The 57,671-nt window shown below is 30.5% G+C and carries 59 protein-coding genes and 1 riboswitch (2 of these 60 running past the window's edge); of the genes, 29 read left to right on the top strand and 30 right to left on the bottom strand.

The genetic code is table 11. From position 1 onward, the window contains the following. The 9 genes in view from ACTTAO_RS01250 to ACTTAO_RS01290 are tightly spaced (at most 31 nt apart) and all read left to right on the top strand, a layout consistent with a single transcriptional unit that may run on beyond the window. Positions 1–1,078, top strand: the 3' portion of a protein-coding gene (locus ACTTAO_RS01250; RefSeq protein ID WP_440677865.1) for a replicative DNA helicase. It extends 341 nt beyond the left edge of the window; the window shows 1,078 of its 1,419 coding nt (coding positions 342–1,419); the start codon falls outside the window, past its left edge; its stop codon occupies positions 1,076–1,078. 20 nt (positions 1,079–1,098) lie between these two features. Then, the gene (locus ACTTAO_RS01255) at positions 1,099–3,492 is read left to right on the top strand and encodes an efflux RND transporter permease subunit (RefSeq protein ID WP_440690539.1); all 2,394 of its coding nucleotides are present in this window, start codon (positions 1,099–1,101) and stop codon (positions 3,490–3,492) included. Continuing rightward, entirely contained in the window at positions 3,492–4,037 is a 546-nt protein-coding gene (locus ACTTAO_RS01260) for a CvpA family protein (RefSeq protein WP_440614652.1), read from the top strand. The genes ACTTAO_RS01255 and ACTTAO_RS01260 overlap by 1 nt, the downstream gene beginning before the upstream one ends. Then, entirely contained in the window at positions 3,991–5,472 is a 1,482-nt protein-coding gene (gene purF, locus ACTTAO_RS01265) for an amidophosphoribosyltransferase (protein ID WP_440690541.1), read from the top strand. The genes ACTTAO_RS01260 and purF overlap by 47 nt, the downstream gene beginning before the upstream one ends. Before the next feature lie 3 nt (positions 5,473–5,475). Then, the gene (locus ACTTAO_RS01270; protein WP_440690543.1) at positions 5,476–6,033 is read left to right on the top strand and encodes an HD domain-containing protein; all 558 of its coding nucleotides are present in this window, start codon (positions 5,476–5,478) and stop codon (positions 6,031–6,033) included. A 29-nt stretch (positions 6,034–6,062) separates the two neighbouring features. Continuing rightward, complete coding sequence (locus ACTTAO_RS01275) at positions 6,063–7,358, top strand: glutamate--cysteine ligase (RefSeq protein WP_440690545.1); 1,296 nt, start codon at positions 6,063–6,065, stop codon at positions 7,356–7,358. Continuing rightward, a complete protein-coding gene (gshB, locus tag ACTTAO_RS01280) occupies positions 7,348–8,271 on the top strand; it encodes a glutathione synthase (protein ID WP_440690547.1) in 924 nt (307 codons plus the stop codon). Before ACTTAO_RS01275 ends, gshB begins: the two co-directional genes overlap by 11 nt. Beyond that, on the top strand, positions 8,268–9,143 hold the full coding sequence (locus ACTTAO_RS01285) for a DMT family transporter (protein WP_440690549.1): 876 nt from the start codon (positions 8,268–8,270) through the stop codon (positions 9,141–9,143). Before gshB ends, ACTTAO_RS01285 begins: the two co-directional genes overlap by 4 nt. Before the next feature lie 31 nt (positions 9,144–9,174). After that, positions 9,175–10,503, top strand: coding sequence for an MFS transporter (locus ACTTAO_RS01290; protein WP_440690551.1), 1,329 nt, complete (start codon positions 9,175–9,177; stop codon positions 10,501–10,503). Here ACTTAO_RS01290 and ACTTAO_RS01295 read toward each other — a convergent pair. Then, entirely contained in the window at positions 10,500–11,273 is a 774-nt protein-coding gene (locus ACTTAO_RS01295; protein WP_440690553.1) for an MOSC domain-containing protein, read from the bottom strand. The genes ACTTAO_RS01290 and ACTTAO_RS01295 overlap by 4 nt on opposite strands. A gap of 11 nt (positions 11,274–11,284) precedes the next feature. Here ACTTAO_RS01295 and ACTTAO_RS01300 point away from each other — a divergent pair, with 11 nt between their 5' ends. From ACTTAO_RS01300 to ACTTAO_RS01330, 7 genes are read left to right on the top strand one after another with little or no spacing between them, the layout of a single operon-like run. After that, positions 11,285–12,109, top strand: a complete 825-nt coding sequence (locus ACTTAO_RS01300) for a phytanoyl-CoA dioxygenase family protein (RefSeq protein ID WP_440690555.1) — start codon at positions 11,285–11,287, stop codon at positions 12,107–12,109. A 4-nt stretch (positions 12,110–12,113) separates the two neighbouring features. Then, positions 12,114–12,794 carry a formylglycine-generating enzyme family protein gene (locus ACTTAO_RS01305; RefSeq protein ID WP_440690557.1) on the top strand — a complete coding sequence of 227 codons (681 nt, stop codon included), beginning with the start codon at positions 12,114–12,116 and terminating at the stop codon, positions 12,792–12,794. A gap of 26 nt (positions 12,795–12,820) precedes the next feature. Beyond that, positions 12,821–14,161 (top strand): pectin acetylesterase-family hydrolase, encoded by a 1,341-nt coding sequence (locus tag ACTTAO_RS01310; RefSeq protein WP_440690559.1) that lies wholly within the window; start codon positions 12,821–12,823, stop codon positions 14,159–14,161. 2 nt (positions 14,162–14,163) lie between these two features. Continuing rightward, positions 14,164–15,174: a Gfo/Idh/MocA family protein gene (locus ACTTAO_RS01315; RefSeq protein ID WP_440690562.1), complete on the top strand. Its 1,011-nt coding sequence runs from the start codon at positions 14,164–14,166 to the stop codon at positions 15,172–15,174. After that, positions 15,171–16,253: a Gfo/Idh/MocA family protein gene (locus ACTTAO_RS01320; protein ID WP_440690564.1), complete on the top strand. Its 1,083-nt coding sequence runs from the start codon at positions 15,171–15,173 to the stop codon at positions 16,251–16,253. Before ACTTAO_RS01315 ends, ACTTAO_RS01320 begins: the two co-directional genes overlap by 4 nt. Positions 16,254–16,276: 23 nt before the next feature. Beyond that, the gene (locus ACTTAO_RS01325) at positions 16,277–16,996 is read left to right on the top strand and encodes a YdcF family protein (RefSeq protein ID WP_440690566.1); all 720 of its coding nucleotides are present in this window, start codon (positions 16,277–16,279) and stop codon (positions 16,994–16,996) included. Positions 16,997–17,010: 14 nt separating this feature from the next. Beyond that, complete coding sequence (locus tag ACTTAO_RS01330; protein ID WP_440690568.1) at positions 17,011–17,838, top strand: phytanoyl-CoA dioxygenase family protein; 828 nt, start codon at positions 17,011–17,013, stop codon at positions 17,836–17,838. Here ACTTAO_RS01330 and ACTTAO_RS01335 read toward each other — a convergent pair. Next, positions 17,831–18,301 carry a GFA family protein gene (locus ACTTAO_RS01335; protein ID WP_440690570.1) on the bottom strand — a complete coding sequence of 157 codons (471 nt, stop codon included), beginning with the start codon at positions 18,299–18,301 and terminating at the stop codon, positions 17,831–17,833. The genes ACTTAO_RS01330 and ACTTAO_RS01335 overlap by 8 nt on opposite strands. A gap of 29 nt (positions 18,302–18,330) precedes the next feature. Between ACTTAO_RS01335 and ACTTAO_RS01340 the strand changes: the two genes are divergently transcribed. Next, on the top strand, positions 18,331–18,558 hold the full coding sequence (locus tag ACTTAO_RS01340) for a hypothetical protein (protein ID WP_262589584.1): 228 nt from the start codon (positions 18,331–18,333) through the stop codon (positions 18,556–18,558). On the opposite strand, the gene ACTTAO_RS01345 is transcribed toward ACTTAO_RS01340, so the two are convergent. From ACTTAO_RS01345 to mobA, 6 genes are read right to left on the bottom strand one after another with little or no spacing between them, the layout of a single operon-like run. Continuing rightward, on the bottom strand, positions 18,551–19,600 hold the full coding sequence (locus ACTTAO_RS01345; RefSeq protein WP_440690572.1) for a threonine aldolase family protein: 1,050 nt from the start codon (positions 19,598–19,600) through the stop codon (positions 18,551–18,553). The two genes, ACTTAO_RS01340 and ACTTAO_RS01345, sit on opposite strands and share 8 nt — an antisense overlap. Before the next feature lie 2 nt (positions 19,601–19,602). Continuing rightward, positions 19,603–20,718: a serine/threonine protein kinase gene (locus ACTTAO_RS01350; RefSeq protein ID WP_440635276.1), complete on the bottom strand. Its 1,116-nt coding sequence runs from the start codon at positions 20,716–20,718 to the stop codon at positions 19,603–19,605. A 5-nt stretch (positions 20,719–20,723) separates the two neighbouring features. Further along, positions 20,724–21,941, bottom strand: coding sequence for an aminopeptidase P family protein (locus tag ACTTAO_RS01355; RefSeq protein ID WP_440651107.1), 1,218 nt, complete (start codon positions 21,939–21,941; stop codon positions 20,724–20,726). Positions 21,942–21,947: 6 nt separating this feature from the next. Then, positions 21,948–22,853: a DMT family transporter gene (locus ACTTAO_RS01360; protein WP_262589588.1), complete on the bottom strand. Its 906-nt coding sequence runs from the start codon at positions 22,851–22,853 to the stop codon at positions 21,948–21,950. 49 nt (positions 22,854–22,902) lie between these two features. Beyond that, a complete protein-coding gene (locus ACTTAO_RS01365; RefSeq protein ID WP_440690574.1) occupies positions 22,903–24,156 on the bottom strand; it encodes a molybdopterin molybdotransferase MoeA in 1,254 nt (417 codons plus the stop codon). Further along, entirely contained in the window at positions 24,153–24,776 is a 624-nt protein-coding gene (gene mobA / locus ACTTAO_RS01370) for a molybdenum cofactor guanylyltransferase (protein ID WP_440690576.1), read from the bottom strand. The genes ACTTAO_RS01365 and mobA overlap by 4 nt, the downstream gene beginning before the upstream one ends. A 24-nt stretch (positions 24,777–24,800) precedes the next feature. Between mobA and ACTTAO_RS01375 the strand changes: the two genes are divergently transcribed. Genes ACTTAO_RS01375 through ACTTAO_RS01400 form a run of 6 tightly spaced genes read left to right on the top strand, consistent with a single transcriptional unit; the run spans position 24,801 to position 32,409 of the window. After that, a complete protein-coding gene (locus tag ACTTAO_RS01375; protein ID WP_440690578.1) occupies positions 24,801–25,199 on the top strand; it encodes an iron-sulfur cluster assembly scaffold protein in 399 nt (132 codons plus the stop codon). Beyond that, positions 25,200–25,676, top strand: coding sequence for an HPP family protein (locus ACTTAO_RS01380; RefSeq protein WP_262589592.1), 477 nt, complete (start codon positions 25,200–25,202; stop codon positions 25,674–25,676). Positions 25,677–25,678: 2 nt separating this feature from the next. Further along, on the top strand, positions 25,679–26,518 hold the full coding sequence (gene fdhD / locus ACTTAO_RS01385; RefSeq protein WP_440690580.1) for a formate dehydrogenase accessory sulfurtransferase FdhD: 840 nt from the start codon (positions 25,679–25,681) through the stop codon (positions 26,516–26,518). Between the two features lie 16 nt (positions 26,519–26,534). After that, positions 26,535–28,190 carry an NADH-ubiquinone oxidoreductase-F iron-sulfur binding region domain-containing protein gene (locus ACTTAO_RS01390; protein ID WP_440690583.1) on the top strand — a complete coding sequence of 552 codons (1,656 nt, stop codon included), beginning with the start codon at positions 26,535–26,537 and terminating at the stop codon, positions 28,188–28,190. Next, a complete protein-coding gene (fdhF, locus tag ACTTAO_RS01395; RefSeq protein ID WP_440690585.1) occupies positions 28,190–30,958 on the top strand; it encodes a formate dehydrogenase subunit alpha in 2,769 nt (922 codons plus the stop codon). Before ACTTAO_RS01390 ends, fdhF begins: the two co-directional genes overlap by 1 nt. Positions 30,959–30,963: 5 nt before the next feature. Beyond that, the gene (locus tag ACTTAO_RS01400) at positions 30,964–32,409 is read left to right on the top strand and encodes a protein adenylyltransferase SelO (protein ID WP_440690587.1); all 1,446 of its coding nucleotides are present in this window, start codon (positions 30,964–30,966) and stop codon (positions 32,407–32,409) included. On the opposite strand, the gene ACTTAO_RS01405 is transcribed toward ACTTAO_RS01400, so the two are convergent. Then, a complete protein-coding gene (locus tag ACTTAO_RS01405) occupies positions 32,410–33,513 on the bottom strand; it encodes an NAD(P)/FAD-dependent oxidoreductase (RefSeq protein WP_440651100.1) in 1,104 nt (367 codons plus the stop codon). 2 nt (positions 33,514–33,515) lie between these two features. Beyond that, positions 33,516–33,983 (bottom strand): TspO/MBR family protein, encoded by a 468-nt coding sequence (locus tag ACTTAO_RS01410; protein WP_440690589.1) that lies wholly within the window; start codon positions 33,981–33,983, stop codon positions 33,516–33,518. Positions 33,984–34,004: 21 nt separating this feature from the next. Here ACTTAO_RS01410 and ACTTAO_RS01415 point away from each other — a divergent pair, with 21 nt between their 5' ends. After that, positions 34,005–34,763 carry an SDR family NAD(P)-dependent oxidoreductase gene (locus ACTTAO_RS01415; RefSeq protein ID WP_440690591.1) on the top strand — a complete coding sequence of 253 codons (759 nt, stop codon included), beginning with the start codon at positions 34,005–34,007 and terminating at the stop codon, positions 34,761–34,763. Here the strand turns inward: ACTTAO_RS01415 and ACTTAO_RS01420 are convergent, their stop codons facing one another. The 10 genes from ACTTAO_RS01420 to ACTTAO_RS01465 form a co-directional block, all read right to left on the bottom strand. Then, the gene (locus tag ACTTAO_RS01420; RefSeq protein WP_440690593.1) at positions 34,764–35,303 is read right to left on the bottom strand and encodes a DUF3833 domain-containing protein; all 540 of its coding nucleotides are present in this window, start codon (positions 35,301–35,303) and stop codon (positions 34,764–34,766) included. Positions 35,304–35,313: 10 nt separating this feature from the next. Next, positions 35,314–36,492 (bottom strand): class I SAM-dependent methyltransferase, encoded by a 1,179-nt coding sequence (locus tag ACTTAO_RS01425; protein WP_440690595.1) that lies wholly within the window; start codon positions 36,490–36,492, stop codon positions 35,314–35,316. Next, complete coding sequence (locus ACTTAO_RS01430) at positions 36,492–37,256, bottom strand: DUF1365 domain-containing protein (RefSeq protein ID WP_440690597.1); 765 nt, start codon at positions 37,254–37,256, stop codon at positions 36,492–36,494. Before ACTTAO_RS01430 ends, ACTTAO_RS01425 begins: the two co-directional genes overlap by 1 nt. After that, positions 37,249–38,487 (bottom strand): NAD(P)/FAD-dependent oxidoreductase, encoded by a 1,239-nt coding sequence (locus tag ACTTAO_RS01435; RefSeq protein ID WP_440690599.1) that lies wholly within the window; start codon positions 38,485–38,487, stop codon positions 37,249–37,251. The genes ACTTAO_RS01430 and ACTTAO_RS01435 overlap by 8 nt, the downstream gene beginning before the upstream one ends. A 6-nt stretch (positions 38,488–38,493) precedes the next feature. Further along, complete coding sequence (gene gcvP, locus ACTTAO_RS01440; protein WP_440690601.1) at positions 38,494–41,364, bottom strand: aminomethyl-transferring glycine dehydrogenase; 2,871 nt, start codon at positions 41,362–41,364, stop codon at positions 38,494–38,496. Next, a complete protein-coding gene (gcvH, locus tag ACTTAO_RS01445; protein WP_262589607.1) occupies positions 41,364–41,744 on the bottom strand; it encodes a glycine cleavage system protein GcvH in 381 nt (126 codons plus the stop codon). The genes gcvP and gcvH overlap by 1 nt, the downstream gene beginning before the upstream one ends. After that, on the bottom strand, positions 41,744–42,844 hold the full coding sequence (gene gcvT / locus ACTTAO_RS01450) for a glycine cleavage system aminomethyltransferase GcvT (protein ID WP_440690603.1): 1,101 nt from the start codon (positions 42,842–42,844) through the stop codon (positions 41,744–41,746). The genes gcvH and gcvT overlap by 1 nt, the downstream gene beginning before the upstream one ends. A 78-nt stretch (positions 42,845–42,922) precedes the next feature. Further along, a riboswitch (glycine riboswitch) is annotated at positions 42,923–43,012 on the bottom strand. A gap of 31 nt (positions 43,013–43,043) precedes the next feature. Continuing rightward, entirely contained in the window at positions 43,044–43,916 is an 873-nt protein-coding gene (locus tag ACTTAO_RS01455) for a DMT family transporter (protein WP_440690605.1), read from the bottom strand. Next, positions 43,916–44,857 carry a biotin-dependent carboxyltransferase family protein gene (locus ACTTAO_RS01460; RefSeq protein ID WP_440690607.1) on the bottom strand — a complete coding sequence of 314 codons (942 nt, stop codon included), beginning with the start codon at positions 44,855–44,857 and terminating at the stop codon, positions 43,916–43,918. The genes ACTTAO_RS01455 and ACTTAO_RS01460 overlap by 1 nt, the downstream gene beginning before the upstream one ends. Next, positions 44,847–45,524, bottom strand: coding sequence for an allophanate hydrolase subunit 1 (locus ACTTAO_RS01465; RefSeq protein ID WP_440690609.1), 678 nt, complete (start codon positions 45,522–45,524; stop codon positions 44,847–44,849). The genes ACTTAO_RS01460 and ACTTAO_RS01465 overlap by 11 nt, the downstream gene beginning before the upstream one ends. A 28-nt stretch (positions 45,525–45,552) precedes the next feature. On the opposite strand from ACTTAO_RS01465, the gene ACTTAO_RS01470 reads away from it, so the two are divergent. The 3 genes from ACTTAO_RS01470 to ACTTAO_RS01480 are packed head-to-tail and all read left to right on the top strand — an operon-like array spanning position 45,553 to position 47,601. Next, the gene (locus tag ACTTAO_RS01470) at positions 45,553–46,326 is read left to right on the top strand and encodes a 5-oxoprolinase subunit PxpA (RefSeq protein WP_440690611.1); all 774 of its coding nucleotides are present in this window, start codon (positions 45,553–45,555) and stop codon (positions 46,324–46,326) included. Next, positions 46,326–46,811 (top strand): tetratricopeptide repeat protein, encoded by a 486-nt coding sequence (locus ACTTAO_RS01475; protein ID WP_440690613.1) that lies wholly within the window; start codon positions 46,326–46,328, stop codon positions 46,809–46,811. The genes ACTTAO_RS01470 and ACTTAO_RS01475 overlap by 1 nt, the downstream gene beginning before the upstream one ends. 4 nt (positions 46,812–46,815) lie before the next feature. Further along, positions 46,816–47,601, top strand: a complete 786-nt coding sequence (locus ACTTAO_RS01480) for a putative hydro-lyase (RefSeq protein ID WP_440690615.1) — start codon at positions 46,816–46,818, stop codon at positions 47,599–47,601. Here the strand turns inward: ACTTAO_RS01480 and ACTTAO_RS01485 are convergent, their stop codons facing one another. Genes ACTTAO_RS01485 through ACTTAO_RS01500 form a run of 4 tightly spaced genes read right to left on the bottom strand, consistent with a single transcriptional unit; the run spans position 47,602 to position 50,897 of the window. After that, positions 47,602–48,309, bottom strand: coding sequence for an ABC transporter ATP-binding protein (locus ACTTAO_RS01485; RefSeq protein WP_440690617.1), 708 nt, complete (start codon positions 48,307–48,309; stop codon positions 47,602–47,604). Further along, entirely contained in the window at positions 48,299–49,021 is a 723-nt protein-coding gene (locus ACTTAO_RS01490) for an ABC transporter ATP-binding protein (RefSeq protein WP_440672476.1), read from the bottom strand. The genes ACTTAO_RS01485 and ACTTAO_RS01490 overlap by 11 nt, the downstream gene beginning before the upstream one ends. Continuing rightward, the gene (locus tag ACTTAO_RS01495) at positions 49,018–50,031 is read right to left on the bottom strand and encodes a branched-chain amino acid ABC transporter permease (protein ID WP_440690619.1); all 1,014 of its coding nucleotides are present in this window, start codon (positions 50,029–50,031) and stop codon (positions 49,018–49,020) included. Before ACTTAO_RS01495 ends, ACTTAO_RS01490 begins: the two co-directional genes overlap by 4 nt. Beyond that, entirely contained in the window at positions 50,031–50,897 is an 867-nt protein-coding gene (locus ACTTAO_RS01500; protein WP_262589618.1) for a branched-chain amino acid ABC transporter permease, read from the bottom strand. The genes ACTTAO_RS01495 and ACTTAO_RS01500 overlap by 1 nt, the downstream gene beginning before the upstream one ends. Before the next feature lie 146 nt (positions 50,898–51,043). Between ACTTAO_RS01500 and ACTTAO_RS01505 the strand changes: the two genes are divergently transcribed. Both ACTTAO_RS01505 and ACTTAO_RS01510 read left to right on the top strand, forming a co-directional pair. Continuing rightward, on the top strand, positions 51,044–52,300 hold the full coding sequence (locus ACTTAO_RS01505; RefSeq protein ID WP_440651084.1) for an ABC transporter substrate-binding protein: 1,257 nt from the start codon (positions 51,044–51,046) through the stop codon (positions 52,298–52,300). A gap of 99 nt (positions 52,301–52,399) precedes the next feature. After that, positions 52,400–53,011, top strand: coding sequence for a YjbE family putative metal transport protein (locus ACTTAO_RS01510; protein WP_262589620.1), 612 nt, complete (start codon positions 52,400–52,402; stop codon positions 53,009–53,011). Here ACTTAO_RS01510 and panB read toward each other — a convergent pair. The 6 genes in view from panB to guaB are tightly spaced (at most 21 nt apart) and all read right to left on the bottom strand, a layout consistent with a single transcriptional unit that may run on beyond the window. Continuing rightward, positions 53,008–53,781 (bottom strand): 3-methyl-2-oxobutanoate hydroxymethyltransferase, encoded by a 774-nt coding sequence (panB, locus tag ACTTAO_RS01515; protein ID WP_440690621.1) that lies wholly within the window; start codon positions 53,779–53,781, stop codon positions 53,008–53,010. The genes ACTTAO_RS01510 and panB overlap by 4 nt on opposite strands. After that, entirely contained in the window at positions 53,774–54,175 is a 402-nt protein-coding gene (locus ACTTAO_RS01520; RefSeq protein ID WP_440690623.1) for a hypothetical protein, read from the bottom strand. The genes panB and ACTTAO_RS01520 overlap by 8 nt, the downstream gene beginning before the upstream one ends. A gap of 9 nt (positions 54,176–54,184) precedes the next feature. Beyond that, positions 54,185–54,604 carry a VOC family protein gene (locus ACTTAO_RS01525; protein WP_440647864.1) on the bottom strand — a complete coding sequence of 140 codons (420 nt, stop codon included), beginning with the start codon at positions 54,602–54,604 and terminating at the stop codon, positions 54,185–54,187. Positions 54,605–54,625: 21 nt separating this feature from the next. Next, positions 54,626–56,188, bottom strand: a complete 1,563-nt coding sequence (gene guaA / locus ACTTAO_RS01530; protein ID WP_440690625.1) for a glutamine-hydrolyzing GMP synthase — start codon at positions 56,186–56,188, stop codon at positions 54,626–54,628. Beyond that, entirely contained in the window at positions 56,178–56,615 is a 438-nt protein-coding gene (locus ACTTAO_RS01535; RefSeq protein ID WP_440690627.1) for a tetratricopeptide repeat protein, read from the bottom strand. Before ACTTAO_RS01535 ends, guaA begins: the two co-directional genes overlap by 11 nt. Continuing rightward, a protein-coding gene (gene guaB / locus ACTTAO_RS01540) for an IMP dehydrogenase (protein WP_440690629.1) crosses the window boundary here: on the bottom strand, positions 56,615–57,671 show its 3' portion. 20 nt of this gene lie beyond the right edge of the window; the window shows 1,057 of its 1,077 coding nt (coding positions 21–1,077); its start codon lies beyond the right edge, outside the window — the gene reads right to left on this strand; its stop codon occupies positions 56,615–56,617. The genes ACTTAO_RS01535 and guaB overlap by 1 nt, the downstream gene beginning before the upstream one ends.

Here is a 57,671-nt window from a genome sequence, read left to right on the forward strand (position 1 = left end):
TATGTTTGTCAGACGTGAATTAATAAAAATTTCTGAAGAAACTATCGATAGTGCTAAACTTAATGACCTTGATACTAGCGGTCAAACTATAATAGAAAATTCTGAAAGACAGTTATTTGATTTAGCTGAAAAAGGATCTTTTAGCTCTTCACTTATTAAATTTGACGATGCCATGAAACAAACTATAGAGATGGCTTCAGCCGCTTACAAAAACGAAGAAGGAATTGTTGGAGTTCCAACAGGGCTTAGAGATTTAGATGATAAACTTGGTGGTTTACACCAATCTGATTTAATCATTATTGCAGGTCGTCCATCAATGGGTAAAACTTCGCTTGCTACAAATATTGCATTCAATGCTGCTCAAAAACTACAAGATAGTGGTAAAAAATCTTCTATAGCTTTTTTCTCTTTAGAAATGTCATCTGAACAGCTTTCAACTCGTATTATCTCGGAACAAGCAAGAATAAGTTCAAACGATATAAGAAGAGGAAGAATTTCTGATGATCAGTTTGATAAATTTCTGGAGACTTCAAAAAATATAGCAGAACTTCCACTTTATATAGATGAAACTCCAGCAATTAGCATTGCAGCTCTAAGTAATAGAGCAAGAAGAATTAAAAGACTATTTGGATTAGATATGATTGTGGTTGATTACATTCAGTTAATGAGAGGAACAACTTATAATAAAGACGGTAGAGTTCAGGAAATCTCTCAAATTACGCAAGGTCTAAAAGCAATAGCAAAAGAGCTCGCAGTACCTGTTGTTGCACTTTCGCAGCTTTCAAGACAAGTTGAACAGAGAGATGATCACAAACCTCAATTAGCAGATTTAAGAGAATCGGGTTCAATTGAACAGGATGCTGATGTTGTAATGTTTGTTTACAGAGAAGGATATTATCTATCTAGAAAAGAACCAAGAGAAGCAACGGTAGAACATGCTGAATGGCAAGCTAAGATGAATGAAGTAGCGCACTTAGCGCAAATTATAATCGGGAAACAACGACACGGTCCAATTGGTAATGTAACACTTGAGTTTGAGGAAAGATTTACCAAATTTAAAGATACTCAAACTAACTAATTTCCAATATAAAAGAGCTAATGTTGGCTCAAATGTACCAAAACTTAATTTTAAAAAACCCAAAGGCAATTTTTATACTGCTTATTATTTCCATTCTAAGTTTTGGTTATTATTCAAAAGACTTTAGACTAGATGCTTCATCAGAAACCTTATTAATTGATGGAGATCCAGATCTAGCTTATTTGCAAGAAATCACTGAAAGATATGGGTCTAAGGAATTTTTAGTTCTCACTTACACTCCTAATGAAGGTATGGTTACAGATTCTTCAATAAATAATTTATTGAGTATAAAATACAAAATTCAAAGTTTAGATTGGGTTCATAGTGTTATTACACTTTTAGACATACCACTTTTAAATAATTCAGATGCACCGCTTCAAGAGAGATTAGAAAGCTTTAAAACTTTAAAAGATGAAGAAGTGGATAGAGAAAGAGGATTTAGTGAAATTTTAAACAGTCCTGTCTTTAGAAATTTTGTAATTAGTGAAGATGGTAAAACAAGTGGGATCATAGTTAATATCAAACAAAATAAAAAATTAGAAGATATTGAAAATAAATCTAGAGACGAAATTGAAAATTATAAAGATCAGATAAAAAAACAAAATCATCAAAACATTTTAGAAATAAGACAAGTAATCCAAAGTTATGGAGATGTAGGAAAAATTTACTTGGGTGGAATTCCAATGATTGCAGATGATATGATGACTTTTATCAAAAGTGATATCATTGTATTTGGTATTGGAGTTTTATTATTTATTATAGCAACACTTTGGTTTGTATTTAGAAATCTAATTTGGATAGTTGTTCCTATTAGCAGTTGTTTTTTCTCTGTAATTATTATGATGGGGCTGCTTGGATTACTTGGATGGAAAGTAACTGTTATTTCATCAAACTTTATCGCCCTGATGCTTATTCTTACAATGGCAATGAATATTCATATGAGCACCAGGTTTCTTCAGCTTAAAAAAAATTTTCCAACAAAAAATAACTTTGAAATCATTTCCTTAACAACGAGTAAAATGTTTTGGCCTATATTGTATACAGTTTTAACAACAATTTTAGCTTTCTTATCTTTAATCTTTAGTGAAATTAAACCTATTATAGATTTTGGTTGGATGATGACTTTTGGCTTAATTACATCATTTATAATTACTTTTACTTTGCTCCCTACTCTTTTAAGTTTTACCTCAACTGGAAATATATCTTTAAAAAAAGAACAAGATTCTAAAATTACATCAATACTTGGTTCAATTTCTTTAAATAATAAATTTACAATTTTTTCTGCAACTGGAATTATTATTGTCTTAAGTGTAGTTGGAATTAGCAAACTCGAAGTTGAGAATAGCTTTATAAATTATTTTGATAAAAACACTGAAATTTACAAAGGAATGAAGCTAATTGATGAAGAACTTGGTGGAACTACACCTTTAGAAGTTATTTTAAAGTTCCCTAAAAAAGAAAAAAAGAAGTCAGAGGAAGATGATGAGTTTGAAGATTGGGGAGATGAAGAAGACACAAATGATGAAAAATATTGGTTTACTAAAGATAAAATAGATAGAATTGCATCAGTTCATAATTATTTAGATAGTCTCCCACAAGTTGGAAAAGTTTTATCTTTTTCATCAATCATCGATGTTGCAACACAACTAAATAACAATAATCCACTTGGTACTTTAGAGATGGGAGTATTGTATTCAAAAATACCTGAAAGCATTAAAACAGAAATAATTGATCCATATCTATCAATAGAAAATAATGAAGCTCGAATAAGTCTTAGAATTATAGACTCACAAGAAAATTTGAGAAGAAATGACTTAATTAATAAAATTAATTTTGATCTAGAAAATGAACTAGGATTAGAAAAAGATGATTATAAATTAGCAGGTGTATTAATATTATTTAATAATTTACTACAAAGTTTATTTAAGTCACAAATTTTGACACTAGGTTTGGTTATGATTGGTATTTTCTCAATGTTTATTATTTTATTTAGAAATATTAAACTTTCATTAATTGGTGTTGTGCCAAATTTCATAGCTGCATTCTTTATTTTGGGAATTATTGGTTTGTTAGGAATACCATTAGACATGATGACTATCACGATAGCTGCAATCACAATCGGAATAGCTGTTGATAACAGTATTCACTATATCTACAGATTCAAAGAAGAATTTAGCAAACTAAAAGATTACAATAACACATTGAAAACCTGTCACTCAACAGTTGGTGTAGCAATTTTAAATACTTCAATCACAATTGTATTTGGTTTTTCAATTTTAGTATTATCTAAATTTATACCAACCATCTATTTTGGAATGTTTACAGGTCTTGCTATGTTACTTGCAATGATATCAGTGTTAACTTTGCTGCCAGCATTAATATTGGTGGTTAAACCTTTTGGTAAAGATGCTTAATGGTAGATGCTCTTAAAGATTTTTTTGAAGCATCTTCAATTATTGATTTAATCTATATCGCAGTAACCATATGGTCTTTAATCAGTTGTTATAGAAAAGGTTTTGTCTTAAGCATACTTTCAATGGCAAAATGGCTCCTAGCCTACGTTATTACTCTAATCTTATTTCCACGTATAAAACCTTATGTAAAAGATATAATTGATAATGAGTATGTTCTTGATGTTGGACTTGGAATTGCAATATTTATAGTTGTTATCTTTTTGGTATTATTAGTTAACAAAGGTATCAGTAAGGCAATAAAATATACTGGTATTGGTGGCTTAGATACTACCTTTGGATTCTTTTTTGGGTTTGTAAAAGCATATATTGTATGTGTATCTATTTTTTCTGGAGTACATATTGTTTATAACTACGATAAATGGCCAATTAATTTAGATAAATCATACGTCTTTCCATATTTGAAAAAAGGTAGTAGTTATCTTGTTGAAGAATTTCCTAATGAAAAAACTTATCAAGAATCTAAAGAAAAAATTGAGGATATTTGATCCAAAACTAAAAGAAGAATGTGGAGTATTTGGTATTAGTAATGCAAAAGACGCCTCAGCTTTAACAGCTTTAGGTTTGCACGCACTACAACATAGAGGTCAGGAAGGTTGTGGAATAGTTACTTTTGATGGTGAAAAATATTATTCAGAGAAAAGATTTGGCTTAGTTGGAGATAATTTTAATAAAGAAAAAGTTTTAAAAAACCTCAAAGGTAATTATGCTATTGGACATAATCGATATAGTACTACTGGTAATAATATTTTAAGAAATATTCAGCCTTTCTTTGCAGATACTAACGCGGGTGGAATTGGGGTATCTCACAACGGAAACTTAACAAATTCAATATCTTTAAGAAACAAACTTGTAGAAGAAGGAGCAATTTTTTATACTACCTCTGATACAGAAACCATAGTTCAGTTAATTGCTAAATCTAAGAGATCAAAAACTATCGATAAAGTTATTGATGCCATATTCCAAATCCAAGGAGGATATGCTTTGGTAATGATGACCCAAAAATCTTTAATAGGTGTAAGAGACCCGTATGGAATTAGACCATTGATGATTGGAAAACTAGGAAATAGCTACGTGCTAGCTTCTGAAACTTGTGCATTAGATATTATTGGAGCAAAATTTATAAGAGAAGTTGAGAACGGTGAAATAGTGTTAATTGAAAATGATGAACTAACTAGTATAAAGCCCTTCCCTCCTAAGAAAGTAAGACCGTGTGTCTTTGAGTATATTTATTTTTCAAGACCAGATAGCTTGCTTGATAACAAAACAGCATATGAACATAGGAAAAATTTAGGAAAAGAACTTGCAAAAGAAAATGATGTCGAAGCTGATATAGTGGTACCTGTACCAGACTCTGGTAACGCTGCAGCACTTGGTTTTGCTCAACATTTAAAAATGAATTTTGAGCATGGTTTAATTAGAAATCACTATGTTGGAAGAACCTTTATTGAGCCAAGTCAGCAAATTAGAAGTTTAGGTGTAAAGTTAAAATTAAATGCAAACCAAAGCACAATTAAAGATAAAAAAATTATTTTAATTGATGACTCGCTTGTTAGAGGAACTACATCTTATAAGATTGTTAAAATGCTATATGATGCAGGCGCAAAAGAAGTTCATGTTCGAATTGCTTGTCCTGAGATAAAATATCCAGATTTTTATGGTGTAGATACCCCAACTAAAAAAGAGTTATTAGCAGCAAATAAAACAAATGATGAAATTTGTGAATATATAGGTGCAAAATCACTTAAATTTTTATCTATTGATGGACTGTATAGAGCAATTGGTTTTGACAAAAGAAACGAGGCTTATCCTCAATTAACAGATCATTATTTTACTGGTGATTACCCTGTTAAACCTGTTGATGAATTGGGAGATAATAAAATAACTCAACTTTCTTTATTGAGTACAGCATCTAATAATTAAAATATGAAAACAGTAAATTTTACTGAAATGAAAAATGGAACCAAGGATGAGTACTTGTTGCTTGATGAGTATGAACAAAAATATATTGATGGTACTGCTGATCGAATATTAAAATTTATGAGTGGATTAAATTCTACTTTAGAGGGATACAAAATAACTAGACTTGAACACTCTCTTCAAACTGCAACAAGAGCTTATAAAGATAATGCAGATGAAGAAATGGTAGTTGCAGCCTTACTACATGATATTGGAGACGAGTTAGCTCCTGTTAATCACTCAGAATATGCAGCTTCAGTTTTAAAACCTTACGTTTCAGAAAAGACACATTGGATCATTCAAAAGCATGGTGAGTTTCAGATGTATTATTATGCGCATCATCTTGGAAAGAATCAAAATCAAAGAGATAAATATAAAGATCATAAATATTTTAATGATGCTGTAGAGTTTTGTGAGAAATGGGACCAGGCTTCTTTTGATCCAGACTATAAAAGTATGAAATTGGAGGAATTTGCGCCTATGGTGAGAAAAATATTCTCAAGAAAGCCCTATTCTTTACTTTAAATTAAATTAAAATCCACTATCTAAAGCGCATGATTAACAATAAAGAGAAAATTATTGAATATTTTAAATCTGGTATCAAAGAAGATAAAGATTTTAGAATTGGTATCGAACATGAAAAATTCTTGTTCAATACTAAAGACAATAAAAGAATTGATTACCTAAAAGTAAAAGAAATGTTTACAGCCCTAACTGAGTTTGGCTGGAACCCTGTTTTTGAAAAAGAAAACATTATTGGTCTTAATAAGGGTGGAAAAAATATTACACTAGAACCTGGTAACCAAATTGAATTATCAGGTGATAAGTTAAACCATATGCACGAAGCATGTGCAGAGTCACAAGATTATTTATTTGAATTAAAACAAGTTACTAAAAAATTAAATATCAAAATAGTTAGTGCAGGTTTTGATCCTATTTCAAAATTAGAGGATATTCCAAATAATCCTAAACAACGTTATGAGTTAATGACAAAAGATATGCCACTAGGTGGAGAGCTTAGTTTAGATATGATGTATCGAACATGTGGAACACAATTAAATATTGATTACAATTCAGAAGAAGATTTTATTAAAAAATTTAAATTAGCTAATTCTATTGTTCCAATCTCAATTGCACTATTTGCAAATTCATCAATAGTTGAAAAAAAGAATAGTAATTATTTATCTTACAGATCTAAAGTTTGGCAAAGCACCTCAAGAGGAGGTTTGCCTAAATTATTTTTTGAAAGTTTAGATTTTGATAAATATGCAGAATTTGTAATGAACTTTCCAATTTTATTCATTCAACATAATGATCAGTATATTTCAGGAAGGAAATATAAATTTAAAGATTTTATGGACGGAAAAATTGAAGAAATAGGAAATAGACTTCCAGCTGAGGCTGATCTTACAACCCACTTAAGTACAATCTTTACTGAAAATAGATTGAAGAAATATATCGAGCTTAGATCTATGGATACCTGTGGTTGGGATTGCCTATGTGCTGGACCAGCTTTTAATATTGGAATGCTTTATGGAAATTTAGATGAAGCATACGAATTAGTCTCTTCATGGGAAACAGATAAAATCATCAATGCCTATTTAGAGGCGCCGCAAAAAGGATTTAATACTCAATTAATGGGTAAAGACTTATTATATTGGACTTCTACTCTTCTGGACATTTCTAGAAAAGGATTAGAGAAAAGAGATATCATTAGTAAAAAAGGAAATAACGAAACTATCTTCTTAAATCATTTGCAAAATGTAGTTGATAACAAGACTACAAATGCAGATCATATGATTAGTAAATTTTCGAAAGATGAAAATTTAGAAGAATTATATGACAAATAAAATAGTAGCTGTTCAAGGTAATCATCCCTCTACCTTAAACTCTGTAACTGATACCAGTGTTTTTTTAGCTAACGAAATTCAAAACAAATATAAAATTTTTTATTATGATCCAAAAGATCTATCAATAATTAACAAAAAAGTTTTAGCAAAAGGTTTCTTTATAAAGTTTAATTATCATAACAAGAAATTTTATAAAATTATTAAAAAACAAACTTTAGACCTTGTAAAATGTAAGTTTATTTTAATCCGTCAAGACCCACCATTTAATTTAGAATATATTTCAACTACTTACATTTTAGATTTTATTAAAAATAAAGTTAAAATAATAAATAATCCAACATCAATAAGAAACATCTCTGAAAAGTTATATTCAACAAAATATTTAAAATATATGCCTGATACACTTTTTTCTCAGGATATAAACGAAATCAAAAATTTTATTAAAAAACATAAGAAAGTAATTATCAAACCTATTCATAGCTATAGTGGTAATGATATTCACTTATTAAATAAATTTAATTCAAAACTTATAAATAAATTTATTAAAAAACACGATCATATCATGTGTCAAAAATTTTTAACTAAGATTAACAAGGGAGATAAAAGAGTTTTTATTATTAATGGAAAAGTTTGTGGTGCAATTTCTAGAGTTCCTAAAAAAGGATCTTATCTAAGTAATATGAGCAAAGGTGCTAAACCAATAAATATTAATTTAACAAAGCAAGAATATAAAATTTCAAAATTAATTGCAAAAGATTTGAAAAAAGAAAATATATATTTTGCAGGAATTGATTTTATAGATCAAAAATTAAATGGAGATATCAATGTAACTTCCCCTACAGGACTTAAAACTTATTTCGATTTATCAGGAATAAATTTAGCAAAAACTTTTTGGAAAGAATTAAAAGCGTGAACAATTTAACTGATCAGCAAAAAGGTTCTTTAATGGCTTTTGTTGCGGTGATGTTTATCACTCCTGATAGTTTATTTATTAGACTTTCAAATGTTGATACTTGGGGATTAGTTTTTTATAGAGGCATCATTCCATTTGTAACTGTTTTTGTTGGAATGTTATTTATTTACAAATCAAGTTTTTTTAAATTACTTTATGGAAATTCAATTTATGGTGCTGCTTATATAGTTACGTTTTCCATAACCAATATTACTTTTGTATTATCAATTCAAAACACAAATGTTGCAAACACACTTGTTATGATTGCACTTGCACCAATGTTGTCAGCTATTTTTGGTGCAATATTTTTAAAAGAAAAACCAGATCGAAATACCTTGATTGCTATAGCAATTACGTTTTTAAGTGTTCTTTATATATTTTACGACTCTGTAAAATTAGGAAATATTTTTGGAGATATTTTAGGTTTTATTACTGCATGTGGTCTTGCTGCAGGGGCAACAATAATCAGAGCTGGAAAAAGCCTTAACTTGGTTCCTTCAGCTGTGGTTGGTAAACTGGTCGTAGCATTAGTTGCTTTATTCTTTATTGATACGTTCGAGCTAAAAGATAATGATATTTATATCATTCCAGCTATGTGTATCCTTTGTGTGGCCATTCCTTTTGTATTGGTTACGCTTGCTCCAAGATACATAACTGGGGCTGAGGTAAATCTATTTTTTCTAATGGAAACAGTTTTGGGACCCATTTGGGTGTGGATGGTTGTTAAAGAACAGCCTTCAATGGAGACAATTCAGGGAGGAGTGGTGATCATTTTAACTATCGCTATTCACTCATTCCTAGCCATAAAAAAAACACAAACCAAAACTACTTAGCCCGCAATTTATTGATACTTAAAATTTAGAAATGCAAAAAGAAGTAAAAAAATCCTGGGCCCTATTTATAGGTATTGGAGTAATGATGATAGCTCACGGACTGCAAATGCAGTTGATGGGTATTCGATCTGTACTTGAAGACTTTAGTGTTTTTACAACTGGTGTCTTTATGTCTGGTTATTACATTGGATATTTTATTGGTTCTAGAACAACTCCAAATTTTGTATCTAAAGTTGGTCACATTAGAGTTTTTGCAGCTTTTGCATCTCTTGCATCTTTAAGTGCGTTAGTTGCTGTTGTTTATGTAAATCCATTTATGTGGACTATTAGTAGATTTGTAACAGGTATCAGTTTAGTTAGTTGTTATGTTGTTACTGAAAGTTGGTTAAATGATAGAGCAACAAACAAAAACAGAGGACAATTATTATCTGCGTACATGATGGTTATTTATTTTGGTTTGGCACTTGGAATGTTATTGCTTAACTTAAGTGAACCAAAGGCTTATGAACCCTTTATTTTAGTTTCTATTCTTTTATCAGTAGCACTTGTTCCAATTCTATTAACAAAAAGACCAGCTCCTAAATTTAAAAAAATTGAGACAATTAGTATTAAAGAACTTTATCAAATCTCTCCGCTAGGAACTTTTAGTTCTTTTTTCACTGGAGTAATTCATGCTGCATTTTTTTCATTAATCTCTGTGTACGCAACACTTGCAAAGCTAACTTTATTTGAAACATCTGTTTTATTATTTATAGCAACAATTGCAGGAGTATTTGGTCAAGGTCCTATTGGATATTTTTCAGATCAATTTGACAGAAGAAGAGTTATTGTTATAACTACTTTTGGTAGTTCTGTATTAGCATTGTTGTCAATTTTTACATCAAATGATCCTATCCAAAATATTTATTACATGGATGAATTTAGTTTTAGAAAAATTATATTTTTTATAGCTGTTGGACTTTATTCAAGTTTATGTCTTCCATTGTTCTCTTTAAATCTTGCACATACTAATGACTTTGTACCAAAGTTTAAATTCGTTGCTGCTGGGGGAGGTCTTCAATTAATTTTTGGTGTTGGTGCAATAAGTGGTCCAATTCTATGTTCGTTGTTTATGGAATGGTTTGGATTGAATGGATTTTTTGTATTTTTAGTTATAGTTCATGCTTTAATTGGTGCATTTGGTTTATACAGAATGAGAGTAAGAGAAACAGTCGACAATCCAGATTCTACATTTACACCTATTCCTGCAACCATTACACCTGCGGGATTAGAATTAGACCCCGATGCGCCTGAAACATTAGATAATACTGCTGTAAATGAAACAAAAAATGTTTTTGAAGAACCTAGTTCCACAAATTAAATTATAATTTTATCTTCAATAGATACTTCTCCGTCCTTTAAAGGAATTAAATAAATTCCAAGATCCATATGATCATAAAATTCTTTAAGTTTCTGAGGAAGATTAAAAGTTATTTCATCTGATTTAGGTTTCAAATTTGTTGCTGAACATCTTGGGATATGATCATCAACTTTAAAAGGCACTCCATTAATATTGATGATTTTACCTACCCAATTTCTCTCATCCCAAGCATCTAAACCACTTACGTAGAAGTTTCCTCTAAACCTTTGGTGTTCTACTTCTTTGCCTATATTTTTTTCAAAATCTTTAATGCTATTGTGATTTATCAAAGATATTGAGTTCATTACCTCTCCCCCACTATTTGTATCAAAAAAAGGATTTTGGTTATTCTTTAATAGAAATACCGGTCCTTTAACTTGGTTATCTAAATTTAATAATTCCTTCTCTATTAAACCTACTTCTTCAGGATTATTAGGATTGATTGAAATTAATTTTTTTTGATCATCAAATAATTCTAGATTTCCTTCATTAAATTCAAATGAATATTTATTAAGTATAGGTGTATTTTTTAAAGTAAGAAAATTAATTAATTTTCTTTCAACAGGCTCTTGTTCCATTTTTTGAGCCTCTCCAGTATCTAATAGTCTTGAGAATGCAAACAATCGATCATTAATAATTCCTATATTTTTTTTAATCTCACATTTATTAATTTTTTGAAACGAGATTGATTTTACTGGTGAAAAATAAATAGAGGATATACTAATATTCATTACAAAAGCATATGGCTAATTTAAATTCAAATCAACTTAAAGAATACCAAGATCAAGGTTACATAGCTCCAATTGATATCTTGTCAAAAGAAGAAGCTAAAGAAGCAAGGGATGAAATTGAATTAATAGAAAAAGAAATGCCTGATGAAATTGATAAATCTGAAAGATACAATGCTCATTTAATTTCTCCAAAACTAGATGCCATAGTTCATAATTCAAAACTATTAGATGCTGTAGAAAGTATTATTGGAAAAAATATTTTAGTATGTGGAACAACTTTATTTATAAAAAATCCTAATCAAGAAGGTTTTGTAAGTTATCATCAGGATGCAAAATATATTGGTTTAGAACCTCATAATTGGGTTACGGCTTGGGTAGCTTTAACAGATTCAAATGAAGAAAATGGTTGTATGAAAATGTGGCCTAAATCACATATAGAAATTAGAGATCATGATGAAAAATTTAATCAAGGAAATTTATTAACAAGAGGTCAAACAGTTAATGATGTTCCAGATGATGAAGTTAAATCTGTTGAACTTGTTGCAGGTCAAATGTCATTACACCACCCAAGAATAGTTCATGGATCAGGAATAAACAAAAGTAATGACAGAAGAATTGGTTTTGTAATCCAAAGTTATATTGGCACAAACGTTAAACAAGTATTAGGTAAAAATAGTGTTCAATTAGCAAGAGGTGTTGATGAATTTCATAACCATGAGATAATTCAAAGACCAAAATCATTGATGAACAAAGAGGATTTGTTGATTAAAAAAAGAGAAAATCAAAATCTTCAAGATATTTTTTATAAAGGCTCAGATAAAAAAGGAAACTACTAATTAAATGAAGAAATTAATTATTTTGAGTTTATTTTTGTTTTCTAAAACATTTGCCTTTGAAAATCCTAAAATTGATTTTGGAAATTTTTCTTTAAATAAATATGAAATTACTATCCAAGAATTTAAAAATTATGCCAAAAAAAATAATTTAATCACTGAAGCAGAGAAAACTGGTGGTGGATATGAATGGGGTGCTGGTTGGGAAAAAAGAGCTGGTTGGACATATAAAACCCCATACGGCGAAAATCCTGATAGTGAATTAGAACCAGCGGTACATGTTAGTAGATACGAAGCTGAGGATTACTGTAAATCAATAGATGGTAGACTGCCCACTTTTGATGAATGGTCTTACGCTGCATACAAGCAAGTATTTAATTCTTCAGAGTTTGAAAAAGGCAAAGTCTATAATTACCCAAGTGGTGATGAGGCTAAAAATATGAATTCTCAAGGACTATTGAATTACGACAAGCATATCGATGTAACTAAACTACCAGAAGGAATTAATGGTTTAGTTGCAATGGGAGGAAATGTTTGGGAATGGATAAACGATCAAAAAAACGATAATTCATTAACAGCTGGTGCTTCTTGGTGGTATGGAGGTTCTAAAACTTCTAAAAGTGGAGCGCAATACAAACCATCTAATTTCTATGCAATTTATGTTGGTTTTAGATGTGCCTTCGACTAATATTTTAAAAATCCAAAAATTATTGAATGATAAAATTTTTTATTACATTATTTTTTTTAATTTTTACTATCAGCTCTAGTTTTTCAAACGAGTTAAAACTTACTAGAAATCCCGATGCTATCTGTAACAACGGAGAACAAGCCTCATTTACAATAAAAAAAGCAAAATCAAAAAAATGGGCAATAATTTTACCAGGTGGTGGTGTTGCACGAGATGCTGATGAGTACAAATCGCGATCTGACGGTATGAAATCTCCTGAATTAAAACCTCATTATTTTGGACAAGCCATAGAGAAAGATGTTGAGGATAAAAATTATAATATGGTATTCATTCCTTATTGTTCTAGTGATCTTTATCAAGGTAACCATTTCAACATTGTAGATGGTAAAGAAATTCCTTTTAAAGGAAGAGTAATAGTTAATGATGTTATAGATCAACTTGATGAACAGCTTAAGAAAGCCGATGAGATTATGTTTTTAGGTTATTCGGCGGGAGCAATTGGTATTGGATTTCATGCAGAAAGAATTGGGCAGTATAATAATGTAAGAGTTTTGGTGGATAGTTTCTGGTTTGATGAAGAAACAACTAAATTTTATGAAAATTTTGAAAAAAATAATGATCGAAGCTTTATCTATAAGGGATCCATGGAAGCTTGTAATGATAGTTGGGTTAGTTGTTTTCCATCAAGAAAGAACTTTGAAAAAAATAATATAAAAGATGTATTTTTTATTTGGAATATTGGAGACAGATATGCAGATCCAATCAAAGATAAATTAGCTTTAAAAAAAGCAATTAAGAAAGATTTAGAGTTTTATAACGCTGGATTTAGTATTGAAGCTGACAAAAGAAAAATTTCAGGATTTGAGGACTGGGGACACGTCCTAGCTTGGGATAACAAAACTTATACTAAGAACTACTTTGATAAGAGTCTTCAAGAAGCAGTTAATAATTGGATAGACAGAAAAGGAAATGCGGTAGTTGTTGATTATTTGCTTAGTGATGAAAAAAAAGCTGAAATTAATAAAAAATCAAAATTATTTGATGGAGAATATAAATTCAAATTACATCGAGTATCAGAGGATGGTAAAAATAAAAAAATTGGTAATGGAAAACTTGAAATTAAAAATGGACAACTAATATTCTTTATCAAAGCTAGCAAATTAAAAACTGGTTCAAAAGAACATTATGAAACAGCAAAAATTGATATTAACCCGAATGGAGAATTAAACGGCTCAATAAAACTTGATGTTTTAAGTGGTAAAGATAGATCAGAAATTTATTATTTTAATGGAATGCTTGATGATAAAATCTGGGGCAAATCTCCAGATGAAAGTTTTTTCAAAGTTTATATGCAAATAAAAAAATAATTATGAAAAAAGGGTTAAATCTTGGTGTTATAGGTATAGATCATGGTCATATCTTTGACATGTTGGATGAAATGTTAAAAGAAGGATGCACGTGTGATCATTTTTGGACAGATGGTGATCCATTAACTTTAAAAGAATTCAATTCAAAATATCCAAATATTAAAAGAAAAGAAAATAAGGATGAAATATTAAATGATCCATCAATTGATATGATTTTAATATCCTCAGTTCCAAAAGATAGAGCTCATAATTCAATAGAAGCTTTAAAAGCTGGAAAAGATGTGATGGTCGACAAACCCGGTTGCACTACTCTAGATCAATTAAACGAGCTTAAACAAACAGTAAAAGAAACTGGAAAAATATGGTCAGTTAATTTTTCAGAAAGATTTCACGTTGCAGCTGTTGCTAAGGCTGAAGAATTAGTTAACGAAGGAAAAATTGGTAAAGTAAAGCAAACAATTGGAACAGGTCCACACAGACAAGGCAACTATGAAAGACCTGATTGGTTTTATGATCGAGAAAGTTATGGGGGGATAATTACTGATATAGGCTCACATCAAATTCATCAATTTTTAGTATTTACAAATTCAAATGAAGCGAAAATTAATCATGCACTTGTAGAAAACACTACCAAAAAGGAAAAACCTGGTTTTCAAGATTTTGGAGAGGTTAATCTAACTGGTAATGGTGGCCACGGTTACGTTAGATTAGATTGGTTCACTCCAGATGCACTTCCAACATGGGGAGATGGAAGATTATTAATCCTTGGTGATAAAGGCTATATAGAAATAAGAAAATATACAGATTTAGCAAAATCAGAAAAAGGTAATCACTTATATTTAGCGAATAATGAAGAAGTTAAATACATCGATTGCTCAAATGTTAAGCTCCCCTACTTTAGAAATTTAATTAATGATGTAATCAACAGAACTGAAACTGCTTGTGCTCAGGAATTAACCTATCTTTCAATGGAACTTGCAATAAAAGCACAATTAAAAGCTGAAACAAAATGAAAAAGTATCAAGTAGCAATTATAGGGACTAACATTGGTGCTAAACACTATGAAGATTTTCAAAAAGTTAAAGAGAGATTTAATGTTCACACTTTATGTGGGCTTACAAGAGAAGCTATTGATAACATTTTATCAAATGACACCGAAACAAAAGTATCACTCAACTTTGATGAAGTATTAAAAGTAAAAGAAATAGATATCATTGATATATGTCTTCCACCCCACTTACATTTTTCAGCTTGTAAAAAAGCAATGGAAGCTGGAAAGCATGTAATTTGTGAAAAGCCATTAGTATCAAGTCTTAAAGAAGTCGATGAATTAGAAAAGATCAGTAAAGAAACAGGTAAAATCATATTTCCAGTTTTCCAATATCGATATGGTCTAGGATTTTCAAAGTTAAAATCACTAATGAAATCTGGTTTAGCTGGAAAACCTTTGGTTGCTTCTTTAGAAACTCATTGGAACAGAGGAAAAGATTATTATTCAAAACCTTGGAGAGGAACTTGGGAAGGTGAACAAGGTGGAGCTATATTAAGTCATTCAATACACATTCATGACTTAGTCAGCATGATATTAGGTCCAGTTTCAAATGTATTTGCTAAATTATCAACTAGAGTAAATGATATTGAAGTTGAAGATTGTGCATCTTTATCAATTGAAATGGAAAATGGAACTTTAGTTACAAGCTCAATTACACTTGGAGCTGCAAACAATACAAGCAGACTTCGGTTTTGTTTTGACGGATTAACAGCAGAGTCTGGTGCATCTCCAGATAAACCCTACAGTCCAGCTGATGATGAGTGGTATTTCTTGCCAAGATCGCCTGTTACTCAAGCCCAAATTAATAAAGTATTGTCAAAGGTAGAAGAGCCACAATCTTGGTATGCAGGTATGTTTGATGAAATTGCAAATAAATTAGATGGATCTGATAGTGATGAAGTAACTTTATCAGATGCTAGAAAATCTTTAGAATTTGTAACCGCTGTCTACGATTCTTCCAGACAAAATAAAAACATTAAACTTCCACTAGATAAAGATAACCTATTATATGGTTCTTGGTTACCTAAAAATAACTTATGATATATTTGCATAAAATATTACCAATGTTGATAAGTCCTTTAATGGTGGTGTTATTCCTATTAGTTCTAGGAATAAAATTTAAATCAAAAAAATTTACTATCTCTGGAATTATTATTTTATTAATTTGTTCATTACCTGTTGTTTCAAAAAACTTAATTAATTATATAGAAATAAATTATAAACCAATTCAAGCATCAAATATGGATAAAGCTGATGCTATTATAGTTTTGAGTGGGATGATAAAACCTATAAATACTAATAACGGTTACAAATATGAATTTAACAAATCAGTAAATAGGTTTTTTGCAGGAATTGAATTATTTAAAAACAATAAAGCTAATTTTATTGTATTTACTCGTGGAAAATATCCATGGTCTGTTGGTAAACCAGAGGGAGAATATCTAAAAGAATTGGCAATTAGTTATGGAATACCTGAAAATAATATAATCCTAACAGAAAATGTTGAGAATACTGATCAAGAAGCTAAAGCAGTTAAAAAGCTTTTTCCAGAAAAAAATACAAAATTAATTTTAGTAACCTCTGCCTCTCACATGCTTAGAGCGCTCAAAGTTTTTCAAGCTGCAGATCTTGAAGTCATTGAATATCCTGTTGATTTTAAAAGTAACTCAAACAATTTTACGCTGATGGACCTAATCCCTTCAGCAGGTGCTTTCGGTGGTACAAGTTACTTTGTAAGAGAAATTATAGGAAGAATGTACTACAAAATTAAATATTTTAATTAATTTTAGAAACTTACATGATATCTGTTGAGCTCACTGAAGATTTAATTAAAAAATTTAACAAAAATGGTTTTTTAATTTTAAATAATTTTTTAGATTTAAATTATATTGAAGATCTAAAAAATAAATTTGAGCCTTTGTTTAAAGGTAATTTTGAAACAGGAATTGAGCCAGATGAGTGGAACTGGAAATTTGGTAAAGATCCTGAAGATGTAACTCGTCAAATCTGTAATGCTTGGAAAGCAGATCATTTAATAAAAAAAGTAGTTTGTCATAAAATAATTGGTGAAGTTTGTTCTCGTTTAATGAACTGGCAAGGTGCAAGATTGGTTCAGGATAATGTTTTATGGAAACCACCTGGAGGAAAAACCTTAGGATTTCATCAAGATGCTGCTTATGATGATTGGCTTATCCCACAAACAATGATGACTTGTTGGATGTCATTAGATGATACTTCAAAAGAAACTGGAACATTAGAGTATATTAAAGGGTCTCATAAATGGGGACTACAACCTCCTAAAGGAGAATTTCACTCCCCTGAAGATTATAAAAAAGAATTAAATATTTTTGCTGAAAAAAATAACAAACAAATAGAAGTTGCTTATGTAGAAGTACCAGCTGGTGGTGTTTCATTTCATCATGGCTTTACCTGGCATGGATCCGGAATAAATACTTCAAGTAATAATAGACGAGCAATTGTTTCACATTGTGTTCCAAGTAATGCTAAGTTTCACCCAACAAATGAAGGTGGAACAGCTAAAACTTACAAAAAATACAAAAAGGAAAATAGTGATTTATTAGATGAAGAATATTTTCCTCTATTGTGGGAGAGTAATTCTATTTAGATCCATCAAACCTATCTTCATCCTGTTTAGTTGGATTGTAAGTAGGTGATGTTTCAAATTGTTCTTCACATTTTATATCAATATAGGGTGCTTTTGATCTTGTAAAAATTTCACCTGATACTCCAAACCAAAAACTTGGTGGATCAAATGTTGCAGCAGCAATAGCTGTTAAACCCTTTAAAGCAGGTGCTGATATCGTCCAATAAACACTGGTTCCACATTTTTTACAAAAATTTGTTTCAAAAGTATTTCCACTCTCAGTTACAAATTTATATTGATTATAATTTTGTGAGTGGTGTTTTACATTTTCCTCTTTAAACCAAGCACCAACACCAAAAGGACTTCCTGATCTTAGTTGGCAATATCTACAGTGGCAAACTCTAGCTCTTTCTGGATTACCAATTGTTTCATATCTGTTTTCTCCACAAGCACAGCCACCTTGATGAATTTCTTTATCTGACATAATTAAAGACTATAATATTTTAAAATAATATGAACAAAGAAAACGCAAGTAAACTCTGGAAAATTATTCAAGAAGCTGGCGATTATTTGGTGGGACAATTACCTGACCATCCAAATCACCCCAAAGGAAGAAACCCCTATGCTCATGTTGCTATTTGTGTGAAAAGTAAATTCAATGCAAGTTACAAGGATATTCCTGATGAACAATTTGATGAAGTTATAAAGTATATTGAGTTTTTAAAAGAAAATCCTAGTTAGCTTTAATTGTATTTAACAATTCATCAACATCACTATCTTTAGTATTCCAAGCAGCCACTAATCTCACAGCTTTACCATCCAATTCTTCTTCATTCATCTTATAACCATTTGAGTTTAGATGTTCTATTTTTTCTCTTGGAAATTTTGCAAAAACTTCATTTGCTTCGGTTGGATAAGCAATTTCAATATCATTATGTTTGCTTAAACCATCACTTAATTTTTTACCCATTGCATTTGCATGTTTTGCGTTTCTTAGCCAAACATCATTTGAAATGTAGGCATCTAATTGAGCAGATACAAAACGCATTTTAGATAATAAGTGCCCTGCTCTTTTCATTAAAAAAGCAATATCCCCTACTAACTCTTTCTTAAAAAATATGATTGCTTCAGCTGCTAAACATCCATTTTTAGTTGCTCCAAACGACAATACATCAACCCCTGATTTCCAAGTCATTTCAGCAGGAGTTACATCTAAAGATACCAATGCATTAGCAAATCTAGCACCATCCATATGTAAATTTAGATTATGTTTGTGAGTAATTTCTGCAATTTTTTTGATTTCATCTAATTGATAAACTTCACCTGTTTCACACACTTGAGTAATGCTAACTGATGAAGGTTGAGTGTGATGAACAATTCCTTTTCCACCAATAGATTGGTGTAATTCTTCTGCAGTTATTTTTCCCATTACTCCAGTTAAAGGAATTAATTTTCCACCTCCTGTATAAAATTCAGGGGCACCACATTCATCAGTATTGATATGAGACATCTTATGACAATAAATATTTCCATATGATGGTGTCATCGTAGATAAAGCTAATGCATTTGCAGCTGTTCCTGAAGCAGTTGGAAAAACAATTACTTCTTTTTCAAATATTTCAGAAAACTTATCTTGTAACTCTGTTGACAAAGGATCATTTCCATAAGGAGTACTGTCTCCTTCATTTGCTTTTATGATTGCCTCTAATACTTCAGGGCAAGCACCCGCAACATTATCGGAGGCGAATTTAACTCGCTCTCTTTTTGTTTTTATTTTTGCCATTGTTATTGTTTTGGAAAATAATCTTTTAAAGTGCCTTCTCTATATACATCAGCAGTACAACAGTGAAGTCCTCCACCAAATGCATAAGCATCTCTAAGTTCTACTGGCACTACTTCCATTCCTAATTTATCTAATTGCTCAGCTTGATAAATTTCACTTTTCTCAACACAAACTGTTTTAGGATCTAAAACTAAAACATTCATTGATAACCATGTTGAAGAATAACAAAGTGGTGGTGGTTCGTTATGAGCTGGTTGAGCACTATCAACAATTTCCCATCCATTATCTTCAAAAAGTTTTCTTTGTTCTTTTGGCAATCTCCTTTGAGGATTATTGATAATTAAACCTTCTTTTATTGGGGTAAAGGTTGCATCAATGTGAATAGGATATGGATCTCCTGGGAAATTTACTGCGTGAACTCTGTGATCTTTGTAATGTCTCTTTAGCCAATCAATTCCTTTTAAATTAGTTGTAAATCCATGTTGAACAACTAAATCTTTTCCAAATCTCAATACATCTGCTGCATCAAACAATGGCTCTTCTTCGGTAGTTACGAAATATTTTTTCTCAGTCCACTCTAATCTTTTTTGAACACCAATTTTATCTGATAAATAATCTTTTCTGTAATCTGCATCTGTTAGTCTTGGTTTTGGAGCAGACTCGTGTCTCATGTTAGGATCTTGATTGTAATAATCTTTAAGTAATGGTCGGTAACATAGATATTCAAACCAACGACATCTATAACTCATTGTTGCTTCTAAAATTTCATTACCCACAGTTAACAAAACATCTCTTGGAGGCATACAACCAAACATAGTTTCTGCTTCCCAATCAGGTGTGGATGTCTTTTGATTAAAATCAATTGGTGTTGGTCGGTCAACTTTAATGCCTCTTTTTTGAAGCATGTTTGAAAAGTTATCTAATAATTCATTTGCTTTATCGACAGTATCTTTGGTTCTTGGACCAAACTGTCCTCGCATATCACTATCTTCAGGAACTTTTGCATCTAATGCTGGCTCTGGTGCTGGAATACAAGTACCATCCGCTCTTCCAACAATTACATGTTTTAACGGATCCCACTCGTTCCAACTATTAACAATAGTTTTATTCTCACTCATAAAGATTAGTTTTTTATAATATTATGCTCAGGACCAAAAGGAAATTTTGTTATATTTTCTGCTCCATCTTTACCTATTACTAAAATATCGTGTTCCCTATATCCACCAGCACCAGGATTACCTTCTGGGATCATTATCATTGGCTCCATAGAAACAACCATATTTTCTTCAAGAACAGTGTCAATATCTTCTCTTAATTCTAAACCAGCTTCTCTTCCATAAAAGTGGGAAAGCATACCAAATGAATGACCGTAACCAAATGTTCGGTACTGAAGATAACCAAGTTCAGCAAATAATTCATTTAGCTCATGACAAATGTCTGAACATTTAACACCTGGTTTAATTAATTCTAATCCACGCTTGTGAACTTTAACATTTGCTTCCCAAGCTTTAAGAGAGGCATCATCTGCATGATCCAAAAACAAAGTTCTTTCCAATGCAGTGTAGTAACCTGAGATCATTGGGAAAGTATTTAAGGATAAAATATCTCCTTTAACTAATTTTCTATTAGTCTTTGGATTGTGAGCTCCATCTGTATTGATACCAGATTGAAACCATACCCAGGTGTCCATGTACTCTGCACCTGGATAACTTTTAACAATCTCCCTTTCCATTCTATCTCTTGCTGCTATTGCTACTTCGATCTCTGTGTTATCTTCTCTAATATTTTTAGCTATTTCTTCGCCACCAATGTCTGCAATTCTTGCACCATTTCGAATGATCTCAATTTCTTCATCAGATTTAATCATTCTAAGTTTCATTAGATCTTTTGAAACATCACTAAAAACAGAGAAAGTAAAAATAGATCCTATTTTTTCTCTCATATCTAAAGTTACATGATCATTTTCAATTCCAATGTTTTTTGGAGGCTCATCTCTTCCAATAATTGATACAATTGCTCTTAGAAAATTATCTCTTTTCCAATCAGTATAAATAACGTTATCACAATGCGATCTACGCCATGGTTGGCTTGCATCAATATTAGCTGAAATTGTTGAAATTTTATCTTGAGTAATCACACATCCATAAGGTCTTCCAAAAGAACAGTAAATAAAACCTGTATAATATGCAACGTTATGCATCGATGTTAAAATAATCATATCTAAATTATTTTTATCCATTACCGATCTAAGTTTACTTACTCGATCGTTATACTCTTTATCTGTAAATGGTAATTTTACTTTTTCACCATTTTTAAGTTCAAAAAAATCTGGTCGTTCCATAATAATTTAATTTAATGCTATGTAGCGTTTATTCCATCTCATAATTAAACTGTAGTAGAATAAAGATACAAACAGAAAAAAACCTCCAATGATTGTATTAGTTGATGGTACTTCATTAATTCCTAAAATTGGTAACCAAACCCAAAATATTCCACCCACAACTTCTGTTAAAGATAACAAAGTTAACTCAGCAGCTGGAATAGCTTTTGAACCAATTGAATATAAAATTAATCCTGAACAAACCAAAAATCCATGTAGTGAAAATAATGAACTATTATAACTCGTAGCAAAGAATGCTTGTCCAGTAGATAAAATCATAATTGATGCAAAAACAAAACAAAAGAAACCAGCAAATGCAACTGTTGTAAATTTAGGAGTTTCTTTTCTCCATCTTAATGAGACTGAAAACACTGAAAAACCTATTGAAGAAGTTAGTCCAAATACAAAACCAATTAAAGATTTCTCACCAGTATTACCAATAGCCATTATCAATATACCAGCTGAAGCAATTATAATTGATATCCAAACATTAAGAGAAATTCGTTCTCTAAGGAATAAAAATGCCAAAAGAGCAGTAAAAAAAGGCATTGCAGCTAAACAAAGTAAAGTAACAGCAGCACTGGTGTTTGTTATAGAATAAATAAACGTGATCATTGCAACCCCTAGACCTGAGCCACCAACTATCCCTGATAATCCTATTTTATAGTAATTTTTGTAGAAGTTTTTTCCCTCTTCAAAATATAAGTAGAGGTTAAGTAGAATAAAAATAGTTAAACCTCTTCCAAATATATACTGCCAGGGAACAAGATTGGGACTATCCATATATCTTACAACTAATGGTCCAAATGACCATAATATGCCAGCAAACAATACGATAGGAACAGCAAGTTTTGGATTTCTTAACTCTAACATTTGTAGAAATCTAATTCCAAAAAGATTTTTCTACAACAAAAATACGTTTCTAAATCAAAGATTGATTAGAGTGGTTGGGGAAAAAACAATCTAAGATGTCCCCTTTTTTAAATTTTGATTTCCCTGCTGGTAACAAAGACCAAATGTTTGATTTAACAAAAGATTTTACTCTAAAAGACTCTTGCCCTTGTAAAATTTCTACCTCTATTTTTCCATTTTTAGTTGTGCTTAATTTACTTTTTGCAAACCTTGTAAAATTTTGTTTTTTAGAAAAACTATTTTTTAAAGTTGCCCTAATAGGATGTTCTTCACTTAGTCCTAAAACATTTTTCATAAAAGGAATAACAAAAAATCTAAAACAAGCAGATGATGACATTGGATTTCCTGGAAGACCAAATATTGCTTTTTGTTTTCCTTTAATTTTAGCAAATAGAATTGGTTTTCCTGGTCGGATTGCTACACTTTTAAAATAATTGGATAATTTAAATGTTCTAACAATACTTGGAATATAGTCATATTTTCCAGCAGAAACAGCGCCTGATGTTATCAATATATCGGTATCACTATTTATAAGTTTTTTAATTTGAGATTTATAAATATTTTGATGGTTGTCTCTAAGTATTCCACCATTTTTAAAATTAAATAAAAAGTTTTCTTTAAGGTTTTTGATGTAATGACTATTAGAGTTTCTAACTTTCCAGTTTGGAATGTTGTCTTTGTCAGTAATTTCATTACCAGTTGAAAAAAATAAAATATTAATCTTCTTTTTAACTTTAATCTTTTTTATCCCTAAAGTTTTAAAAGCTAAAATATGATTTGGTTGAATAATTGTATTTTTTTTGACAACAATCTCACCTTTTTTGAAGTCTGAACCTGCAAATCTTACATGATTAAACTTTTTAATTTTTTGATTAACTAAAATATATTTTTTATTATTTTTATTTGGATAAAAATTAATCTGTTCTATTGGAATAATTGTATCAAAACCTTTAGGGATTATCCCACCCGTCATTATTTCAACAGCATCATATTTTTTAATTTTTTTATTTAATGATTTTGTTCCTGCTGCAATGGATCCAATTATTCTAAATTGTTTTGGTGAATTTTTCTTAATTCCGTTTGTATCTTTTGATTTAACTGCAAATCCATCAAATGCAGCATTATCTCCTGCTGGATAATTGATCTTTGAATAAATATTATCTGAAATCACTCTGTTAAGAGAATTTTCACTCAATATAGTTTCATCTTTAATTTTAATTTTTGCTTTTTTTAAAATTTTTCTAGATTGATCGTAACTAATCATTTTTTTAATAATTCTTTAGCTTGTTCTAAATCTTCTTTTGTATTGATATTAAAGAAAGGATCTTGATTTGGAAACTTCATATTAATTGTTTTAACTCCAATACTATTAGCCCATAATTCAACTTTTCTAGCTCCTTTTTCTAGATCATCTTCTAATTGATCTAATAAATTCATCGACCATAAACCAAAGATGTTATGCCTAGTATTGTTTGATTTTATAAAAAATAAACTACTTTCATTTTCATCTACTTGATTAACAAATTGATCTAAAATTTCTTTTTTAAAAAAGGGAGTATCTACTGGAAAAGTTGCTATCCATTGATAATTTTTATTATTATCTTTTACCCATTTCATTGCTGAAAGAACTCCGCCTAGAGGACCAAGATCTTTTTTAATATCTCCAATTAGTGAAATTTTATCTGAATTAGTAAACTCAATTGAATTATTAGATACTATTAATACTTCCTTAAATTCATCAATTATTTCTGCCAAAATGTAATCAATTAATATTTTATCAGCTAGCATTATCTGAGATTTATCTTCACCAAACCTTTGTGACTTACCGCCTGCTAGCACTGTTCCTAAAATATTGTTATGTTCCATTAATAAAATATAAAACATTCAAAGTTGAATTAAAGAAATTAAATGGATTTAAGAATTTTAGAAATCGCGTCTCACACAGAAAATAATAAAGTTTTAGAAAACTTTACTCACAAATCAAAAAACAAAAATCCAATTTGTGGTGATGAGATGGAAATAAGCTTAATTGTCAAAGATGACGTTGTAAAAGATATGGGTTATCAGTGTAAATCTTGTATTTATTGCCAAGCATCTGTCAGCTTATTATCTAGAAAAATTAAGGATAAAAACTTAAAGGAAATAAAAGATTTTGTTATAGCTGGTGAAAAGTTGTTTGAAGATGTTAAAGTAAGTCTAGAAAAACACTGGAAAGATTTTAAAGAAATTTTAGATAAAAAAAATCTTTCAAGGAAAGAATGTTTGCTTTTACCTTTAAGAACTATTGTTAAAGCATTAAAAATTTAAATGATAAAAATCACAAAACCATTATTGCAAAAAGCATTAATTGCAGGTTTTTTTTCAACAATCACTATAGGAGTACTTACAGTATTAACTTATAAAAGTACCCTTGGATATTTTATTGCAGCATCATTTGGCTCATCCATGGTTTTATTATTTGGATTTCCTGAAAGTCCTTTTGCTCAACCAAAAAATGTTTTCTTTGGACATTTGTTAACTGCTTTAGTGGGTGTGTTGTTTGTTAATTTTATTCCACTTCCAATTTATATGAGTATTGCATTTGCAGTAGGAATTGGAGTGTTCTTAATGATTTTATTAAATGTAGTTCATCCTCCTGCAGGAGGAAATCCAATAATTGTTATTATTGGGAGTGCTTCTTATGATTATTTAATCAATCCAATTATATTTGGATGTATCATAATTTTGTTACTCGCAATCATAATCAATAAATATTTATTGCAAAAAAACTATCCTTTAAAATAATTATGAATTCAAAATATAAAGTTTTAAAGTATTCATCTAATAATTTAAAAGATGTTGAAGATTTAGTTTCTATTGAAGAGCCATTAGAGATTTCTTTAAAGTACAAAGAAAAAGATAATTGGGTTGAGCAAACTTTATCTATTACGATGAGAACTCCTGGTAATGATGAAGATCTTGTAAGAGGATTTTTATTTAATGAACAAATTGTAAAAAGTTTAAATGATATCGATAGCATTGAAAGTTATGGAGACAAAGTTGGTCAATATAAAATTCAAAATAAAATACTAGCAACACTTAATAATTCAGAAAATGTAAATATATCAAAAATTAAAAGAGATTTTTTAACCAACTCCTCTTGTGGTGTTTGTGGGAAATCTTCATTGGATGCGCTAGAGATAATTAAAACTACAAAGACAAATGCCTCAGAACCTAAAATTTCAAAAGATGTAATTATCCAATCCCCTGATATTTTAAGAGAAGGTCAGTCTGAATTCAGCAAAACTGGTGGTATCCATGCAAGTGGTCTATTTAACAGTGATGGAAAATTGATAGCTCTAAGAGAAGATGTTGGAAGACACAACGCTTTAGACAAACTTATCGGCTGTGCTTTGGAGAAAAACCAATTTGATCCAAAAGACCAATTTATTACTTGTTCTGGGAGACTTAATTTTGAGCTAGTTCAGAAGGTTTTAATGACAGATATCGGGATTATGATCGGGGTTGGTGCGCCAACAAGTCTTGCTATCGATTTAGCTAATAAGTTTGACATTACCCTCATAGGTTTCGTAAAGAGGGACAGTTTTAATATTTACACAAATAACAAAAAAGTTAAGGTGGAATAATAAAAAAAGGGAAATTGTGTCAAAAAATATAAGTAATTTATCTGGAAGAATAGGCTTAAAAGACAACCTATTTAAGCAAATTTCAGAGAATACATTAAGCGAAAACCCAGAAGATATTAAAGAAATTGCAAAAAAACATAACCTTGGAGTTTCAACACTTCACGGTGCTGAATCTTTTTATGAATTTTTAAGACCTTCACATAGAGAAAAAAAAGCTTTCGTATGTAACGGAAGTGCATGCATGTGTGCAGGTACTCAAGACAAACTAAAAGATAAATTAAAAGAAAAATTAGGTGATGACAAAGTTGGAGAGATGTTTTGTCTAGGTCATTGTTATGAAAATCATGCATTTCACTATGATGGTGAAAATTATGCTGGAAAAGATATTGAAAAGATTGATCAAATTTTAAAAGGTGAAGAAATTAAACAAGAAAAATTTTTCTCTAAGAGCTATGCAACAACAAGTTTTTTAATGGATGATAAGTTATCATCAACAGATCAATTCAAAGAACAGTTAAGTAAATTTTTAAAAATAGATAAAAAAGAAATAGTAAAATCATTATTAGATTCAAACCTTACAGGAAGAGGTGGTGCAGGTTTTCCAACAGGAATGAAATGGGATTTCTGTAGTAAAGCAAAAGGTGATAAGAAATATGTTATCTGTAATGCAGATGAAGGTGACTCAGGAGCTTTTTCAGATAGATATTTATTAGAGGACCAACCATTAAAAGTTATTTTTGGAATGGTGCTTTGTGGATTTGTAATTGGAAGTGATGAAGGAGTTTTATACATCAGAGGTGAGTATCCAAAATCTATTGAAGCGATCAATGGATGTATCAATGAACTTAAAAAATTAAATTTATTAGGTGAAAATATTTTAGGAACAGATTTTTCTTTTGATCTTGGAATTTGTATCGGTCAAGGTGCGTATATTTGTGGAGAAGAAACAGCTTTGATAGCTTCTATTGAAGGAAGAAGAGCTGAAGTAGATGTAAGGCCTCCCTTCCCTGTAACAGAAGGATTATATAAAAAACCAACAGTGGTTAACAATGTTGAAACTTTAGCAGCTGCAACTGGAATTTTATTAAATGGATCAGAAAAATTTTCTTCAGTTGGAAACAAAAAGTCAGCTGGAACAAAATTAGTTTGCTTAGATAGTTTCTTTAATAATCCTGGTGTTTATGAAATTGATATGGGAACACCAATGAAAAGAATATTTAATGAAATTGGTGGTGGATACAAAGAACCTGTTAAAGCTTTTCAAATAGGTGGCCCTTTAGGTGGCGTTGTTCCTTTAAGTGAAATAGAAAATTTAAATTTAGATTTTCAAGAGTTTACTGCAAAAGGTTTTATGTTAGGTCACGCAAGTGTAGTTAGTATCCCTAAAGATTTTCCAATGGCTGAATACATTCATCATTTGTTTGAGTTTTCTGCAGAAGAATCTTGTGGAAAATGTTTTCCAGGAAGACTTGGATCTTACAGAGGAAAAGAAATGTTTGATCAAGCTAAGAAGAAAACAGCTAAAATTCCTTTAAAATTACTAGAGGAATTGTTGGTTACTATGCAAAAAGGCTGCTTATGTGCTCTATGTGGAGCGATCCCAACTCCTATTCAAAACATCCTAAAATACTTTGGCGATGAAATGAAAAATGATATGGTGAAAGATAATTAATGAGCTCAGAGAAAAGAAAAATTGCTTACATTGATGGAAAACCTTACGAAATAGGTCCTAATCATACATCTATTTTAAAATTCGTTAAAAGCTATGTTGGTGAAAAAAAGGTACCAACTTTATGTGATGACCCTAACTTAGCACCATATGGAGCTTGCAGAGTTTGTTCAGTTGAAGTTGCGTTAGAAAAAGACGGACCAACTAGAGTAGTTGCATCCTGTCATACACCTGTTGCAGAAAACCAGCACATATTTACTTCAAACGAAGCATTAACAAGTCTTAGAAAAAATATTGTTGAGTTGGTTTTAACTGACCACCCTATGGAATGTGATACTTGTGAAGTAAACAATAACTGTGAACTTCAAACAGTTGCAAATGATTTAGGTGTTGCTGATCATAGATACAATAGTCCTAAGCAACATAAAGGAATTCCAAGAGATACTTCTCATGATTACATGAGAATGAATTTAGATAACTGTATTAACTGCGGAAGATGTGTCAGAGCATGTGATGAAATTCAAGGATCATTTGTTTTAACAATGAGTGGTAGAGGATTTGAATCTAGAATTACAACAGACAATGATATGATGTTTGGAGATAGTTCTTGTGTGTCATGTGGAGCTTGTGCTCATACATGTCCAACGGATGCAATTTCCGATGTATTCCAATCTAAGTCTGCAGCTGTAGATAAGAAAGTTAGAACAACTTGTTCGTACTGTGGTGTTGGATGTAACTTAGAAGCATCGATTAAAGATGATAAGGTAGTTGCAATAGATACTCCCAAACAAACTGAAGTAAACGCTGGTCACACTTGTATTAAGGGGAGATACGCATTTAGTTTTTATGAACACCCTGACAGATTAAAAACTCCATTGATTAAAAGAAATGGAAAGTTTGAAGAAGCTAGTTGGGATGAAGCATATGACTTTATCAAAAAAGAAATGAATAGAATTACAAAAGAAAACGGGCCAGATGCTTTTGCTGGAATTTCTTCTGCAAGATGTACAAACGAAGAAAACTATGTTTTCCAAAAAATGATTAGAGCAGCTGTTGGAACTAACAGTGTTGATTGTTGTGCAAGAATTTGTCATTCACCTACAGCTTGGGGTATGCAGCAAACATTTGGAACAGGTGCTGCAACTAATTCAACAGAAGATATTTATCATGCAGATTTATTTTTAGTTATTGGTGCAAACCCAACCAATGCTCACCCAGTAACAGGAGCAAAAATTAAACAGCAAGTGATGAAAGGTAAAAAATTAATTGTCCTTGATCCAGTAACAACTGAATTAGCTAAACTTGCAGATTATCATATCAAACTTAGACCTGGAACTAACGTTGCGGTTCTAAATATGATGTTACACTTTATTATTAAATCTAAACTTTATAATGCTGACTTTGTAAGAGATAGAACAGAAGGTTTTGATAATTTCTTAAAAGAAATTGAAAGACAGGATGTTGATCAATTAGCAAAAGTTGCTGGTGTTGATAAACAACTAGTTAAAGAAGCTGCAATTGCTTATGCAACAGCAAGAAATTCAATGGAGTTCCATGGATTAGGAGTTACTGAACACGAACAAGGTTCTAAAACTGTGATGTTAATTGCTGATTTAGCAATGATTACGGGAAATATTGGAAGAAAAGGTGTTGGTGTAAATCCACTTAGAGGCCAAAATAATGTGCAAGGTGCTGCAGATATGGGATGTCAGCCTCACCAAGGTGCAGGTTATTTTGAAGTAGCAGATGAAAACAATCAAAAATTTTATACTGAAAAATATGGTGTAACTCACCCTACTAAACCTGGTTTAAAAATCCCTCAAATGTTTGAGGCTGCAATCAGTAAAGAACTAAAAGGTTTATGGATTATTGGTGAAGATATAGTTCAAACAGATCCAAATAGTGCACATGTTATTGAAGCAATGAACTCATTAGAGCTATTAGTGGTTCAAGAAATATTTATGAGTGAAACTGCAAAACTTGCAACTGTCGTTTTACCGGGAACTACTTTCCTAGAAAAAGATGGAACTTTTACAAATACTGAAAGAAGAATTCAAAGAGTTAACAGAGCAGTTCCTCCATTACCAGGTACAAAACCAGATGGACTAATTGTAACTGAGATGATGCAAAAATTAGGTTTTGATCAACCATCTTATGATGCAGATCAAGTATTAGCAGAGATTGCTGATGTGGTACCATTCTTTAAAGGTGTTACTAGAGAGAGACTTGGTAAATTAGGATTACAATGGCCTGTAAAAGAAGATGGAACAGATACACAAATTCTACACACAGAATCATTTAAACTTGGAAAAGGAAGATTGAAAAACTTTGATTGGAAAGAATCTAGTGAGATAGAAGCTAATCAAAAAGATTATCCATTAATTTTAACTACAAGTAGAGTTCTGCAACATTACAATGCAGCGACAATGACAAGAAGAACAAAAAATATAAACATTGTTGATGAGGATGTATTACTAATTCATCCAAAAGATGCAGCTCATAGAGATTTAAATACGGGTGATATTGGAAGATTATATTCTGGAAGAGGAGAAGTTGCTTTAAAAGTAGAAGTAACAGATAAAGTTAAAGAAGGAATTGTATTTACAACATTCCACTTCCCAGAACACATGGTTAACATGGTAACTGGTCATGGAAAAGATGAAGAAACAATGTGTGCTGAATACAAAGTTTCATCAGTTGAGGTTCAAAAGATTTCTAATCAATTTAAAACAGAAGTTAAGCCAAAAGAACATCAAGCTGAAGTTAGTTAATTAAAATGACCATCGGTTGGCATTTTGATAATTCTTATTCAAAACTATCAAAAACATTTAAAGAAGACATCAAGCCTACACCAGTTCATGCACCTGAACTTGTTATTTTAAATGAAGAACTTGCTAAAAATTTAAATTTAAACTTTTCAGAAATAGATAAAAAAAAATTAGCTGAAATATTTTCAGGAAATAGTTTACCTGATGGAACTAATTCAATTGCACAAGCATATGCTGGTCATCAATTTGGTCATTTCACGATGCTTGGGGATGGTAGAGCAGTTTTATTAGGAGAGCATATAGATAATAAAAATCAACGTTTTGATATACAATTTAAAGGCTCAGGAAGAACTTCTTTTTCTAGAGGTGGCGATGGAAGAGCTGCTTTAGGTCCAATGCTGAGAGAATACATAATTAGTGAAGCTATTAACGCTTTAAATATTCCAACAACTAGAAGTCTTGCAGTCGTTAAAACAGGAGAAAAAGTTGTAAGAGAAAATTTGCTAAATGGAGCAATTTTAACAAGAGTTGCATCCAGTCATATTCGAGTTGGTACTTTTCAATATATTGCAGCTACTCAAAATCTAGAGGATCTTAATACATTGGTTGATTACACAATTGATAGACACTATCCAGAAATTAAGTCCTCTAAAAACAAAGCTTTAGATTTATTAAGTCTTGTAATGGAAAGACAATGTCAGTTAGTAATCAACTGGATGAGGGTGGGATTTATTCACGGAGTGATGAACACTGATAATATGGCCATTTCTGGCGAAACAATTGATTATGGTCCGTGTGCTTTCATGGATCAATATGATCCAAAAACTGTATTTAGTTCTATAGATAAATTTGGAAGATATTCTTTTTCAAATCAACCACCAATTACAAAATGGAATTTAGCAAGATTTGCAGAATGCTTGATACCACTTATTGATAAAGATGAAGATTCAGCAATTAAAATTGCAACAGAGTTAATTGATAATTTTCAAAATATTTATGAAGAAAAATGGTTAAATATGATGAGAGATAAACTTGGTTTATTTGGTGAAGATAAAAATGATCTAACATTAATTAATAAACTTTTAGACTGGATGAAAAATAATAATGCAGATTACACAAACACCTTCTGTCATTTAATGGGTGTTGAGATTGATAATGAAGTTTATAAAAATGACGATTTTAAAAATTGGACTAATGAATGGGAGAAAAGATTAAAACTAAATAATTCATCTGACAAATACTTAGAACTGATGAAAAAAACTAATCCTATAGTTATACCAAGAAATCAAAAAGTAGAGGATGCGCTAGCTGATGCAGACAAAGGAAATCTAGAAACAATGAATAAACTTTTAAAAGTTTTAAGTAATCCTTATTCTGATCAAGAAAATATTATTGAATTTCAAAAACCTACACCAACAGGTAATGAAAAATATCAAACTTTTTGTGGAACCTAATTATAAAACGTACGGCTCTGGTCTAGCTTTCTGTTCTAGTACTCTTTCAACTGCAAACACACTAACGTCAATTGTTTGGTAAGATCCTGTAGTAATTAATTCTGTTAAAGCTCTTCCTATACCTGGAGCTTGTTGTAAACCTCTGCCAGTAAAACCTGATGCCATATAAACATTTTCGTATTTTGGATGCTTTCCAACTATCGCATTACTATCTAATTTATTATGATCATAAAAACCTGCCCATGCCCCAGTTAATTTTAATTCTTCAAATGCTGGTATTCTTTTTGCTAAAGCAGGCCAAACAATTTCTTCAAAATCATCCCAAGCTGGTTCAAGATTTGAGTCATCAAAAGTCCATTTAGGTGAACCTGCTAAATATTCTTTTCCTTCGGGTCTCCAATACACACCTGTTGTTAAATCTGCAGACAAAGGCATTTCTTTAATATGCGTTGGGCATTTTACTCTAAAGACTGTGTGTTTTTGAGGAACTACTGGGATATCTTCTAATAATTTTTTTGTCCAACAACCAGCTGCAGAAACAATTGTTTTTGCATTAACTTCAGAAATATCTTTAACCTCACCCTTAATAAATTCTGCACCAAGTTCAATTGCTTTACTCTTTAAAGCACTGTGAAATAAAAAAGGATCTATCCATCCCTCACTTTTATCATCTGTGTAAGTAGCTGTTTCAATACCTTCAGAATTTATATATGGAAAAATTTTTGAAAGCTCTTCACCACTTATATTTTTAGTACCTGCATCACATGCTTTATGATTTTCTAGGGCTCTATATTGCTCTTCTGCATGTTCTTTTCCAAACATTAATAAGTATCCATTTGGGACCATGCTTGCTGTTGGATTGGGATTTTTTTCAGTTTTTAACAATTCTGGTATTTGAAAAATAAATTCCCTAGCAAATTTTCCTAATAATATATTCTCTTTTTGAAAAAATTGTCTTCTAAAACCTCCTAAAGATAACGGAAATGAAGCTGTTTTATAAGTTGGATCTCTTTCAATAACTTTAACTTTTCTACCTTCTTTGGATAAAAAATATGCAGTGGCAGCCCCTATTATTCCTCCACCGATTATAACAACATCGTCCATAGTTAGTTTAAAATTATCAAGCTACTATTCAAAATTAGAGCAAAGCAACACCAAAGTAAATATGGAATCATTAAATACGAGCTCATCATTGTGACGCGTCTATATCTTATGATTAGATTGATAATAAATGCAATTAACACAACTAATACCAATAAAGCTAAAATCATGTTGTGAAATACAAAGAAAACTATACTCCAAGTTGCATTGAAAACTAAATGAATAAAATAAATATAAACTGTATTCATCTCTTTATTTTTGGAATGCCAATACATCCAAATAGAAATTGTCATCAATAAATATAAAATTGTCCATACCGGACCAAACACCCAGTCTGGTGGATTAAAAACAGGTTTATTTAACAAAGAATACCAAGGCTCCTTGAAAGTAACTGTAGCTAAACCTCCAATTAATGAAGCTGAAAATGTAATGATAAGAAATAATATAAATGTTACAATTTTATTTTTTAACATAATGTTTATACATAACAAAAAATGAGCAAAAAAACTATTTGGATAACAGGTGGCAGCACAGGAATTGGTAAAGCCTTGGCAATTAAATTTGCAAACAAAGGATGGAATGTTGCTGTATCTGCGAGAAGAGTGGAGCTCTTAGATGAACTTTCAAGTAATTATGAAAATATTTCATCATTCCCTTTAGATGTTACTGATAAAGCAAAATGTATAGAAGTTTTCAATCAGATTAAAACTAAGTTTGAAAATATTGATATATGTTTTTTTTCAACTGGTACATGGAATCCAAAAAAAGAAAAAGAAATCGATGTTGAACAAATGGAAGATGTTTTTAAAGTAAATTTTTTTGGAACAGTGAACTCAATTAAAGCAGTTGAACAATATTATAGAGAAAGAAAAAATGGTATAATTACTATAGTTTCATCTATTGCTGGTTATAGAGGATTACCTAATTCAACTGGTTATGGACCATCGAAATCTGCACTAAACAATCTAGCAGAAAGTTTATATTTTGATTTCAAAAGGTATAATGTTCGAGTTTGTTTAGTTTCTCCTGGTTTTATTAAAACACCTATGACTGATAAAAATGATTTTAAAATGCCATTTTTGAAAACACCCGAATTTGCTGCTGATCAAATCTATGATGGCTTGATTAATAAAAATGTTTTTGAAATACATTTTCCAAAAGCACTTACTTTAACTTTAAAGTTCTTTAGTTTTCTTCCGAGTAAAATTTATTTTAAATTAGTAGGAAAGATGACTAAGCATCAAAAGAAATAATTAATCTTTAACGAATACAACCGTTAGTTCTGCTACTTTAAATCCAAACTTAGTCATTGTAGCTCTGTTGATTGCAACTCTTTCATCTTGCTTAAAGATCCAATCATCAAAAGTAATTTTTAATTCTTTTCCTTTAACTGGAACTAATAAAACATACTCAAATTTAAATGCAGGGCCGTAAGAATATCCTATTGCTTTTCCAACAACGTCCCCTGCTGTACCTTCATAATTATGTTCATCTATTTTAGTAATTGTCCACTCTCGGTCTTGAACCTCACCATCGTCCCAATTAAATTTTTCTTTCAAAATTAGTTGTTTGCCATCCCATGTTCCGTCTAAATCGGCTGAGAATTGTCTTGTAACTTTTCCTGATCGATTTTGTAAAACACCCCAAGCTTTAACGTTTCCTGTTAGGTATTCTTCAATAACTAATCTAGGTTCTTTATTTTTAAAATCTTCTGGTTTCATGGCACTATTATTTGAGCAACTTGTAATTAAGAATGCCAAAATTATCAATGAAATTGATTTAATTATTTTCATATTATTGCTGTTATTTATTCTGCATTGAAAATTGAATCAAATCAATATTTTTAGATTTAAATCCAGCTTCACAATAAGATAGGTAAAATTCCCACATTCTTTTAAAGGTCAGATCAAAACCTTGATTTTTAATTTGATCCCACTTTCTCAAAAACTCTTCCCTCCAGATAGCTAACGTTTCTGCATAGTGATCTGCATATGAAATGTACGAATTGATTGTTAAGCCATTATCTGAAACGTATCTATTAATACTGTTTTTGTTAGGAAGAAATCCTCCTGGGAAAATATATTTTTGAATAAAGTCTTGTTTATTTTTATATCTATCAAATAAACTATCATCAATGGTTATTGCTTGAATTGCCGCCTTTCCGCCATTTGATAAATTATCCTTAATTGTTTTAAAATAACTCTCTAAATAATTTTGCCCAACTGCTTCAATCATTTCAATTGAAGCGATCGAATTATATTTTCCTTGAAGATCTCGGTAATCTTTAATCTCAATATTTACTTTTTCATTTAGACCACATTTATAAATTCTCTCTTTTGCGTATTCGAATTGTTTTTTAGAAATAGTAATACAGTCTAGCTTTACATCATATTTCTTACCTAAATATTCTGCAAAACCGCCCCATCCACAACCAATTTCTAAAACTTTGTCACCAGAACTAGGTTTGATTAGATCAATTAATTTTTGGTATTTATTATTTTGCGCAACACTTAAATTTTTTGAACTATCATCAAAGATTGCACTTGAATAAGTTAGAGTATCATCTAGCCACAATGAAAAGAAATCATTTCCAAGATCATAATGTTTTGCAATATTTTCCTTACTTCGACTTTTTGTATTTTTGATTATTTTATTTTTTATGAAATTGATTACAGGTAGATCAAGCAAACCAGAGAATTTATATATCACTTGAATATTTCTTGCTGTTAACTCAATTAGGTCTGAAAGATTATCAGTTTCAAATTCACCTCTCATATAACTTTCAGCAAAACCAATGCTTCCGCCTCTAATTAAATTATAATTAAAATTTGGATTTTTTATCTTAATATTTGCCTTTAAAGATTGATCGGGGTTACCAAACTTTAATATCTCACCTTCATAGGTAGTTATTTCAAGGTATCCATTTCTAATTTTACTTAAAAATTTAAAAACCAATTTATCTGCAGCTCTATTTAATAACATTAATTTTCAACCGTTAAATTGTTTCTTATTTTTATTTTTTTTTTAATAATCTTAATTCCTTTCATCCATAATTTAAAGGCCTCAAAATGGATTGCTGATATTATTTTTATAGTCATTAGAGGATGCTTTAAATATGATTTTAATAATTGACTACTATTTAAGTTTGCCCTTTTCCCATCTTGAGATGCAAATAAAATTTTTCCTTCTTGATCATATTGATCGATAATTACAGAAAGTTTTTCATCAGGATTAAGAATTCTAAAGAAATACTTACAATTCATTTCTATAAAAGGTGAAACATGAAATTTTTTAGAACAATTATTCTGAATTAATTTATTTTCACTATCTACCCTAAAAACATAAGTATGCTGCTCATCAAATGTATTTTTCACCTCATATAATATAGATATTAATTTATCATTTTGATTGTAAACAAAAAAGATACTTAAAGGATTGAACACATAACCAAAAATTCTTGGATAACAGAGAAGCTTAATTTTAATACCCTTAGTGTCTATTATATTCTTTTCTAAATTATTCTTTACCCACTCTTCAAGGGACGATCCGTCCCGTTCGCCATGATCTTTTTCATGAAAACTAATTAAATTAAACTTATTCAATGAGAAGAAGCTTATTTCTTGATCTATTTTTCTTAACTCAGATAAATCAATTAAAAGCGAAAAAACGCTATACTTAAAATAGTGCTCTTTAGGTTTGAAACGTTTATGGATTACTTTCCCATTATATATACATGAATTAGTCATTTAGGTATTTTAGCATTTCAATAGATGATTTTATTCCATCTTCATGAAAACCGTAACCAAAATAACTCCCGCAAAAAAGTAAATCTTTTTTATTTTGTAAACTAGACAGTTCAGATTGAGCATCTAACGCTTGTTGATCGTAATAAGGATGAGTAAATTTAACTATTTTAAGTATTTTACTCTCATCAATTTCAAAATATGGATTAAGAGTTAAAAAAATGTCCTGATCGCATTTAAGGTTTTGCAAAAGGTTTAACCAATAAGTAATAGAATTTTTTTCTAAATCTTTGTCATTGATTGATGAATTCCATGAGGACCATGCCTTTTTATTTTTTGGCATCGCTCTTTTGTCTGTATGAATATATGCAATATTTTCCTTATAACTAAAATTAGATAAAATTTTTGTCTCTTCTTCAGTAGGATTATCGATCAACTTCAAAGCTTCATCAGCGTGAGATGCTATAATAACTTTATCGTAATCAAAAAATTCACTTTCACCACCATAATATAAATCTAATCCTTTTGATTTTCTTATAATTTTTTTTATTTTATAATTTTTAAAGTATTCACCACTTATCTTTGAAATTACTTTATTCACATAAGTTCTACTTCTATTAGTTACAGTATACCACTGAGGTCTATTTTTTAGTTTAAAGAGCCCGTGATTTTGAAAAAATTTTAAAAAGAATGTTATTGGCATCTTGCTAGCTTCATAAGGTGGCATAGACCAGATTGCAGATACCATTGGGATGATATGGTAATCAATAAACGTTTTTGATAGTTTATTATTTTCTAAATATTCACCTAAAGTAAGTTTTTGATCTCTAACATTTATTTGATCACTATTTTTATAAAATTTAATGATATCAAAAAACATTTTTAAAAAATTAGGATTAAACAAATTTGATCTGTTAGAAAAAATTCCATTCAAACCTTTTCCACAATATTCAAAGTTTGTATTTTCTACAGAAACCGAAAAAGACATGTCACTTTTTTCAATCTGAACATCATTTTCTTTAAAGAAATTAATTAAATTTGGATAGGTTTGAAAATTAAATACAATAAAACCAATATCTACAGATAATTTCTTTTCATCAAAAATTAAATCTATTGTATGGGAATGACCACCAAAATGATCTTCTTTCTCAAAAAGATCTACATGATGTTTTTTTGATAAATAATATGCAGCACTTAAGCCTGATATACCAGAACCAACTACAGCAATTTTCATTAATGATTATGCCGCGTCTTCTTTAAACTCGTCCATACTTGGACAAGTACAAAAGATATTCTTATCTCCATAAACATTGTCCACTCTTGCAACTGGTGGCCAAAATTTATTTGTTTTTAAGAACTTAGCAGGATAAGCAGCTTGCTCTCTTGTGTATTTATGATCCCAATCATCTGAAGCAAGTTCTATGTCCGTATGAGGAGCGTTCTTAATAGGATTGTCTACTTTATCAAACTCACCAGAATTGATCTTATCTATTTCAGATTTGATATTAATTAAAGTATCACAAAATCTATCAAGCTCAGATAAACTCTCACTCTCTGTTGGCTCTATCATCATAGTTCCCGCAACTGGCCAAGACATTGTTGGTGCATGGAAACCATAATCTATTAGTCTTTTAGCAATATCCTCTTCAGTGATACCTGTTTCACTCTTAATTGATCGAATATCTATAATACATTCATGAGCAACGTTTCCATTTGAGCCTTTGTACAAAATTGGGAAATGATCTTTAAGTCTGTGAGCTATATAGTTTGCGTTTAATATCGCGACTTGAGTAGCTAATTTTAAACCTTCAGAACCCATCATTTTAATATACATCCAAGAAATTGATAAAATACTTGAGCTTCCCCAAGGGGCTGCTGAAACTGCTCCTATTCCTGTAGCTGGTCCACAATCTTTAACAACTGGATGATTAGGTAAATAAACTTGCAAATGTCTTTTACATGCAATTGGTCCCATTCCTGGTCCTCCACCACCATGTGGAATACAGAACGTTTTATGTAAGTTTATATGACAAACATCTGGACCAAAATTTCCAGGTCTTGCAATACCAACAAGTGCATTTAAATTTGCACCATCCATATAAACTTGACCACCGTGTTTATGTATAAGTTCACATATATCTGTAATTTTTTCTTCAAATACACCGTGAGTAGAAGGATATGTAACCATTAATGCTCCAAGATTTTCGGAATGTGCTTCTGTTTTTTTCTTCAAATCTTCAAAATCAACATTTCCTTCTTTATCACAATCAACAACTACAACTTTCATCCCAACCATTTGTGCACTTGCAGGATTTGTTCCATGTGCAGAGCTTGGAATTAAACATATATTCCTGTTTTCTTCTCCTCTGTCCAAATGATATTTTCTAATTACCATTAACCCTGCATATTCTCCTTGAGCACCTGCGTTTGGTTGAAGTGAAACTCCAGAAAAACCTGTAATTGATCTTAACCAATTTTTAAGATCAGTGAACAATGCTCTATAACCTTCCATCTGCTCTACTGGTACAAACGGATGAGGCTCAGCTAACTCTCTCCATGAAATAGGAATCATTTCTGCAGTAGCATTTAATTTCATGGTACATGAACCAAGTGCAATCATAGTTCTATTAAGGGCTATATCTTTATCTTCTAATTTTTTTAAATATCTAAGCATCTCTGTTTCTGAATGATATGAATTAAAAACAGGATGTTCTAAGTATTTAGAAGTTCTCAGTAAATTTTTTGGTAAATTAGGTAAACTTACTGTTGGATCTTCTTTTTTAATCGACTCAGCTGCGTTAAAAATTTTCAACAATTGATTTACTCTATAAACATTTTTCTTTTCATCAAAAGAAACAGCCAACATTTCAGAATTTACTCTTCTAATATTTACTTTTTGATCTAAAGCATTTTTATAGATTTGATCAGTCTTATCTTTTGTTACAATTGTAACTGTATCAAAGAAATGATCTGAATAAATTTCATATCCAGATTGTTTTAATTTATCTGCAAAATTTTTAGCTAATTGAGAAACTCTTTCTGCAATAGTTTTTATTCCATCTGGCCCATGATAAATAGCATATGCAGCTGAAACAATTGCTAACAATGCTTGAGCAGTACAAATGTTACTTGTCGCTTTATCTCTTCTGATGTGTTGTTCTCTTGTTTGAAGAGATAATCTGTAAGCTTTGTTTCCATGTCTATCAACAGACACACCAATAATTCTTCCTGGCATAGATCTTTTGAACTCATCTTTAGTTGCAAAGAAAGCTGCATGAGGTCCACCATAACCCATTGGAATTCCAAATCTTTGAGAGCTTCCAACTGAAATATCAGCACCTAATTCTCTTGGTGTTTTAAGTAGCGCTAAAGCTAATAAATCAGAAACTAATACGGCTTTTCCATTTTTTTTATGGATTTTACTAATGGCTTCACTTGGATCTTTAATGTCTCCTAAAGTTCCAGGGTATTGAAGAATTCCACAAACTAAATCCTCTTTAAGTTGATCCAATACTTTATCTTCATTACCAACAAGTACTTTTAATCCCATTGGTTCTGCTCTTGTTTGAATTACATCAATTGTTTGTGGATGACAATTTTCAGAAACAAAAACTAAATTACTATCCTTTTTATTTAATCTATGACTTAATCCCATAGCTTCTGCAGCTGCTGTTCCTTCATCAAGCAACGATGCATTTGCAATGTCCATACCTGTGAAATCAACAATCATTTGTTGGAAGTTTAGAAGCATTTCTAATCTTCCTTGTGCTACTTCAGGCTGGTAAGGGGTATAAGATGTGTACCAACCTGGATTTTCTAAAATATTTCTTAAAATTACATATGGAGTGTAAGTTCCATAGTAACCCATACCAATAAAATTTGAATAAATTTGATTTTTTTTTGAAATCGCTTTCAGTTTTCTTAATGCTTCATATTCAGAATTAGACTCTCCTATATTTAATCCATCTTTCAATTGTATCTTTTCTGGAACTGTACTTTTTATTAAATCGTCTAATGAATTATAATTAAGCTCCTTCAGCATTTTATTTTGATCTTCTTCTGAAGGGCCAATGTGTCTTTTTAAAAAGTCTTTTTGTGAATTATGTAACATTAGCTAGCACTCTCCTTTGCAAATTTATCATATTCTTCTTTGTTCATTAAGCTGTCCATTTCTGAACTATCTTTTAATTTAAGTTTAAAAAACCAAGCTGATCCCTCAGGGTCTTCGTTAATCTTAGCAGGATCATCTACTATGGCTTGGTTGGTATCTACTACTTCACCACTTACTGGAGTATAAACATCACTTGCAGCTTTAGTTGACTCAACTACTCCTGCAGTTCCGTCTTTTTCAACGCTTGAACCTTTTTCAGGTAACTCAGCAAAAACAATATCTCCTAACATTTCTGTTGCATGTTTTGTAATTCCAATGGTAGCAACATCGCCTTCCACTGTAATCCACTCGTGCTCTTTTGAAAATTTAACCTCACTCATTAGTTTGCTCCTTTCACGTAACTTTTTTTATAAAATGGTAACCCACAAACACTTGCAGGATGTTTTTTTCCTCTTACTTCAAGTAAAATTTTTGTATCGACTTTAGAAAACTCTTTATCAATGTAGCCCATTGCTATTGGGCCATTTACACTCGGACCAAAAGTTCCACTGGTAACCTCGCCAATAAGTTTTTCTGAATCATCAAAGATTTTAGTTTTTTCTCTAGCAATCAATCTTCCTTCTGGCTTAATCCCAATTCTAATTTTAGAGGTACCTTCTTGTATTTCTTTCATAATTTTATCAGAACCAACAAATCCACCATTTGAAATTCTCTCTTTAGAAATCGCCCACTTTAAGTTTGCTTCAATTGGTGTTTTTTCAGTATCAAGTTCATGTCCATATAAGCACAATCCAGCCTCTAATCTCAAGGTATCTCTTGCCCCAAGTCCTATAAGTTGTGCTCCTTTTTCCATCAAATTTTGAGTAAATCCTTCAGCTAAATCGTTATTAATAGATACTTCAAAACCATCTTCTCCTGTGTAACCAGATCTTGTTACAAAAACTTTCTGATCTTTAAAATCAAACCAGTTCCCTGTCATAAAATTAAGTTTTTCAACACCTTCTATTGTTTTGTTTAAAATCTCAACTGACTTTGGACCCTGGATTGCAATTAATGCTCTTTGATCATCAAGAACCATTTCATATTTGTTTTTCAGTAAATCTGATAAAATTTTAAAATCATTATCTTTGCATGCTGCGTTTAAAATAATTAAATATCCTTTTTCAATTTTAGTGATTATCAAATCATCATGAATTCCTGCGCTATCATTCATTAAAAAACTATATTTAGAACAGTTTTGTTTCAAATTTTTTAAATCAAGTGGAAAAATTTTTTCAAGATCAGCAGTTAAATCTTCTTCGCCATAAATAAATAATTGACCCATATGAGATACATCAAAAATACCTGCATTTGATCTTGTAAATTTATGTTCTTCAACAATTCCTTTGCTGTATTGTATGGGCATTTCATATCCAGCAAATTCTACAAATTTAGCTTGGTTATCTTGATGAAGTTTGTTTAAAGATGTTTTTTTTCCCATACTAACTCTGTCGTACCCATCTGTATTTTTGCCTGAGAGTTTTACTCCTTCGGCGAGAACTCAATCTCTTTCCAGAGTTAATATAATACGGTCCTTTTACCTGAGAGTTTCCTGGGCGGTTGCTCCTTCGGTGTCACAAAGTTTGTGATCTCTCCCGTTAACAAATATTCTAATAAATACTGTTTAATGTCAAATGTTATTAGATCGCTTTTTTTTCTGATGTATATAAATTGTAAAATTGAAGTAAAACTGCAAAAATAACTATTGATCCTCCAATTATAACTATGAAAGGCGGTTGTTCATTTATAAACAACCACGCCCATAAAGGACCTAGTACTGCTTCTGTTAACATTATGATTCCAACCATTGCTGATGGTGTTCGTTGAGCACCAATAGTAATAAATATAAAACCTAATCCTAACTGTAAAAACCCAGCTAAAAATCCTAAAAAGATATCATTAGGAGATATCATTATTTTTTCTGACATTAAATAACCGATTAACAATGCAAAAACACCAGCAACAAATTGAGCTGGAACCATATCAACAGTTGGATATTTTCTTACAACTAAAATTAATGTAGCAAATGATATTGGCATTATGAAAGCTGCAATATTTCCAGACATTTGACCTGGAGATAAAGAGCTTCCAACCATTAGAAGTATTCCTGAAATTGCAAGAATTATTGAAGTCAGAGTGATTGCTGAAATTTTTTCTTTTAAAAAAAAGTAACCAAATATTGCTAGGAAGATTGTTTGTGTTTGAATAATAAAATTAGCATTAGCAACTGTAGTATTATACATCGCAAATACATAACCACTAAAACCGAGTGATAAAATAAATCCACCAAAGAAACCAGGAAATCCTAAATTATAAAAGGATTTAAATACCTGCTTTTTATAAGTTAAAGCTAAGTACAAGCTAATTACAATTAGGAAAAATATTGTTCTCCAAAATAATATTTGCCAAAGAGTTGCTCCTTCAAATGACTTAACAATCAAACCTCCAAAACTGAGACTACAGGCACCTAAGAAAATTAAAAAAGGCCCTGGAAGTTTTCTAATTATATTCATTATATTTGATTGAGTAAGTTCTGAGTATCCATCTCATACAATTTAAATAAAGTTTCAGCATCAGATAAATTTATCTCTTTAAATTTGATTTTTGAGCCAGGAGATATTTGTACCAATCGATCATAATCAACACTAGCTACCACACCAATTTTTGGATATCCTCCAATAGTACCATGGTCTGAAAGCATAATAATTGGGTTTCCATCTGCTGGTACTTGGATAACTCCTTTTAACAAACCTTCTGATTTAATATTGGTATTTACAATATTTTCAATTTTTGGACCCTCTAACCTCATTCCCATTCTGTCTGAAAGTTTTGATACAGAAAATTCTTTTTCAAAAAATATATTTTTTCCTTCCTCAGAAAAATAATCAAAGTTTGGTCCTTTTATTACTCTAATATTTTCAACTTTAGAGTTTATATAATTTGTCTTTTTTTTACTTTGATCTGAATTGATATTTAAAATATTTATTTTTTGACCGTTCTCTAATTTTTTTCCATTATTTGATCCAATATTTGCCTTGGTATTTATCGAACAACTATTCCATTGAAATTTTAAATCTAATTCACCACCAACTGCTAAATATCCATAAACTGATTTATTTGTTGAGATTAGATTAATTTCATCTCCACTTTCAATTTGATAACTCTCATAACAATTGCCATCAATTTCTATACCGCTTTTAATAATTTTAAAAACCACATCACCTGTAACTGCAATATTAATTTTATCTCCAGAATATTTTAAATGTGGTCCTTGATATGCAAATTCTATCACTGGTGAATTCAATTTATTACCTGCCAGCCTATTAGCTAAACTATAATTTCTATTATCCATCGCTCCACTAAATGGAATTCCTATATGATATAAATTGTTTCTTCCTTGGTCCTGAAAGGTTGTGTTTACTCCAGCTCTTATAATTTCGAAATTATTTGTCATTGTAGCTATTATATTTTTCAAGATTTATTTGTTTAAAAACTACTACATCGCCAGGATTTATTAAATTTGGCTCTTCCTCTTTTGAATTATCAAAAACATCTACAGGGGTATTACCAAGTATGTTCCATCCACCAGGGCTTTCAAATGTATAAATATTTGCAAATTGTTCTGTTAAAGCAACTGATCCTTTGGGGACTTTTACTCTTGGTGTTTCTAATCTTGGTACTCTCATATTTTCATCCAAATCACCTAAAAAAGGCATACCTGCGATAAATCCGGTCATATAACAAAAATATTCCTTACTAAAAAAATTTTCTAAAATTTTATCTCGATTAATATTTAATTTTTCTTCTAATCTTTTTATATCAAGAGAAAATTGATCATCACAACAAACTGGAATTTCTATTTTAGTGCTATTGTTGTCTTGAGTTTCATTAACATTTAAATTTTCAATCAATTTTTTAACTTCTTTAAAGTTTGTTTTTCTAAGGTCGTAAGAAACTATTAATTTATTATAAGAAGGAGTAAGATTATTTATACTTTCAACGTTCTCTTTTTTTAAAGCTTTAAAATATTTTATTACTTCAGAGTTAACTGATTTATTTACCTCTACACCAAAATCGCAATAAACAGCTGCGTCACCAAGATTTGATATATTTTTTATCATGGCATGTTATACTTCAACAATTAGAACTATGGAAATTAATATAAATTGTGATTTAGGTGAAAAATCAAAACACCATTCAAATAAATATGATCCAGACTTACTTGATATAGTAAATTCTGCTAACGTAGCATGTGGATTTCATGCTGGTGATGAAGAATCCATGAACCAAGTAGTTCAAATATCAAAAAAAAACGGTGTAAGTATTGGCGCTCATCCATCATTCAATGACCCAGAAAATTTTGGAAGAAAAAGAATGGACCTTGCACCTGAAGAAGTTAGAAAATTAATTATTGATCAATATGAAATTTTACAAAAAATTGCTCAGGAACATGGAGAAAATGTTACTCATATAAAACCACATGGGGCATTAAACAATATGGCGTGTGAGGATATTGATCTAGCAACTACATTAGCAAAAGCAATCAATGAAATAAGTAGAGATTTGATCTATTTAGTTCCTACTGGCTCTAAAATGGAACAAGCAGCTAAAAAACTAGATATGAAGATTGCCTGTGAAATTTTTGCAGATAGAACCTATGAAGATGATGGAAATTTAGTTTCTAGAAAAAAACCACATGCATTAATTACTGATCCTGAAGAGGCTAAAAAACATGTATTAAGCATGGTAAAAAATCAGGCACTGAATTGTCACAGTGGAAAGCAAATACCTTGTGAAATCGACTCTGTCTGCATACATGGTGATAATGAAAGTTCACTTGCTACTGCAAGATCAATTAGAGAAAATTTAATTGAAAATGGACTAAATTTAAAACCTTTAAGCCAAATGGAGAAATTTTTATAATGATTAAAAAAATATTTACTGCTTTGATATTTGTTTTTTTTGCTTCCAATGCAATGTCAGCAGGTTCTGACTCAACACCTAAGAAAGTAAAATCAGATTACGATAAAGCAGTTACTCATGTTAAAACTGCAAAAAAATATGAAAAAAAAGGCAAATTAGAAAAAGCTAAAAAGAGATATGAAAAAGCTCAAAAACTTCTTCTAAAATCAAACGATAAAAAACCAAATCAAGCAGATACACTTAACTATCTTGGTTTTACAACAAGAAAACTTGGTGATTTTGAAAATGGAGAAAAATATTATCTTCAAGGTCTAGCAATTAAACCAGACCATATAGGAATTAATGAATATCTAGGTGAACTATATGTTGCTACAAATAGAATGGATTTAGCTAAAGAAAGACTTAAAGTATTGGAAATTTGTAATTGTGAAGAATATAACGAGTTAAAAGAAATAATCGAAGGAACTAAGAAATCTAAATACTAATTTAATGCTAGATATTCAAGATCCATCAGAAGCAAGAAAAGTTATAAGAGAAAATAATTACAAAGAGCAAACTGCAGGTGCTGCTAGCAAGTATGTTCAAGGAAATCTTTGTATCTTACCAAGCAAATATGCAATGGACTTTGCTTCTTTCTGTCAAAAAAATCCAAAACCTTGTCCATTAATTGGATTTGGTACTAAAGGAGATCCTTCATTAAAAGATCTTGGTGATATTGATATTAGAACTGATGTTCCCCAATATAGAGTATGGGAAAAAGGAAAATTAGTTGATGAGCCATATGATATTAAAAAATATTGGAATGAAGATTTAACAACTTTTGTTCTAGGATGTTCAATGTCTTTTGAGCTGCCTTTAATTGAAGCCGGTATTCCAATTCAACACATAGAAAATAATACTATTGTTCCAATGTACAAAACTTCAATAGATTGTGAACCTGCTGGACAATTTTCAGGAAAACTAGTTGTATCCATGAGACCCTTAAGTTCAAAGGATACAATTAGATCAATTCAAATTAGTTCCAGATTTCCAGCTGTGCATGGCGCACCAGTACATGTTGGTGATCCAGATGAAATTGGGATTAAAGATATAATGAAACCTGAATATGGTGATCCCCCTAGAACAATAAAGAATAATGAAATTCCTGTATTTTGGGCATGTGGTGTTACTCCTCAATCTGTTTTAGAAAATTCAAAACCTGATTTTTGTATTACTCATAGTCCAGGTAAAATGCTTATTACTGATAAACTAAATAACGATCTTGCTGCTTTTTAATTAATTTCCTAAAAAAACTTTAGTAACTTTTTCATTATCAATTAAATCTTCAGATTTACCATCGATAACCAATCTTCCACTTTCTAAAACATACCCTCTATCTGCCATACTTAATGCAAGTCTTACGTTTTGTTCTACAAATAAAATTGATATCCCTTCTGCAACTATATTTTTAAATATCTTAATTAAATCTTTCATAACCAATGGTGATAGACCTAAAAAAGGTTCATCCACCATCAAAAGTTTAGGTAAACCCATCATACCTCTAGCTATAGCTAACATTTGTTGTTCGCCACCAGACATTGTTTTTGCTAACTGATCTGATCTGATTTCTAACTTTGGAAATATCTTATAAACTTTGTTTAATGAATTTGTTAACTCTTCTTTTGCCTTAGGATGCCAAGCACCCAATAAGAGATTTTGTTTAACAGTAAGGTGAGGAAATACCCTTCTTCTTTCAAGTACGTGTGAGATTCCTAATTCAGTTCTTTTATAAGTTGGAATATTTGAAATTAGGGTATTGTCAAAAGTAATAGAACCTTTTTTATGTTCAACAAGATTACTTATGGTGTTTAAAACAGTACTTTTTCCAGACCCATTTGGTCCTAAAAGCGCAACCATTTCAGCTTTATTTACATTAATAGAAACATCCCAGATAACCTGAAAATCATCATACAAAACATCAATATTTTTTACATCAAGCAGCATCAAATGTTCCTAGGTAAGCATCTATTACTTGTTTGTTGTTTTGAATTTCTTTTGGTTCTCCAAATGCAATTCGTTTTCCTTGATCTAACGCAAGAACATTATCCGAAATTTCCATAATAATATTAATATTATGTTCTATAGTGATAATCGTTACACCTGTCTTTTTTAATTTTTTAACAAGTTCTACAAGTCCAGGAATAGTCTTTTGGTCTACACCGCCTGTTACTTCGTCCATCAAAAGTAATTTGGGATCAATAGCCATAGCTCTAGCCATTTCTAATCTTTTTCTCTGTCCGGTTGATAACTCTTTTGCAAAGTGATGTCTTTTTTCAATCAAATCTACAAAATCAATGATCTCTAAGGCTCTATCTCTTGCTCTCTTGATATCTTTTTCTTTAACAAATGCTCCTATCATAACATTTTCAAGTAATGTTTGGTCTGCAAATGGTTTTAGTTTTTGAAAAGTTCTACCTACTCCAAGATTGCTAATTTTATCAGGACTAATTCCAAAAATATTTTTATCAAAAAATTTAACTTTTCCAGTGTCTGGTTTTGTAAAACCAGTAATCAAATCAAATAAAGTAGATTTACCAGCACCATTAGGTCCTATCACTCCTAAAATTGACCCTTCTTCAACGTCAAAAGAAATATCTCTATTTGCATGGATTCCACCAAAAGATTTGCTTAGATTTTCGACAGTTAATATTTTCATCGTTGTTTTTTTCTTTCTAAAATATCTTTAGGAACAAATGAGATCAGACCATTTGGTCTAAAAATACAAATAATCATTAAAATCAAACCATAAAAAATTAAGTCAACAGCGCCACCTGTGCCCCCTAAATAAATTCTTGAATATTCTGAAATTGGCACAAGTATTGCAGCTCCTATAATTGGACCCCAAACATTTCCTATTCCACCTAGAACTGTGATTAATAAAACTATAATTGATATCTCAATATTAAAAACTCTATCTGGATCAATAATTAAAATATATTGAGCAAATAAACTACCCATCGGAGCCATAATCATTGCTGAAATCACATAAGCTATAATTTTATAATTTGAAACATTGATACATAAACTTAATGCTGCTTGTGGATCATCTCTAACTGCTCTTAATCTGTAACCAAGTTTTGATCTACTCAACAACCATACTAAAAAGAATGTGATTAAAAAGAATATTAAAAAAACGTAATAATATGGAGCTTTACTGCTATGAAACTGCAATGCAGACCATGAATCTTCTGGTGTCATTGTCACCCATAATCCTGATGCAGCTCCTACTAAATCCCATCTTTGAAAAACTACTTGGAAACTTATTCCAATTAATAAAGTGGCAATTGCAAAGTAGTGACCACTTAATCTAAGCATTGGTATGCCAATTAAGACAGCAAAAATTGCTGAAACTAACATACCAAAAAATATACTGATCCATGGTGTTATTCCGTACTCCATATAAAAAAATGAAGTTGCATATGCACCTATTCCAAAAAACGCTCCATGACCTAAACTAATTTGACCAGAAAAACCTGCTATAACATTCCAAGACTGAGCCATAACTGCATGCATAAAAATCATAATAAATAAATGGAGATAAAATGAATTCATCCCAAAAAGTGGAAGAGCAAACAAAAGTATAATTAGGCCAGTAATAATTGATATTACTCTATTATTCGTATTCCAAATCGGTTCTGATTTTGCAATTTCTAACTTACTATCCATTAATACCTACCAAACAGACCTTGAGGTTTGTAAATCACAACTAAAAGGTAAATTGCAAATACATATAAAAGTTTAAATGATGGATCGATCAATAATCCACCAAGAGATTCTACTAAACCTATAATTATACCGGCATATAAACACCCAATGATGCTTCCAAAACCTCCTAATGCTACTGCAACGAAAGCAAATAATGCAAAATTAATACCAACATCAGTAAAAATAAAAAAATAGTTTGCCATCATTCCACCAGCTACTCCTACACAACCAAGTCCAATCGCCCAACCTATTGCAAACATTTTATTTGATGGAATTCCTAAAATTTCAGCAGCGTGTCTATCTTGTGCTGTTGCTTGAAGAGCTAATCCAGTTTCTGTTTTTGTTACAAACCAATACAAACCAAAAAATGCAACCAAACAAACAAGACTTGCATATAATTGGGGTTGACCAATAAACACAGATCCAATTTCAATACGTCCTTCTAATAGAGGTTTATCAACATTTCTAAAGTCTGGTGTCCATAATAATTGAGCAATCGATCTAATAAAAATAGACAATCCAAATGTTGCACAAATTTGGATAAGCATTTTCGCTTTTAAGATATAACGAATTAAAAAGTAATGTGTAATGATCCCACAAAATGCTAACAAAAGTATAGTTATTGGTATCGAAAATAACGGATCTAAACCAAATAAAGACCAAAGCCAAAATGATGAAAACATAGACAACATCAAATGCTCTCCATGAGCAAAGTTTACAATTTCCATTAATCCAAAAATTAAACTTAAACCTGCTGCAATTAATGCATAGATTAATCCCATCATTAATCCTGTGACTATAGCTTGAATTATAATTTCAGAAGTCATTTGGTTTATTATTAAAGTATATATAAAGAATGTATATATTAAACAAATACTTCTTAAGCATTGATAAAATAAAAAACTAAATCATTGAATTGATCAATTGAATAGTATTAAGTTAGATATTTAAAAATTAAACAAGAGGGAAAAAAATGAGAAAATTAATTCTTACAGTATTTACTTTTTTTTCATTGGTATCTGCGCCAGCAATTAGTTACGCAGAAGATGTAAAAATTGGAGTACTTTATCCACTTACAGGACCTGTTGCTCAGGTTGGTAAAGATGCTGTTGCAGCAGTTAAGACAGCTTTAGATATCATTAATAACAGTCATAACATTCCAGGTATGCCACTTGCAAAAGATGCAGGATTAAAAGGATTAGGCGGCGGTAAAATATCTATCGTTGTTGGAGACCATGGTGGAAAACCAGATATCGGTGTTGGTGAGACTGAGAAAATGTTAAATTCTGACAAAGTTCATGCAATGTTTGGAGCTTACTACTCATCAGTAACTGGTGCTGCTAGTCAAGTATCTGAGAGAGCAGGAATACCTTGGGTAAACGGTGAGTCTACTTCTCCAAAATTAACAACAAGAGGATTTAAATACTTCTTCAGAGTTACTCCACACGATGGTGAGTTTACTCAGCTTATGTTTGAATTCATGAACGACTTTAACAAAAAGAATAGTAATAAGTTAAAGACATTAGGTATTATTCATGAAGATACATTGTGGGGTGCTGACAGTGGTGGAACTCAAGACAAAATGGCTAAAGAACAAGGTTATGATGTTATAGAGAAAATTAGCTACAAAGCTAAAACTACAACTTTGAGTTCTGAAGTACAAAGATTGAAAGCAAAAAACCCAGATGTTTTATTGCCTTCATCTTATACAGCTGATGCATATTTGTTTTTAAATACTGCAAAAGAACTTGATTATAATCCTAAACTTTTAGTTGCTCAAAACGCTGGTTATACAGATCCTAAATTCATAGACACAATGGGAAGCAAAGCAGAAGGTGTGATCACAAGATCACCTTTTAACACTGACTTAGCAAAAACTATTCCTATGATTGGAACTGTAAACGATTTGTTTAAAACACACTCTGGTGGAAGAGATTTATCAGATGTACCTGCAAGAGCATTTACAGGTTTTATGGCTTTAGCTAATGCAATTAATAATGCCGGATCAACAGATCCTGAGAAAATCAGACAAGCTCTAGTAAATCTAGATATGTCATCTGAATCTTTAATTGTTCCTTATAGAGGAATTAAATTTGGTGCAGATGGTCAAAACGAAAAGACTAGAGGTATTTTAATGCAAGTTCAAAATGGAAAATACTGTACAGTATATCCATTTGAATTAGCAGCTTGTGAGTTAAAATATCCTATGCCTACTTGGTCTGAAAGATAATTTAATAAAAATACAATTATTAAGGCGGTCAAATTTTTTGACCGCCTTTTTTTATTCTTTGATTGCAATCTCTATAAATTAAAATAATAATTAGATATCTTGATTGAAGAGCTCATAATTCTAACCCAAATTATTTTTATCACTATTATCTTAACTGCAGATAATGCTGTGATAGTTGGTTCTATTGCATCAAATTTTGTACCTAAAAATAGAAAACAAATTATTTTGTGGGGTGTAATTGGAGCATTTGTTTTTAAAATCTTTTTTGCAATCTTTGCTACTTTTTTATTTGAATTTTATTTTATAAAAATTTTAGGTGGGTTGTTGTTGGTCTGGATAGTAAATGATTTAAGAAAAGACCTTGTTGATATCAAAAACATAAAACCTTCAGTTAAAAAAACAAAACAACCGTCATACATAAATAGTATAGGTAAAGTGCTATTTGCTGATCTAATGATTAGTTTTGATAATGTCATAGGAGTTGTTGCTGCAGCTCAAGGATATTTTGGCTATATGATTTTTGGTCTTGTCCTATCGGTCGTTCTTACAGGTGCTTTAGCTACTTATATGGCTAACTATATTCAAAAACATATTTGGATAGCTTACATTGGTTTAATATTTATTTTAGTTGTTGGTCTACAATTAATTATAGGTGGTTTGGTAGATCTCGAGATACTCAATATTAACGAAGAATTTAAAAAATATTTTTAGTTAAAAGAGTATTTTTTTGAGGGAAATTTTCTTTTTTTAACCTCAGTTGCATACTTAGAGACTGCTTTTGATATTTCTGTTTTTATATTTGTATATTTCTTAACAAATCTAAATTTGATTGGATTTAAACCTATTAAATCATCGAATACCAAAATCTGTCCATCACAATTATTAGATGCTCCTATCCCAATTGTTGGAATAGTAACACTTTTAGTTACTTGTTTTGCTAATGATGTTTGAACACACTCTAAAACCATACAAAATGAACCAGCTTCTTCAAGTAACTTTGCGTCTCTCATAATGTTTTCTTTTTCACTTTGTTTCTTACCTTTAAATTTAAATGTTTTATCTGACTGAGGTAAAACTCCTATATGACCCATCACAGGTATATTATTTTTAACTAAAATTTTAACTGTATTTATAATTTTCTTTCCTCCCTCTAATTTGACCCCGTCACATTTGGTTTTTTTCATAATTAATTTTGCATTTTTCAATGCCTCTTTAGGATTACGATAAGTATTGTGGGGCATATCAACAATCATTAAACTTTTTTTAATGCCCATACGAACACTCTTAGAGTGTTCAATCATAGTATTTAAAGTTACTTCTCTAGTAGACTTATAATTATATAAAACTGATCCAAGGGAATCCCCTACTAAAATTAGATCACAATAATTATCTAAAACTGAGGCAATATTTTTAGAATAAGCGGTTAGACTAACTATTTTTGATTTATTTTTTTTTCTTACAAAATTTTTAATTTTATTCATTTCTTAATTCTTGATTTATATAAGTATTTAAGAGCTTTTTAGATATAGATAGTTTTTTTGCAACCGCAGTTTTTTTATCAATAATTCTCCAAAAAGGAAGGTTGGGTTTTTTTAATTTTTTTTTACTTTGTTCCTCTAATGATGCTTCTATAGCAATTCTCAAAAATATTCCGGTAGAAACAGGGCATGTTTTGTTTGCTTTAGCTTTTTTTGCCAATGCTTCTCTCATTTCAACAACTGTCTTTTTTTTTCCTTTTGGAATTTTTTTTATGAATTTAGCTATCGATGATGGTGACGACACTAGCATTGTTTCACCTTTTTTAATGTCTGCAAAGTTAAAAGTTAATTTTTTAATTTTTTCTTTATATGGTTTGTTAAACTTCTCAATCCACATTAAAAAATGTTACCAGGTACCTGTATTCTCCATAGAGGACCAAGGTTCTTTTGGTTCTAAATTACCTTCTTGTAATATTTCTATTGAAATTTTATCAGGTGATCTAACAAATGCCATATGACCATCTCTTGGTGGTCTGTTTATAGTGTAACCCATGTCCATTAATCTTTGACATGTCTCGTAAATGTTATCTACTCTATATGCAAGATGACCAAAATTTCTAGAACCTTCTCCTAGTTCATCCCCATCCCAATTATATGTTAGCTCAATTTCTGCTTTGTCGTCATTAGGAGCTGCAAGAAAAATTAAAGTGAATCTTCCTTTTTCATTTTCCATTCTTCTTGTTTCTTTTAAACCAAGTCCTTCACAGAAAAACCTCAAAGATTCATCTACATCCTTAATTCTGATCATTGTATGTAAATATTTCATAAGGTGTTTTTATAATTAAAATTACTCTAATTCAATAGTGCTTGGAGGCTTAGAAGTAATATCATACACAACTCTATTGATTCCTCTTATGCTATTAACAATTTTGTTAGAAATAGTTTGCATAAAAGATTTTTTAAACTCATAAAAATCTGCAGTCATTCCATCTTCAGAAGTGATTGCTCTTAGTAAGCATAAATACTCATATGTTCTGTTATCACCCATAACTCCAACTGTTTTTACTGGAAGTAATGCTGCATATGCTTGCCAAATTTTGTGGTAAAGCCCATGATGTCTTAAAGACTGAATAAAATAATGATCAGCCTCTTTTAAAATTTTAATTTTTTCATTTGTTATAATACCAGGCATTCTTATTGCTAAACCAGGACCAGGAAATGGATGTCTTGAAATTATTTCATAACTTAAATTTAACTCTAGGCCTAATTTTCTCACCTCATCTTTAAATAGAAATTTTAATGGCTCTACTAACTTTAAATTCATTTTTTTTGGCAAACCGCCCACATTATGATGTGATTTTATTTTAGAAGTTTGACTTCCAGTAACAGACTTACTTTCAATTAAATCTGGATACAAAGTTCCTTGTGCTAAAAATTTTACATTTTTTATTTTCTTCGCATATCTTTCAAAAATTTTAATAAAAAGATTTCCTATAATTTTTCTTTTTTTCTCTGGATCAGATACATTTTTTAATTTGCTTAAAAATTCCTTTTCAGCATTCACGTAGATTAAATTCATTTTTAGTCGTTTTTTAAAAGTTTGAACAACCTGAACTTCTTCATTTTTTCTAAGCAATCCAGTGTTAACAAAAATACAATATAGTTTTTTTCCTATTGCTTTATTCAATAATTGAGCCACCACACTACTATCTACTCCACCTGATAACGCACAAATAACTTTATTATCTCCAACTTGAAACCTTACATCTTTAATTAATTGTACCTTTTGATCTTTTGAAGACCAATTTCTCTTAATTTTACAAATAAGAAAAATAAAATTACTAATTAGTTTTTTTCCGCTCTCTGTATGAGTTACCTCTGGGTGAAACTGAACACCATAAAAATTTTTAATTTTATTTTCTACAATTGCAAATTTAGAATTTGAGCTTGATGCAATTACTTTAAAATTTTTAGGTAATTTAGATACTTGATCAGCGTGACTCATCCAGACCACTTTAGATTTTTTTGTACCAAAAAAATTATTAGTTAAGAGACTATTATTTTTTTTAATTATATTTGCTAAGCCAAATTCACGATGCCTTGATTGCTTAACTCTTCCACCATTAAGTTTAGATAATATTTGATGGCCAAAACAAATACCGAGAACAGGAATATTCAATTCCAAAATTTTTTTATCAAAAGAATATTTATTAATTTGATAAACATTCAGAGGACCTCCTGATAAAATTATACCTTTTACGCTTTGATTAATTTGATTAAGTTTAATTTTTTTATGACTTACAATATCAGAGAAAACTCCAAGTTCTCTAATTCTTCTTGCAATTAATTGTGTAAATTGTGAACCAAAATCTACAATTAAGATTTTGTTAAGACTATTATCAAGACTCATTACTTGGTTCTAGATTTTTTAAAGACTCTAAAATTTCATTATTTTCATCACATAATGACTTACATACTTGAACAAATGTTTCAGATAATTCTTTAACTTTATCGTAATTAGATTTTTCAAGTGCAATTTTCATTAGCATTAAAATAGCTTCTTCATTTTGAGGATCAATTAATAAAGTGGTTTCTAAGTTGTATTCTTCTTTTCTTTGATCTTCCTCGTGATTATAAATTTTTGCTAAATACAAATATGAATTTGCATCCTTTGGATTAAATACAATATTTCTCTCAAATAAAAATCTTGCATCCTCATATTTTTCTTTTTCATACAATTTAATTGCTTCATTAAAAAAATTTTCCATTGAAAAAGAATTAGATTGGAACGAAAAAGTTAAAACAACCAGTGAAATTAATTTAAAAATTCTATTCATTAATATTTACTATCATTTTTAATTACATCTACATTATGAACCATACTTTCATAAAATCCAGCTTTAGTAATTTTAACAAATTGTGGTTTATTTCTCAATTTTACAATTTCTTTTGAACCAAGATAACCCATAGATGATTTAAGGCCACCAATTAATTTAAATATAATACTGCCAACATCACCTTTGTATTTTACAAAACCTTCTACTCCTTCTGGAACATACTTTGATGTATCTTTTTGCTTAGTTTGAAAATACCTATCTGCCGAACCTTTATTCATAGCTCCTACAGAACCCATCCCTCTAAAACTTTTAAATAATTTTCCATTTTTTTTAATTAGTTTGCCTGGTGTTTCATCTGTACCTGCAAATAAAGAACCTATCATAACTGCATCTGCGCCTGCTGCAAAAGCTTTTGCTAAATCACCAGAATATTTTATTCCACCATCAGAAATTATTTTTACATTTTTGTTTTTAAGTCCATTTCTTACAGATAAAATTGCACTTAGTTGAGGCACACCTATTCCTGCAACTAGCCTTGTTGTACAAATTGATCCCGGTCCAATCCCAACTTTAATAATATCTACTCCTAATTTAATTAAAAATTTTGCTGCTTCTGGTGTTGCAATATTTCCAGCACATAAAGCGATGTTCTTATCTTTAATTTTTTTTATAAATTTAACTATTTCTCCTACTTTTTTAGTATGACCATGGGCAGTATCTACTACGATTAAATCAACACCTTCTTTAAGTATTGCTTTTGCTCTGTCAAATTCAGCAATTGATGCTCCAACGGCTGCACCAACTAATAATTTTTGTTTTTTTACTTTTTTAATTTCTAATATTTGTTTTTGGATATCTAAATTTCTGTGAATAACTCCAATTCCTCCAGCTTTACCAATTGCTATTGCCATATTGCTTTCTGTAACAGTGTCCATTGCAGAAGACAAAAGCGGGATTTTAAGTTTTAAATTTTTCGTTAAATTTATTGATGTATTTACTTCAGATGGCAATATCTCCGAGTACTTCGGGGCTAATGTAACATCGTCAAAGGTAAGT

This window comes from Candidatus Pelagibacter sp. HIMB1782 (assembly GCF_052047475.1).
GTDB lineage: Bacteria > Pseudomonadota > Alphaproteobacteria > Pelagibacterales > Pelagibacteraceae > Pelagibacter.

What these genes read in the sequence shown, in the direction of transcription:
- ACTTAO_RS01455 (WP_440690605.1), bottom strand. Translation starts at nt 43,916, where the DNA reads ATGAATATAATTAGAAAACTTCCAGGGCCTTTTTTAATTTTCTTAGGT.
- gcvT (WP_440690603.1), bottom strand. Translation starts at nt 42,844, where the DNA reads ATGGGAAAAAAAACATCTTTAAACAAACTTCATCAAGATAACCAAGCT.
- ACTTAO_RS01300 (WP_440690555.1), top strand. Translation starts at nt 11,285, where the DNA reads ATGGCTAATTTAAATTCAAATCAACTTAAAGAATACCAAGATCAAGGT.
- ACTTAO_RS01295 (WP_440690553.1), bottom strand. Translation starts at nt 11,273, where the DNA reads ATGAATATTAGTATATCCTCTATTTATTTTTCACCAGTAAAATCAATC.
- ACTTAO_RS01330 (WP_440690568.1), top strand. Translation starts at nt 17,011, where the DNA reads ATGATATCTGTTGAGCTCACTGAAGATTTAATTAAAAAATTTAACAAA.
- fdhD (WP_440690580.1), top strand. Translation starts at nt 25,679, where the DNA reads ATGAATTCAAAATATAAAGTTTTAAAGTATTCATCTAATAATTTAAAA.
- gcvH (WP_262589607.1), bottom strand. Translation starts at nt 41,744, where the DNA reads ATGAGTGAGGTTAAATTTTCAAAAGAGCACGAGTGGATTACAGTGGAA.
- ACTTAO_RS01410 (WP_440690589.1), bottom strand. Translation starts at nt 33,983, where the DNA reads ATGTTAAAAAATAAAATTGTAACATTTATATTATTTCTTATCATTACA.
- mobA (WP_440690576.1), bottom strand. Translation starts at nt 24,776, where the DNA reads ATGTTTTATATTTTATTAATGGAACATAACAATATTTTAGGAACAGTG.
- ACTTAO_RS01320 (WP_440690564.1), top strand. Translation starts at nt 15,171, where the DNA reads ATGAAAAAGTATCAAGTAGCAATTATAGGGACTAACATTGGTGCTAAA.
- ACTTAO_RS01290 (WP_440690551.1), top strand. Translation starts at nt 9,175, where the DNA reads ATGCAAAAAGAAGTAAAAAAATCCTGGGCCCTATTTATAGGTATTGGA.
- ACTTAO_RS01345 (WP_440690572.1), bottom strand. Translation starts at nt 19,600, where the DNA reads ATGGCAAAAATAAAAACAAAAAGAGAGCGAGTTAAATTCGCCTCCGAT.
- ACTTAO_RS01520 (WP_440690623.1), bottom strand. Translation starts at nt 54,175, where the DNA reads ATGTGGATTGAGAAGTTTAACAAACCATATAAAGAAAAAATTAAAAAA.
- ACTTAO_RS01495 (WP_440690619.1), bottom strand. Translation starts at nt 50,031, where the DNA reads ATGGATAGTAAGTTAGAAATTGCAAAATCAGAACCGATTTGGAATACG.
- ACTTAO_RS01415 (WP_440690591.1), top strand. Translation starts at nt 34,005, where the DNA reads ATGAGCAAAAAAACTATTTGGATAACAGGTGGCAGCACAGGAATTGGT.
- ACTTAO_RS01420 (WP_440690593.1), bottom strand. Translation starts at nt 35,303, where the DNA reads ATGAAAATAATTAAATCAATTTCATTGATAATTTTGGCATTCTTAATT.
- ACTTAO_RS01340 (WP_262589584.1), top strand. Translation starts at nt 18,331, where the DNA reads ATGAACAAAGAAAACGCAAGTAAACTCTGGAAAATTATTCAAGAAGCT.
- ACTTAO_RS01360 (WP_262589588.1), bottom strand. Translation starts at nt 22,853, where the DNA reads ATGTTAGAGTTAAGAAATCCAAAACTTGCTGTTCCTATCGTATTGTTT.
- ACTTAO_RS01425 (WP_440690595.1), bottom strand. Translation starts at nt 36,492, where the DNA reads ATGTTATTAAATAGAGCTGCAGATAAATTGGTTTTTAAATTTTTAAGT.
- ACTTAO_RS01400 (WP_440690587.1), top strand. Translation starts at nt 30,964, where the DNA reads ATGACCATCGGTTGGCATTTTGATAATTCTTATTCAAAACTATCAAAA.
- fdhF (WP_440690585.1), top strand. Translation starts at nt 28,190, where the DNA reads ATGAGCTCAGAGAAAAGAAAAATTGCTTACATTGATGGAAAACCTTAC.
- ACTTAO_RS01380 (WP_262589592.1), top strand. Translation starts at nt 25,200, where the DNA reads ATGATAAAAATCACAAAACCATTATTGCAAAAAGCATTAATTGCAGGT.
- ACTTAO_RS01505 (WP_440651084.1), top strand. Translation starts at nt 51,044, where the DNA reads ATGAGAAAATTAATTCTTACAGTATTTACTTTTTTTTCATTGGTATCT.
- ACTTAO_RS01355 (WP_440651107.1), bottom strand. Translation starts at nt 21,941, where the DNA reads ATGGAACGACCAGATTTTTTTGAACTTAAAAATGGTGAAAAAGTAAAA.
- ACTTAO_RS01335 (WP_440690570.1), bottom strand. Translation starts at nt 18,301, where the DNA reads ATGTCAGATAAAGAAATTCATCAAGGTGGCTGTGCTTGTGGAGAAAAC.
- ACTTAO_RS01350 (WP_440635276.1), bottom strand. Translation starts at nt 20,718, where the DNA reads ATGAGTGAGAATAAAACTATTGTTAATAGTTGGAACGAGTGGGATCCG.
- gcvP (WP_440690601.1), bottom strand. Translation starts at nt 41,364, where the DNA reads ATGTTACATAATTCACAAAAAGACTTTTTAAAAAGACACATTGGCCCT.
- panB (WP_440690621.1), bottom strand. Translation starts at nt 53,781, where the DNA reads ATGAATAAAATTAAAAATTTTGTAAGAAAAAAAAATAAATCAAAAATA.
- ACTTAO_RS01535 (WP_440690627.1), bottom strand. Translation starts at nt 56,615, where the DNA reads ATGAATAGAATTTTTAAATTAATTTCACTGGTTGTTTTAACTTTTTCG.
- ACTTAO_RS01435 (WP_440690599.1), bottom strand. Translation starts at nt 38,487, where the DNA reads ATGAAAATTGCTGTAGTTGGTTCTGGTATATCAGGCTTAAGTGCTGCA.
- ACTTAO_RS01485 (WP_440690617.1), bottom strand. Translation starts at nt 48,309, where the DNA reads ATGCTGCTTGATGTAAAAAATATTGATGTTTTGTATGATGATTTTCAG.
- ACTTAO_RS01500 (WP_262589618.1), bottom strand. Translation starts at nt 50,897, where the DNA reads ATGACTTCTGAAATTATAATTCAAGCTATAGTCACAGGATTAATGATG.
- ACTTAO_RS01460 (WP_440690607.1), bottom strand. Translation starts at nt 44,857, where the DNA reads ATGACAAATAATTTCGAAATTATAAGAGCTGGAGTAAACACAACCTTT.
- ACTTAO_RS01260 (WP_440614652.1), top strand. Translation starts at nt 3,492, where the DNA reads ATGGTAGATGCTCTTAAAGATTTTTTTGAAGCATCTTCAATTATTGAT.
- ACTTAO_RS01325 (WP_440690566.1), top strand. Translation starts at nt 16,277, where the DNA reads ATGTTGATAAGTCCTTTAATGGTGGTGTTATTCCTATTAGTTCTAGGA.
- ACTTAO_RS01465 (WP_440690609.1), bottom strand. Translation starts at nt 45,524, where the DNA reads ATGATAAAAAATATATCAAATCTTGGTGACGCAGCTGTTTATTGCGAT.
- ACTTAO_RS01305 (WP_440690557.1), top strand. Translation starts at nt 12,114, where the DNA reads ATGAAGAAATTAATTATTTTGAGTTTATTTTTGTTTTCTAAAACATTT.
- guaA (WP_440690625.1), bottom strand. Translation starts at nt 56,188, where the DNA reads ATGAGTCTTGATAATAGTCTTAACAAAATCTTAATTGTAGATTTTGGT.
- ACTTAO_RS01365 (WP_440690574.1), bottom strand. Translation starts at nt 24,156, where the DNA reads ATGATTAGTTACGATCAATCTAGAAAAATTTTAAAAAAAGCAAAAATT.
- ACTTAO_RS01475 (WP_440690613.1), top strand. Translation starts at nt 46,326, where the DNA reads ATGATTAAAAAAATATTTACTGCTTTGATATTTGTTTTTTTTGCTTCC.
- gshB (WP_440690547.1), top strand. Translation starts at nt 7,348, where the DNA reads ATGACAAATAAAATAGTAGCTGTTCAAGGTAATCATCCCTCTACCTTA.
- ACTTAO_RS01430 (WP_440690597.1), bottom strand. Translation starts at nt 37,256, where the DNA reads ATGACTAATTCATGTATATATAATGGGAAAGTAATCCATAAACGTTTC.
- ACTTAO_RS01490 (WP_440672476.1), bottom strand. Translation starts at nt 49,021, where the DNA reads ATGAAAATATTAACTGTCGAAAATCTAAGCAAATCTTTTGGTGGAATC.
- ACTTAO_RS01255 (WP_440690539.1), top strand. Translation starts at nt 1,099, where the DNA reads ATGTTGGCTCAAATGTACCAAAACTTAATTTTAAAAAACCCAAAGGCA.
- ACTTAO_RS01270 (WP_440690543.1), top strand. Translation starts at nt 5,476, where the DNA reads ATGAAAACAGTAAATTTTACTGAAATGAAAAATGGAACCAAGGATGAG.
- ACTTAO_RS01525 (WP_440647864.1), bottom strand. Translation starts at nt 54,604, where the DNA reads ATGAAATATTTACATACAATGATCAGAATTAAGGATGTAGATGAATCT.
- purF (WP_440690541.1), top strand. Translation starts at nt 3,991, where the DNA reads ATGAAAAAACTTATCAAGAATCTAAAGAAAAAATTGAGGATATTTGAT.
- ACTTAO_RS01315 (WP_440690562.1), top strand. Translation starts at nt 14,164, where the DNA reads ATGAAAAAAGGGTTAAATCTTGGTGTTATAGGTATAGATCATGGTCAT.
- ACTTAO_RS01275 (WP_440690545.1), top strand. Translation starts at nt 6,063, where the DNA reads ATGATTAACAATAAAGAGAAAATTATTGAATATTTTAAATCTGGTATC.
- ACTTAO_RS01480 (WP_440690615.1), top strand. Translation starts at nt 46,816, where the DNA reads ATGCTAGATATTCAAGATCCATCAGAAGCAAGAAAAGTTATAAGAGAA.
- ACTTAO_RS01375 (WP_440690578.1), top strand. Translation starts at nt 24,801, where the DNA reads ATGGATTTAAGAATTTTAGAAATCGCGTCTCACACAGAAAATAATAAA.
- ACTTAO_RS01405 (WP_440651100.1), bottom strand. Translation starts at nt 33,513, where the DNA reads ATGGACGATGTTGTTATAATCGGTGGAGGAATAATAGGGGCTGCCACT.
- ACTTAO_RS01310 (WP_440690559.1), top strand. Translation starts at nt 12,821, where the DNA reads ATGATAAAATTTTTTATTACATTATTTTTTTTAATTTTTACTATCAGC.
- ACTTAO_RS01470 (WP_440690611.1), top strand. Translation starts at nt 45,553, where the DNA reads ATGGAAATTAATATAAATTGTGATTTAGGTGAAAAATCAAAACACCAT.